This window comes from Actinomadura sp. 6N118, from assembly GCF_044326415.1.
Classification (GTDB): Bacteria; Actinomycetota; Actinomycetes; order Streptosporangiales; family Streptosporangiaceae; genus Spirillospora.
In genome coordinates this window covers 1-57157 of record NZ_JBIRAZ010000033.1, presented here as the reverse complement: position 1 = coordinate 57157, position 57157 = coordinate 1, and the positions used below count along the sequence as shown (strand labels likewise).

The following is a 57157-nucleotide window of genomic DNA, read 5'->3' as shown; positions in this document are numbered from 1 at the left end:
TGGTCTGCTCCGCGGTGGCATAGGTGACGACGAAGTCGAGGGACCGGCTGCTGGTCCACTTGAGCTTCACGGCGTTGGCCTCATCCCTGACTTCGACCAGCTCTATCTGGACGTCGGGGCGGGGAGCCTGGGCACGGGCCTGGCTGGTCTGGGCCGCGCCGGGCGGTGTCTTCGGGTCGGCGAGCTCCTCGGGGCGGGAGATGATGAGCAGTACGGCCACCACGGCGAGCAGCGCGAAGCCGGCTATCGCCACCGGCCCCCATCGCGAACGCCGCCCCTCCTTCGCCCGGTCCTCCGGGGTGAACTCCAGGATCGGCTTGCCCAGCGGCGACGGCTGGGGAAGGGGTGCGCCCGCGGGCGGCGGGGGGGCGGGCGGCGCCACCGCTGGCGCCGGCGGTGGCGGGGCCTGGGCGGGTAGCGGCGGCACGTCCGCCGTCGCGCCCGCGAAGTCGTCGAAGGCATTGCCCGGTTGCGCGGGCCCGCCCGGTTGCGCGGGCCGGCTCCGCCCGGTGTCGCCGGCGTGGAGCGCGGTGAGATGGTCGGCCACCGAGGCCGCGTCGGCTGGACGGGTCGCGGGGTCCTTGGCGAGCAGGCCGGCGACCAGGTCCGCCAGGCCCGGCGGCAGGCCGGGCCGGTCGAGCGGGGGCACCGAGGTGCTGAGCGCCCGCAGTACGCGCTCCTCGGGCGGCTCGCCCGGCGTGCCCGCGTACGGGGAGCGGCCAGCCAGCGCCAGATAGAGGATCCCGCCCAGCCCGTACAGGTCGGAGCGCTGGTCCGCGGAGCCGTCCCGGATGCTCTCCGGCGCCGCGAACTCCGATGGATCCGGCGGGAACACCTGCCGCAGCGTCACCCCGAAGTCCGCCAGAACCGGTTCCCCGGTGGCCCGGAAGAGCACGTTGCCCGGCGTGACGCTGCCGTGCACGATCCCGCTCCGGTGCGCGGTGGCCAGCGCCGAGGCGATCGCCGTGCCCAGGGCGAGGGCGTCCGGCACCGAGAGTGGGCCGAACGAGTCGATCAGCTCCGGCATCGACTGCGGATACAGCTCCATGCGGAGCGCGTGCCGCCCGCCGGGCATCTCCTCCAGGCGGTCGGCCACCAGGATCGGGGCCTGGCCGCGGAGCGCCGCCAGCCGGGCCAGCTCGTTCTCCACCTCGACGCGGGTCCGCCGGTCCAGCGGGCCGGGGAGGACCTTGAGGGCGTACGCCTCGCCGGTCGGCGTCACGCCGGCGTACACGCTGGCCGTGGGCCCGGTGCCCAGCGGGACGAGCTCGTCGTTACCGGTTCCGGTCGTCACGTGGCTGCCCTCGCGTTTCACTCGCCCGCCCTACCTCGCGGGCCCGCTGCCGTGTCAGCTACCTGCCGCGTCCGCCCCAGGGGGGAATCTACGGCCCATCGTAGGAACACCAGAACACACCCCGGAGCCCGTGACAGCAACCTGACGCGGCTCCGCACCAGATGGGAGGGCCGGGATGACGACCACGGGCCTGGTGCGGGTGACCATCGCGGCACCGCGGCGCCGCACCGACCTGGCGCTGCCGGAACGCTCGCCGGTGGCCGAGATCCTTCCGGGGCTGCTCCGCATGGCGGGCGGCGGCCTCGCCGACGAAGGGGTGCTGGACGGCGGCTGGATGCTGCGCCGCGCGGACGGCACGGCCGTGGACGGGGCACGTACGCTCGACGCCCAGCAGGTCCGCGACGGCGAGGTCCTGCACCTGGTTCCGCGCCGTACGCGGTGGCCGGAACCGGAGTACGACGACCTGGTCGACGCGATCGCCGACGGCGCGGGCCGTGCCGGGCGGCCCTGGGGCCCGGTGCACACCCGGATGGCCGGGCTGGTCACCGCGGGGACGGCGGTGGCGCTGATCCTGTACGCGATCGTCCGCGCGGGGCCACCGTGGCCACTGCCCGGCCTGGTCGCCCTCGCGGTCGCGGTACTGCTGATGGCCGGTGGGACCGCGCTGGCCCGCGCCGGCGGCGACGCCCGGTCCGGCGCGGTGCTGGCCGCCCTGGCCCTCCCGTCCGCCTTCGCCGGCGGTGCGATGCTGCTCGGCGCCGGCTTGCCGCTGGCCGGGTACGGCGCCCCGCAGATGCTCAGCGGGAACGCGGCGCTGCTGCTGGCGGCGGTCCTCGGTCACCTCGGCGTGGTCGGCCGTGCGGCGATCTTCGTCGGGGCGGCGACCGTGGGCCTGCTCGGAGCTCTGGCCTCGTGGGCGGTGACCACGGAGGCGGTCGACGCCACCGGCGCCGCCGCGGTGGTGGCCGGCCTGGTGATGGTCTTCTCGCCGCTGTTCACGCCGGTGGCGGCGCGGCTCGGGCGGCTGCCGATGCCGGTGCTGCCGCGTACGGCGGCCGACCTGGTACGCGACGACCCGCAGCCGCCCCGCAGGGCGGTGTACGCGGCGGTGCTCCGTACGGACGCCCTGCTCACCGGCCTGGTGGGGGGCGGCGCGCTGGCCGCGATCGTGGCGGAACTGACGATGCTCCGTACCTCCGGCATGCCGGTGACGATCCTGCTGGCCCTGCTCGCGCTGGGGTTCGGCGTACGGGCGCGGCTCTACCCGGCGATCCGGCAGCGGGTGCCGCTGCTGGCGGCCGGTCTGCTCGCCGCGGCCTGCCTGGCCATCGGTCCGCTGATGGCCGACGGGGAGGACCTGCTGGTGATCGCCGTTCCCGTGCTGGCCGTGGCGGCCGCTGCCGGCGTGACCGCGGGCCTGGTGTACGCGCGCCGGCGGCCGGGCCCCGTCCTCGGCCGCTACTCCCAACTGCTCGAAGCGGTGCTGGTGCTGGCCTGCGTACCGGTCGTCTGCGCGGTGCTCGGCCTGTACGGGCTGGTCCGCGGGCTGGGGGGCTGAACCGATGGCGACCAAGCGCGACGAGCTCCAGGCGTACCGGTTCATCGGCCAGCGGGTCTCGTCCGCGCTGGTGAGCCGGGAGACCGACCCCGAGCAGCCACCGTTCCGCCGGGTCACCAACTCGGCCATCGGCGGCCTGGTGATCGCCGCGATCGCGCTGCTGGTGGTGTACGTCTACGGCATCGTCGCGCCGGGCGGCAACACGTCCTGGCGGGACGGCAGGTCGGTGATCGTGGTCAAGGAGACCGGCGCCCGTCACGTCTACCTCAACGGCCGCCTGCACCCCGTACGGAACTACACCTCGGCCCTGCTGGCCCTGGGCGACAACGCGAAGACCCTCTCGGTCTCCCGGAAGTCGCTGATGGGCGTGGCCCGCGGCCCGGTCATCGGCATCCCCGACGCCCCCGACGCCCTGCCCGGCCCGAAGGAGCTGCTCCGTGCGGGCTGGACGCTCTGCTCCCGCCCCACCGAGGAATCCTCCGGCGCCGCGGCCGAGGAGTCCGCGCTGCTGGTCGGCACGGAACCCACAGGCGGCCAGGCCCTCGGCGAGCAGGCGCTGCTGCTGGAGGTGCCGGCCAGCGGGGACCATCACCTGGTCTGGCACGGCTACCGGCACCGCATCGACGAACGGGACACCGTCGACGTGGGGCTGGCGCTCGACGTGGAGCGGCCCACCCGGGTCGACGCCGAGGTGGTGGACATCCTGCCCGCTGGCGACGAGATCGCGCCGATCAAGGTGCCGGAGGCGGGCAAGCGTTCGACCGCGGTGCCGAGCGTGCCGAAGCTGCGCGCCGGGCAGGTGCTGGTGGCGCGTACGAGCGGCCGCGCCCAGCACTTCCTGGCCGAGCCGGACCGGCTGCGCCCCATCTCGGAGCTCCAGTACGAGATCCAGCTCGCGTACAAGGGCAACGCCAAGGCCTACGGCGGCGGCGAGCCCAAGGGGGTGGAGCTGGGCCTGGTCGCCCTGTCCGAGGCCGCCCAGAGGGCCGCGCCCGCGCCTTCACGCGGAGCCGCACCGCCCCGCCGCCCGGTGATCGCCGGCGCCGGACGCGAACCGGCCACGGTCTGCGCCACCTTCGACTCCGGCGCGATGGTGCCCCGGCTCCGCCTGGACGGCCGGATGCCGAACGGGCCGATGGCCTCGACCCCGGGCCGTACGGCCGAGGGGCTCCCCGTGGCGGACCACGTGTACGTCCCTCCAGGCCAGGCAGCCCTGGCCCGGGTGATGCCGAGCGGCACGCTCCTCCTCGTCACCGACCAGGGCCGCGCCCATCCCCTCGCCGACCGGCAGGTCCTCGGAATCCTCGGCTATCCCCGGGCCGATCCGGTCAGTCTGCCCGCGGGCTTGGTCACCCGTGTTCCGCAAGGCAGCGCCCTTGTCCCTGCCGCTGGGCGATCCATCTGATTTCCGAGGCTTGGGAGTGACCATGACCTGGCGCTGCTGCGGTGAGTGGGGGCGCTGAGCTGTGCCCTCCGGAGCGTTGACGTCTGTTCCTGAGCCGACGCATGAGCTTTGGCAGCTGGTGAAGGCGGCGGGGCCGCAGTGGCCGCAGCCGGACGAGGCGGGGCTGCAGGCCCTTGCCCAGTCCTGGCGTGCCGCCGGTGCGGACTTCGCGGCCACGGGCCGCTATGACACGAGTGGGCTGAACGGCCCCTGGGCCGATGCGGTGGGTGGGCAGTTCGCTGCGCGTGTTCAGGGAACGACCGCGCGCGCGGGTGAGACGGCGGCGGGTATGGAGGCCGTGGCTGAACGTACCGACGCGTTCGCGTACGAGGTGTGGCGCCTCAAGAGCAAAATCGTCGAGGCCATCAACGGCTCCATCCCGGCCTACGATGCGGCGGTCGCCGTCGCTGGCACCAGGTTCGCCGATCTCACGGGCGTCGGGCTGGCCGGGGTCGTCAACGCGGTCGCGTTGATGATCGACGGGCTCATTCAAGAGGCGGTCGCGCACATATCCGCGTATGGCACAGCGTGGGGGACCGCCCTTGATGTCGGCCGGGAGGTTCAGGGGGTCGGGCGGGGCATGGTCGACCACGGGGTCGAGACCGTCCGGGGCCTGCTCGGGACCGCCCAGCAGGTCATACAGGATCCAGTGGGAGCGGCCCAAGACGCCGCTGAGGGCTTCATGGAGACCGCTCAGCAGGTCATAGAGGATCCGGTGGGGGTGGTCCAAGGCGTCGCCGAGGGCCTCGTCACCCCGATCGTGGACGACTGGAACGCCGGTAACGAAGGCGAGGCGATCGGCCGGGCGATCGCCACTCTCGCTGAACTGGCCAGTCCAGGCAAGTTCAAATCTCTCATCAACAGGCCGGACGGCCCGTCACCTGATCCAGACCCGGCGCCTGCTCCCGCTCCAGAGCCTGCTCCCGCTCCAGCGCCGGCCCCCGCTCCAGCGCCACCCCGGCCCGCTCCTGGCCCCGCGCCCGCTCCTGGCCCCGCGCCTGCTCCTGGCCCGGACGCTGGTGCTCCGGATCCGAGCCCTGGTGTCCCAGGGCCGGACCTGGGGCCCGCACCTGCCCCGGGCGGTCCCGTCCCGGCCCCGGTTCCGCACGCCCCTCCCTCTCCGCCCGTCGGCGCCCCCGGCAACGCCCCCCACCCACCCGCGAACCCGCCCGGTGCCGGGGACCCCGATGGCCCGGACCCCGACGACGATGGGGGCGGTGGCCCGGACAGGCCACTGGCGCCCGGTGAACCCGGGCACGCACCTGATCGCACGCCCGCTTCTCCCGAGAGCCGCCCCGCGCCGGGCCCGCCGCCCAACCCGCATGGCGGTCCCGGCGGAGGCGGCGACGGCCCCGGCAGGCCAGACCCGCCGGAGCGATCCAGCGACTCGCCGGAGGCCCGCGACGGCACAGAGCCTCCGGAGACACGCAAGTCCGAGGATGGGATCAGGGAGGTCCAGGATGGGACCAGGGAGGTTCCGGCGTCTGACGGGATCAAAGCGACTCCCGAGTCCGGGGCCCTCGATTCGCGGCCTGCTCCCTTCGGTGGTGCCCTGAATCCGCACGGCAACGCACCCGTATCGGACCTCGGCGGACATGGCGACGCGCCGGACTCCAGGGGGAACACCACGGGCCAGGACTTCCGCGAGCCGGAACCCGCGCGTACCGGAGGTGGTGGTCCCGAGGCCTCCGACGCGGGCAGCGGCGCGAAAGATCCCCTACCCGCCCGGGTCGGTGCCGGCGAGTCGTCACCCAGCCCAACCGCGGGTGACGGCGGACCGACCACGGACCTCACGTCCAAGTCCGGCAACCCCTCAGACCCTCCGGTGCACACCAAGGCCGGCGACGAGCCGATCCCCGCGATGGCACACGGCGAGCCCGGCGGTGGGCCGGACCCGGCGCCGCCTCCCCACCGGGGCATCGATGTGCCACCTCCCGCCCCGCTCAACATCACACCCGACACCGACCCGAGGCCGGCAAGAGGCGGCAGACCGGGTGCTCCGCCGCCGTCACGCAATGACAGAGGCGGTTCGGACGATCCACAGAACCCGAATGAGGAGGATCCGGGGCAGCTCAACGATCCACGGAACCCGAATCAGGAGGACCGGGCGCCCACCCCGGCCTCCTGGCCGGGGCATCCGGAGGCGGCCGGGCCGAGCGCCAGTGACGAGGGCCACGGCGACGGCGCCGGCGAGTCTGACGGCGGCGAGTCTGACGGCGGCGAGTCTGACGGCGGCGAGTCCGACGTGCCGGCCAGGTTCTACGACGGCTTCGAGCCCGACGAGGACTTCTTCGACCCCGGCGCGCTGACCCCGGATGAGCTCGCCGCCCGTCAACTGCTCAGCAGGCTGGCAATGTACGGCGGGAATGCCACGGCTCGCGCGAAGATCGTCGCGGACTTCATCACGCGGCTCGCGGAACAGCCCGACCCGGGTCGTCTCGCCGTCGCCCGGCAGCTCGCGGCCCTCGCGGCGAAGGGGGTCCAGGACCTCCCCGCGGCCTTGGGGCGACTGCTCGGCCGGTTCCTCACGAACCCGGCGGTTGTAGGGGACGTGCCCGGCACAGCCGGACTCAACGCCGCGGTGGAGGAAATCATGGCGATGGCCGAAGGTCTGGTGACCGAGCACAACAAGGCCAGGGACGCCACCGCGCATCCAGGTGACCCTGGGGACATTGCGAAGGCGGTGGAGAACCTGGTCCGGACGGCGGAGAAGCTGGAAAGCCTGATCGAAGCGTTCGTCTCGGACGGCTTCGACCGCATCAGTTCCGTAGGGCAGCGCGCGGCCGGAATCGGGCTGCGCTTCGACCTCACCAGGCAGGGCGGAACGGGGTATGGCGAGCGAGTTGAGGATCTTGCCGGTCTGCCGGACGGGGCCCCAGCCGCGATGGGCGGCTCCGACGTCGGGACCGTTCTCACAATGGCCCAGGTAATCGCGGAGTGGCTGGCGCGACGCAAAAGGATAAGCCAGCTCAATGAGAAATGGAATGAGGAGGAGCGTGCCGAGGACGAAGCTCGAGAACAGGCCGACGATGCCGAGCAAGACGGTGATGACTAGGCCGACGACGCTGAGCACGACGGTGATGGTGACGGCGGGCCGAACAGATCCGCGCGGCCGTGGCAGCCGTAGGTGTAACTGTGACCGGTCAGGCCATGTGAGCGTTGGCAGCTACCGGTCACCCGCCATTGCGCGGGTTCGAATCTCGTAATAATCGAAGGTCATGGCTATCGCCGAAGGTGCATACGGTGGCCATCGATGGCCGACGTGGCCGCAGGCCCGCGGGGCCTCGCTGGACCGCACGGCACCGGTCAAGACGGCCATCGATGTCGCCGTGCCGGGAGATGTGGATCTGATCATGGCGCATGACATGGATATGCAGCCGGCCAACGCCGCCGCGAAGATGCAGCAGCTGGCAGATGAGAGCCGAAGATTGAACAGTGCCTGGACGGCGAAGCAGGGGGAGATCGGCTCCGGCGCGGCCGCCATCGGCGGGGACCAGTTGAGTGCCGCGTTCAGGCCGGGCTATGACGCGGACTCCCAGGCCGCGAGCGACGCGGCCAACGCGGTGGTCTCGGCACTGGCCAGGGACGCCCAGGTCGGAAACGCGTGCGTGCAGGACTACATCCAGGGCGACGACCGTGCGCGGGACGCCCTCGCCAACGTCACCCCATCGATCCCACTCTCGCCGGGTCGCCCCTTCTGACACCGACAAACATCTTGGTGTGAGGGAGGGGTTACTTGGGCGGGCATCCTCGGCTATCCCCGGGCCGATCCGGTCAGTCTGCCCGCAGGCCTGGTCACCCGTGTCCCGCAAGGCAGCGCCCTTGTCCCTGCCGCTGGGCGATCCATCTGATTTCCGAGGCTTGGGAGTGACCATGACCTGGCGCTGCTGCGGTGAGTGGGGGCGCTGAGCTGTGCCCTCCGGAGCGTTGACGTCTGTTCCTGAGCCGACGCATGAGCTTTGGCAGCTGGTGAAGGCGGCGGGGCCGCAGTGGCCGCAGCCGGACGAGGCGGGGCTGCAGGCCCTTGCCCAGTCCTGGCGTGCGGCCGGTGCGGACTTCGCGGCCACGGGCCGCTATGACACGAGTGGGCTGAACGGCCCCTGGGCCGATGCGGTGGGTGGGCAGTTCGCTGCGCGTGTACAGGGAACGACCGCGCGCGCGGGCGAGACGGCGGCCGGTATGGAGGCCGTGGCTGAACGTACCGACGCGTTCGCGTACGAGGTGTGGCGCCTCAAAAGCAAAATCGTCGAGACCATCAACGGCTCCATCCCGGCCTACGATGCGGCGGTCGCCGTCGCTGGCACGTTCGCCAATCTCACGGGCGTCGGGCTGACCGAGGTCGTCAACGCGGTCGCGTTGATGATCGACGGGCTCATTCAAGAGGCGATCGCGCACATATCCGCGTACGGCACAGCGTGGGGGACCGCCCTTGATGTCGGCCGGGAGGTTCAGGGGGTCGGGCGGGGCATGGTCGACCACGGGGTCGAGACCGTCCGGGGCCTGCTCGGGACCGCCCAGCAGGTCATACAGGATCCAGTGGGAGCGGCCCAAGACGCCGCTGAGGGCTTCATGGAGACCGCTCAGCAGGTCATAGAGGATCCGGTGGGGGTGGTCCAAGGCGTCGCCGAGGGCCTCGTCACCCCGATCGTGGACGACTGGAACGCCGGTAACGAAGGCGAGGCGATCGGCCGGGCGATCGCCACTCTCGCTGAACTGGCCAGTCCAGGCAAGTTCAAATCTCTCATCAACAGGCCGGACGGCCCGTCACCTGATCCAGACCCGGCGCCTGCTCCCGCTCCAGAGCCTGCTCCCGCTCCAGCGCCGGCCCCCGCTCCAGCGCCACCCCGGCCCGCTCCTGGCCCCGCGCCCGCTCCTGGCCCCGCGCCTGCTCCTGGCCCGGACGCTGGTGCTCCGGATCCGAGCCCTGGTGTCCCAGGGCCGGACCTGGGGCCCGCACCTGCCCCGGGCGGTCCCGTCCCGGCCCCGGTTCCGCACGCCCCTCCCTCTCCGCCCGTCGGCGCCCCCGGCAACGCCCCCCACCCACCCGCGAACCCGCCCGGTGCCGGGGACCCCGATGGCCCGGACCCCGACGACGATGGGGGCGGTGGCCCGGACAGGCCACTGGCGCCCGGTGAACCCGGGCACGCACCTGATCGCACGCCCGCTTCTCCCGAGAGCCGCCCCGCGCCGGGCCCGCCGCCCAACCCGCATGGCGGTCCCGGCGGAGGCGGCGACGGCCCCGGCAGGCCAGACCCGCCGGAGCGATCCAGCGACTCGCCGGAGGCCCGCGACGGCACAGAGCCTCCGGAGACACGCAAGTCCGAGGATGGGATCAGGGAGGTCCAGGATGGGACCAGGGAGGTTCCGGCGTCTGACGGGATCAAAGCGACTCCCGAGTCCGGGGCCCTCGATTCGCGGCCTGCTCCCTTCGGTGGTGCCCTGAATCCGCACGGCAACGCACCCGTATCGGACCTCGGCGGACATGGCGACGCGCCGGACTCCAGGGGGAACACCACGGGCCAGGACTTCCGCGAGCCGGAACCCGCGCGTACCGGAGGTGGTGGTCCCGAGGCCTCCGACGCGGGCAGCGGCGCGAAAGATCCCCTACCCGCCCGGGTCGGTGCCGGCGAGTCGTCACCCAGCCCAACCGCGGGTGACGCCGGACCGACCACGGACCTCACGTCCAAGTCCGGCAACCCCTCAGACCCTCCGGTGCACACCAAGGCCGGCGACGAGCGGGTCCCCGCGATGGCACATGGCGAGCCCGGCGGTGGGCCGCCTCCTCACCGGGGCATCGATGTGCCACCTCCCGCTCCGCTCAACATCACACCCGACACCGGCCCGAGTCCGGCAAGAGGCGGCAGACCGGGTGCTCCGCCGCCGGCACGCAATGACAGAGGCGGTTCGGACGATCCACAGAACCCGAATGAGGAGGATCCGGGGCAGCTCAACGATCCACGGAACCCGAATCAGGAGGACCGGGATGTCCCCCCGGTCGGGGTCCCGGCGACCCCCGGCTCCGAGCCGGTCGCGGACACCCCGGCGGGACCGGAGCCGTCGCCATCCCCGGTGCCGGGGGCGGCCGGGCCGAGCGCCAGTGACGAGGGCCACGGCGGCGAGTCCGACGGCGGCGAATCCGACGGCGGCGAATCCGACGGTGGCGAGTCCGACGGCGGTGTGGGCGACAACGCTCCCAGCGGCCGTGCCGACGACCTTGGCCCGCCCCCCGAGCGTGCGGGAGCGGGACCTCCCGAGGAACTGTCACCTGAGGAACGACAGCAGCTCGATCAGCATCGAGCGGACTTGGCGGCAAACGATCCACAGCGTTACAGCGACTATCAGAAAGACCCGGACCATATGAGAAGGGATGGGTCCTACGACATCGATGACAACGCTCGCGAGGAGGCGAAGACTGCTCTTGACCTGCGGTACCGCGGAATCCTTCCCGGTGATCTTCAGCGCCCGCCAGTACGCGGTCAAGGTGACTTCTACTCACCTAGCGCAGGCCACTATTATGATATTAAGGAAGTGTCATCATCTCCGAGTTTCAGCGTTGCAAATTTCGAGCGAAAGCTCGCGGACCAGTTCACCAGGGGTCGCATTCCGGTCATCGATGCCCGGAACACGATCCAGGCGAATATCGACCAGATAAAAGAAATGATTGAACGGAGGGGGTGGCAAGAGGATGTCGTTTGGTATCCCTGACGATGATTCGGAGTCTCGCAGCATGGTTCATACCTGGCCTGAAGATGCTCTCGCCACGGCTGCGCTGCGCACCTATGTGGAACAGTTCGCCCAGGATGAAGGGGCCAAGCTTGAGGCGACCGGGCTTGACTTCCGAGGCGCCGACCTACGGGGCCTGTCGCTTCGGGGTGCGGACTTCACCTCCGCGCGCCTCGATGGTGTTTCATTTCATGGAGGGCTGCTCAATCGCGCGGATTTCAGCGAAGCCTCTGTTGCTGGAGCGTGCTTTGACGAGGCGGAAATGATCGACACCGACCTCTTTAGCGTATCAGGAGAACGGGTAACCTTCGTCAAGGCATGGCTCTCCGGGCTTGATGCCCTAGACGCGAACCTCAAATCAGCGAATTTCTCCGGAGCCTTCCTCGGCGGTGCCAGTTTCAATGGAGCGGACCTCGAAGGTTCGGATCTGCGAGACGCGAGGCTGGAGAGGACGTTCTTCGTCTCGAGCAGACTGGTTGATGTGCATGTGGAAGGAATGACTGGAACGCTCATCGGACCTTGCAGGCTCGACGAGGAAACGGGCGAGGTTGGCGACGCCGAGTTGCAGCAATGGCTGCGGAAACGGGGCGCCGACATCACTGTCGTGCCTGTCAATCCGACCTGACGATGTCTCTGATCAGGAATCGGAAGTCGCCGGCTCGACCGCCGAGGCCGATCATTATGTTGCGGGCTTGCGGAGGTCCTGGCCGATATCGCCGGATCGAGGTCCCCTCCGGCTGGGTCACCGACGCCTGCAGGCGGGCCGGACAGGCGGTCGCCTCCCACGCATACGGCCAGGTGCTTCAGTGCCGCCTGTGTCGAAGTGGGCCACGCCGCTCTGGGGCTCAGACATGGTGGCGGCCCCTTTCCAGTGTGCGGTCGAGTTGGTGGATGAGAGGGTCGAAGCCGAGGTCGGTCTCTTCGCGGCGTACGCGGGCGGGGAGGAACGGCTTCAGGAGTTCGAAGAACTGCTCCTGTATACGTTCCTCTGCCTGTCGCAACGCCTCGGTGATCGCCTCCGCCAGGGATCGGGGGTCGGTGTCGCGGTATACGCGCGGATCCAGACGCAGCTCCGTGAGGGAGCCGCGTTCGTCGACGGCCACGTGGATCAGCCCGTCCGGTGACTCCGCCACCGACCGGACCGCCGCCATGCCTTCCCGGAGGTGGAGTACGGACCGGGTGAGCTCCCGATCTTCGCTGGGCAGGGGATCCGGGCGAGGTGGCCGGCCTGCGGGAGGCGGGGTGGCGAAGACCTCGGCGGCGAGCGCGGCGAGATCCTCGCCTGCCTGCTCCCTCGCCCGGCCGAGCGTTTCCCTGATGGTCTCGGCGAGCGCTCGCGAATCCGGGACACGGAAGATGCGGACGTCCAGGTCGAGGCGGAGGAGGCGGCCTCGGCTGCCGACGGTCGCCGAGACCAGCCCGTCCTCCGACTCCGCAGTGGCCTGTACGGTATCCGCCCGTTCGCGGATCGTGCGCAGGTCATCGCGGAGTTTCCAGATGTCGACGACGCTGCCGTCGCGGACCGTCATCGGACGGTCCTGCGGGTTGGTGGAGCCTCGACCACGGGCGTCTGCTCTTCGACCTGCCAGAGTTCCTCGACCAGCGGCTGCGAGGTCTCGTTCTCCACTTCGGCATCGCGCTTGGCGGCCGGGCCGTTCGCCGTACCGAGGAACTCGGGTGAGGCATCGAACCGTCCCGCACGTCCGCGCAACCGCGGTGGCACGCCAGGTACGTTGCGGGGCGACCGGTCACGGTAGCGGGGGTCGTCGTCACCGGGCTTCGGAGCCCCGCTCGTACCGGAGCCCCCGCCGCCGGGCGGCACCATGGGGGGCGGAACGCCCATTCTTCCCGTCCCCGCCCCGCCACCACCGGAACCCGTGCCACCCGCGCCCACCGTTCCAGGCGGCACCGGACCGATGCCCGGCGTGGTGGCCTGGCCCGTACCGCCCGTATTGCCCGACACCGGCGTGACCCGCGCCAGCCCGGCGCCGGCACCGAGAGCGCCGATCGGCGCGATGTGCGGCACTCCGCCGGGCGACGCCGGCGTCGGCCCCGTGGTCGAGGACGACGTGGACGCTGCGAGCAGGGGCGGCGTGGGCGCCGGGATCGAGGGCGGCGGCACGGCCACTGGTGGTACGACAGGTGAGGGCGCCGTCGTTCCTGGATTACCGGGGAGTGCCGGCGCCGGTGCGCCCCCGGCCGCCGGCGCCCCAGCAGACGCGCCGCCCGCTCCACCCGAGGGAGCACCACCCGGGGCCGCGGGGGTGCCCGCTGGGGACCCCGCTGGGGATCCCCCTGGAGCGGCCGCCGGGGCGGCCGGGCCGCCCGTGGACGGGGCGGAAGTGGTTCCAGGGCCCGAGCTTGTAGCCGGTCCGTCCCATGGAGTTCCGTTCGGAGCCCCGGCGATCACCGACCCGACGCGTGCGAACTCGCCGCTCAGCGTCGTGATCAGGCCTTCGGCCTCGGCCACGATGGCCATCATTCGCGCGCGGATCGCCGCCAGCCGTTGAATGATGTACTGGGCCCTGGCCGGAGTCACGCCGGCGCTCAGTTCCGCCTGGAGTTGGTTGTACTCCTGCTCAAGCGTCAGGGCCTCCTGGTGCAGCGCTCTGAGGCTCTGGGCGGTGGTCGCGATGACCTGGTTGAGACCTTCGAGCTGGGCCGGGATCCCCGCTGAGCTCAGCTGTTGTGCCCAGGCGTCCACCGACGCCGAGCTGCGGCCCAAACGCTGGCCATAGAGCTCGCCGGCGGCGTCCGGCCAGATGGGTGCGACTTCGCGGGTCTTGGCCCGAAGGTCGTCCCGTGTCTTCTCCATCTCCGTGAGCATCGTCTGCCACCGGGGGATGCTGCTTGTGAGGCGGGGCGTGTGGTCCGCTTCCTGGGCCTCGGCTTGCTTCAGCAACACCTCCACCCGCTTGACCAGCGTGGCGACGCTCATCGGGGTTCGGTCCCGGCCTGCGGCAGGGCGCCCGGGAAGGACGGCCGCGGGCCCATGTCGTTGTCCTGCAGGGGTATTGGGAGCCGCTCCTGTGGGGATCCCCCGGACCTCGGCAGCATGCTCAGATTCAGGGCGCGCTCAACCTCGGCCCGGCCGACATCGTCTCGATTGTCGTAGTCGGTCGCGCTGTCGTTCGCGACGGATGCGTAGCCCTCGTATCCCCGCTCGACGGTGGTGAAGTAGGCGGTGAACTGTTCAAGAGCGGTATTAACGCTCTGGATATAGGCAGTGCAGCCGCCTTCGAGGGGCATGCCACAGCGGAGGTTCGCCTGTTTGAGGCCCTCCGCCTCCGCCGCCGCCAGCCTGGCGTTCGTCGGGATCATTCGCCCGGCGAAGCTGTGCAGGTCCCCCGTCGCGTTCTCGACTCCGTCGAATGCCATCGGTTCCTCCCTCGTGCGGTCGTGGTACTCAGGCAACCTCTTCGTGGCCTGGCGCGGGGGCGTGGGACAGCAAGCTGCCACGCTTCTTGTGCCTCACTCCTCGGTGGGTGGGAGCCAGGCGAGTTGGAGGAGCTGGGGGTTGTGGCCGCGGGTGATGAGGCGGCCGCGGCCTGGGGGCAGGGGTTCCGGTTTGAGGCCGCCGAGCAGGGGGCCCTCGTCCTTGCTGCCGGAGAGCATGAGGCCGGGGGAGCCGACGTCCCGTACGCGGGCCAGGAACTGTTCGTACAGTCCGCGGCCGGCGCCGCCCGTACGCCGGGTGACCACCAGGTGCAGGCCCAGCTCGCGGCCTTGCGCCATGTACTCCAACAGTGGCAGGAACGGGTTGTTCATCGGGGTGGCGACCAGGTCGTAGTCGTCGACCAGGACGAACAGCTCGGGCCCGGTCCACCAGTTCCGCTTCCGCAGCTGCTCCGGGGTGATGTCCGGCCCGGGCCTGCGCAGCGCCATCGCGCGGGCGGCCTCGGAGATCAGGTGCCGGGAGCTCTCGGAGTCGGTGCCGTGGCCGAGCAGATACTCGTCCGGGACCTCGCCGAGCATGCTGCGGCGGTGGTCGATGAGCAGGATGCGGGCCTGGGCCGGCGTGCACGCGTCGGTGATCCGCCGTGCCACCAGGCGGAGGAACGCGGTCTTGCCGGCCTGCGCGTCGCCCAGGAGCAGGAAGTGCGGGTCGGTGGCGAAGTCGATGGCGACCGGGCCCAGATCCTGCTCGGCGATGCCGACACTGAGCCGGGCCTTGCCGTCGGCGACCGTGTCCCGGGCGGGAAGGGAGCTGTAGGGAACCGTCGAGGGGAGCAGTTTCACGCGCGGGGCCGCCTCGCCTCGCCACGCCTCGGCGACCGTCGTCACCAGTGCGCCGGTGGCCTCGTGGAGCCCGTCCTCGGCCTCCACACCGTCGATGCGCGGCAGCGCGAACAGCAGCTGGTGCTTGTCACCGGTGACGCCGCGGCCGGGGGAGCCCTCGGGGACGCTGAGTGCGGCCATCCGGTCGACGGTGGTGTCGATCGGGTCGCCGAGGCGGAGTTCGGCTTTGCTGCCGAAGAGGTCGCGTACGGCGGGGCGGAGGTCGAAGGCGCGGCTCGCGGTGGCGATCACGTGTACGCCGTAGGCGAGCCCGCGGGTGGCCAGGTCGCCGACGGCCGCCTCGAGGTCCTCGAACTCCTTGCGGAGCGTCTGCCAGCCGTCCACCACCAGGAATACGTCGCCGTACGGGTCGTCGACGAACTCGCCGCGGGCCCGCGCCGCCCGGTATGTGGCGATGCCGTCCACGTCGTGCGCGGCGAAGCGCCGCTCCCGCTCCTCCAGGACGCCCGCGACCTGCGCCACCGTGCGCCGTACGGCACCCGCGTTCTGCCGGCCCGCGATGCCGCCCACGTGCGGCAGACCGCGGAGTGCCGCCAGCGTGCCGCCGCCGAAGTCCAGACAGTAGAACTGGATCTCGCGTGGAGTGCAGGTGAGGGCCAGGCTGCTGATCACCGTACGCACCGCGGTGCTCTTGCCACTGCGCGGCCCACCCAGCACCAGCACGTGACCGGCCGCGGTCGACAGGTCGAAAACCAGCGGATCGCGCCGCTGTTCCCGCGGCCGGTCCACGATGCCGGCGATCGCGTGCAGGCTTCCGGCCAGCCCGGGCCCACTCGCGCGGAGACCGCGCTCCGGGTCGGTGGAGAGCGCGCCGAGGAGCGCGTCCAGCGTCGGCGGCTCGTCCAGCGGCGGCAGCCAGACCTGGTGGGCGGGGGTGCCGCGGCCGCTCAGCCGGTCCACCAGGATGTCCATCAGGCTGTCGACCGTCGGGTCGTCCAGGTCCTCTTTCTTGGTCTGCTCCACCGGGAGGACCGCGGGCGGCACGTAGCCGGTACCGTACTCGAGCGGCTCGGCGACCCCGCCCCCCGCTGGGCCGCCACCGGCCTCGGGCCGCCGGTACGCGCCTGAGACGTACGCGGCGCGGAATCGGATCATGGGCTCCGAGCCGAACTTGAGGAACCCGTGCCCGGGGGCGGTCGGCAACTCGAACGCGTCCGTCACGCCCAGCACGGTCCGGCTGTCGATCGCGGAGAAGGTCCGCAGGCCGATCCGGTACGACAGGTGCGTGTCCAGGCCGCGCAGCCGTCCCTCCTCCAGCCGCTGAGAGGCCAGGAGCAGGTGTACGCCGAGCGCCCGGCCGATCCGTCCGATCTGCACGAACGTTTCGATCAGGTCGGGCTTGGCGGACAGCAGCTCGCTGAACTCATCACAGATGACCAGCAGCGTGGGCACCTCGGGCAGCGGCGCGCCCGCCGCGCGGGCCTGCTCGTAGTCGCGGAGTGAGGCGAAGTCGCCGGCGGCGCGGAGCAGCTCCTGGCGACGGATGAGCTCGCCGTTGATGGCGTCGGTCATCCGGTCCACCAGCGCCAGCTCGTCTTCGAGGTTGGTGATGACCGCGCTGGTGTGCGGCAGCCTGTCGAGCCGGGTGAAGGTGGCGCCACCCTTGAAGTCGATCAGGGCGAAGTTGAGCGAGTTCGGTGGGTGCTGGATGGCCAGGGCGAGGACGAGCGTACGGAGCAGCTCCGACTTGCCGGAGCCGGTCGCGCCGATCAGCAGCCCGTGCGGGCCCATACCGTCCTGGGCCGACTCTTTGAGATCTATTTCGACCGGCGAGCCGTCCTCCCGTATACCGAACATCACCCGCAGCCGGTCCCGGCTCGGCCGCTGCACCCACGTGGATGTGGGGTCGAAGGCGTACGGGTCGCCGAGGCCGAGCAGCTCGGCCAGGCCCAGGTCGTTGCCGAGCGCTTCCCCGCTCACACCACTGGTGAGCCGGAGCGGAGCCAGTACACGGGCCAGCCCCTCCGCCTCGGCCACCTCCATCATGTCGGCCCGGCCCAGCTCGGTCTCGCCGTCGAAGGTGGCGGCGGCCAGCGCGCCGTCGGTGGCCACGTCCAGCACGAGGGTCGTACGGTCCAGCGTGCGTGGCGGCGGGGTGGTGAGGTCGATGACCGTCACCCCCTCCAGGCCGGCGCCGGCCATCAGGTGGTCGGACCCGGCGACGGCGCCGCCGTCGATGACCACGACGAGGTGGGGAAGGGAGCCGCGCCGCATGTCCGGGTCGAAGCGGGGACGGGAGCCGAGCAGGTCCTCCAGCATCGCCTCGATGCCGGGCACGGTCGGCGCCACCAGCCGCAGCGGGCCGGTGGCGTCGGACTTCTCCGGGTGCAGGGCGTGCGGCAGCCACTTCACCCAGTCCCAGTCCGCGGTCTCCCGAGGGCCGGTGCAGATGGCGATCCGCAGTTCGTCGGGCGCGTGCACGGTGGCGAGCTGCGCGACCATGGCGCGGAGCAGGCCGAGCGTGGCGCTGCGGTCGCCACGGACGTGCAGCCTCGCGAAACCGGTGAGCGCCACCGCCAGTGGCAGATCGTCGATGGCGCTGTAGGTGGTGAGGAAACGGCGGAGTGCCAGCGCCGACAGCGGCTCGAGCTGCTCCAGCGGTTTGGTGTCCGGCGGGATCAACTGTGTCGCCGGGCTCTGCGGGCCGGTCCCGACCCGTACGACGGCGAAGTCGGCGTCCTCGGGCCTGCGTTCCCAGAGCCGGTGGCTGGCCGCGACCGACCATAGGGCGCCCGGCTCCGGGTGCAGGTACATCAGGGCGTCCCGCTGCCTGGCGACCGAGCGGCGCATCCGCATCCGGTGCTGGGCGAGCCCGCGCATGTAGAGCCGCCTGCCGGTGTCCATCTCCTTTTTGCTCGGGCCCGAGCCCCGCATGATCGCGAAGATCACGATCGCCACGACGATGACCACGAGTACCGCGAGGACGACGTTGCGCAGGGCGGGCGACATGCGGCCGGAGTAGCTCAGCAGCATCATGCCCATGATCCCGACCATGGGCAGCATGAAGAGCATTTGCGTCCACTGCCGGGCGCCGGGCAGCGGGATCTCCGGCGGCGCCTCCAGCACCAGCTCCCCGGAGGGCAGCGCCGGGGAGGGCTTGCGTGCGTGGCGCCGTACGACCTCGGTACCCACGGTGTTCCTCCTGGCATCGACGGCTCGTCTCAGCGGACTGGCCCATCGTCACCCGATGGTCGTGCGGCGTGGGGGTGCTGGCAGGAAGGTGACGGTCGTCAGGGCCGTCCGGGGCTGGCAGGAAGCGGACCGAGCCCGCCAAGGAGGCGTACGCGCGTTTACGTTTCCGGGGACTACCCGCGTCCGGTGGGGACGTCAGTGAGAGGAGGGAGCGTATGGCGGATCAGCTGCATGGCGTGATCGGAACGCTCGACCGGGCGGCCGTCATGGCCGGCAACGTGGCGGGCGACATCGAGGGCCACCGGGCCTCGCTGCAGCCCATCGTGGCCGCGCTGCAGGGACAGTGGGTCGGGCAGGCGCCGATCGCCTTCACCCAGGCCCACGCGAACTGGGAGCAGGGCATTACCCGGCTCGTCGCGGCCTTGAACAACCTGGGCGAGAACACCCAGTTCTCGTCGGTTCAGTACATGACGGCCGACGAGACCGGCACCGCGGCGGTCAACCAGGCCGCGGGTGGGGCGCCGTTCGGCGGTGCGCTCGCCTAGGAGAGGAGGAACGCTCACATGACTGATCTGGTCAGGGGCAACTTCGGCCAGCTGGACGACCTCGCCCAGCAGATCATGAACACGGTCGGGCGCGTCCAGGGAGAGATGGACACCTGGCGCAGCACCTCCGGTGCGACCGAGGCGGACTGGATGGACGCCGCCGGTGGCCAGTTCGCGGAGGTCAGCGCGGCCTGGCAGCAGGTGTCCACCGCGCAGCAGCAGATGCTCGACGCGCTGCGCGGCGGTGTCATCACCGCCAACGGTGAGCTCCAACAGGCGCTCTCGTCGGCGGTCGCGCGGGTCGGCAGCACCTCGATCTGACCCGCACGAGCCCGGAAACACAGAGGGGGAACGGCGAACGCCGTTCCCCCTCTGCACATTTTCGGGACGGCCTCTGGTGGAGAGACCGCAGATCACGCCAGCAAAAGGTGTCCCTATATATGTCGCGGGGGTCAGCGTTCGGGGGTGGGTGGGTCGAGGAGGAAGACCTGGTCCGGGGGTTCCTCGCGGCCCGGCGCGGGCGGCAGGGCTTCGGCGGGGCGCGCACGCCAGCCGGTACGGCGGCCTCCGGCCAAGATCACCGCCACGATCAGCGTGAGCAGGGCGACCCCGGCGGTGGCGATCAACACGGTCTGGGCGGTGTCCTCTCGCTGCTCCCACCAGGCCTCCGTACGCTCCCGCACCGGGTCGGCGGCGGCGGGCCGCACGGCCGGCGGTGGGGCGGGGGAGGCCGTGGTCATCCCGTCGGTGACGGCGCGGTACGGGTTGACCAGCCCGGCGCCGTACGCGGGGCTGCCCGGGCCCCCAGGTGTGGGTGTCGCGGTGGCCTTGAGACGTTCCGCGACCTCGTCGGCGGAGAGCTCCGGCCAGCGTGCGCGGACCAGTGCCGCGGCGCCCGAGACGAAAGCCGCGGCGACACTGGTCCCGTCCCAGTACCGGTGCCCACCCGCGCGTACGGCGGCGAGCACGTCCCCACCCGGCGCGGCCAGGTCCACGTGCGGCCCGGTCCGCGACCCGGAGAGCAGCACGCCGCTCTGGTCCACCGCCCCGACCCCGATCACGCCCGGATAGGCGGCCGGGTACGCGGGCCCACTCTCGCCCTGCCGGGCATTGCCCGCGGCCGCGATCACCATGACGTCCTTGGAGCGGGCATTCCTGATGGCGTCCTCGATGTAGTGGTTCTTCGCCGTGCCGGCCAGGGACAGGTTGATCACCCTGGCTCCGGACTTGACCGCGTACCAGATGCCACGGGCCAGAACCTTGGAGTCGATCCGTTCCGCATCACCGTTCTCGCCGACTTCCCCGTCGCTCACCCGCACGGGCAGGATGCGCGCCTCCGGCGCCAGCCCGGCGAAGCCGACGCCCGGGGCCTGGCGGGCCGCGATGACGCTCGCCATGGCGGTGCCGTGCGAGGCACAGTCGAAGTCGCCTGGGTAGTCGCCTTGGAGGTAGAAGTCCTCGCCGCGCAGCACCGCGCCGTTCCGCATCTGCGGGTGGTCCGGGTCCACTCCAGAGTCGATCACGGCGACGATCACATCCTTGCCGGCGCTGTGCGGCCAGACCGACTTCGGGTCCAGCATGCGCTGCGCCCACGGCAGCTCCTTGATCGCTGGCAGCGCCTTGTCCGGGCTGGTGCAGGCCCCTGCGGGCGGCTCCGCCGCGGCGGCCATCGGCGCGAACGCCACGGCGCCCACCGCGACCACCGCCGAGACGAGCGCCCGGCCGATCGTAGGCTTCATGCCCGCAACATAGGTTCGCCGCCGGGCCCGACGGCGGCGCTGGCACGTTCCTGCCGGGCCGGTCAGCAAGCGCCGGCCTCCAGCCGGGTGAGCGCGCCGTCCGCAGTGTCTCCGGCGGCCCGCGTCCTCCGCCAGTCGGCGAGCGAGGCCGGCCCCTGGACCGCCCCCGGCGAAGTTGGAGGCTAAGGTGCCGAAAATCCTGCGGGCTCGTCCGCCGTGGGACGAGGACGTGGGGCGCGGCATGCTCCGGCGGACTGGATCGAGCGGGCGCGGATCGTTGCGCTGAGCTGGGACGGATTGCGGGTCGCGGCGATCGCCGCCGAGGTCGGCTGTCATCCGAACAAGGTGCGGCGGTGGCTGCACCGGTTCAACGACGCCGGGGTCGAGGGGCTGGGTGACTGGCCCGGGGCCGGGCGCAGGCGGCGGATCACCGAGGGAGAGCGGTGCTGATCGCGCTGGCCTCCTCTGATCCGCCGGGCCGGCCGGTGCGAGAGGAAACCTCGGGTGAACTGGCAGCGCTGATCGAGCGCTGGCCGGATGAGTGGACCTTGGACAGCCTGACCCAGGCCGCCCGTGAGCTGGGCATCGACATCGGCCGCAGCCAGGTGCGGCGGATCCTGCTGGATGGGGGGTGCGGTGGCGGCGGACCCGGTCCTGGACCGCCAGCACCGACCCCGACTTCGCCCAAAAGGACCAGGATCGTGGAGCTCTGCACCGCGCAGCCGGAGGGCTCCACGGTGATCTGCGCCGACGAACTGGGGCCGGTGACCCCGCGTGTACGGCGGGCTGCGCGTACGAGACGGGCAGGCGATCACCATGACCGCCCCGTCCCACAACAGCGTCTACTACCAGGCGTTCTGCAGCAGGTGGAGGACGCCAACCCCGACGGGCAGATCATCATCGTCACCGACAATCTCTCCTCCCACAACAGCAAGAGCACCCGGACCTGGCTCGAGGACCACCCGCGGATCAGGCACGCCTTCATCCCGATCGGCGCGTGCTGGCTCAACCTGCAAGAAGGCTGGTGGCGGATCTTCCGCAAGAAGGCCCTGGCCGGACAGACCTTCGCCGACCCCGACGAGATCGCCTACGCCACCCGACTGGCCACCGCTCACCTCAACACCCGCGCCCGACCCTGGATCTGGGGACGACCCCCAGCCCAAGCTGCGCACGCACCGACATCGCTTTGTGTACGTCCTTAAGGAACGCAGCAGTAGGGCGGATCGAGGAGCTGCGCGCCCTCACCGACCAAGAAGTGGGATACGCCACCAGAGTATTGGTGGATCTGCTCATCGACCGGGGCAAATCGAAGAAGCCCTCACCTACGCCGCCCCGACCAAGGCCACGAGGAGGCAGCCCGGCGGCTGGCCGACCTGCTCCTCAAACTGGGGAGGACAGAAGAAGCCCTCACCGTCATGTATGTCACCGATGAAACCGAACGGATGATCAACCTGCTTGTCGACCTGGGGCGGGTGAGGCAGTTGCGTACCCTCGTCGGCCAAAGCAATGAAGGATCCCCACCGGCGACCGACTGAACCGCGCACCATCCGAGAGAGAGAGCCAAGGCCCCCAGATGGAGTGGGCTAAACAACCTCACTTATGGTCCCGATGCCCCGCTGTCGCTTACACGAGCAGTTCATCTCCTGTGGAGCGCAGCGTCCCTCTAGCAAGATCACCACAGTGGAGCACCCAACGAGCACCCAGGTGTCGCAAAGTGTCATAAAAGGACGAACTGGGCACCCTCGCAGCGTGGAGAATGCCCAGGTCAGAGCGGGTGCGCCGTCAGGGACTTGAACCCCGAACCCGCGGGTTAAGAGTCCGCTGGTCTGCAATGAGTGCCTAGGGCGTGAGTGTCCTCGTGCTGATGCCTGCCTTCGGCCACCTGCCCCTGGACCAGATCCGCCGCAGCGCGGTCAAACACTGGGCGATCGGCCTGCGCGCCCGCTACAGCCTGGCCACCGTCCGAGGCATCGTGACGTTGATGTCGCTCATGCTGACGGCTGCGGTGGAAGAACGCATGATCGCCAACCCGATCCAAGGCCTGCGAATGGCCGAACCCCGCAGCGGGCATGCCCCGCGCTCTGCGATACGAGAGGTTCGCAAGCGCCCGGTCCCGAACGGCGACCAGGTCTTGGCCATCGCCGACCGGGTCAAGATCCTCGGAGAAGGGGCGGCGCAGGTGATGGTGATCACCGCAGCGTTCACCGGAATGCGGTGGGGTGAGATCACCGGCCTGTCCAAGCGAAACTGCCATCTCGACCAGCTGTACCTGCAGGTCGATCCCGAGACCGGGGCCCTGCATGAAGTCCGCGGTGCCATGTGGCTGGGCCCAAGACCCAGACCGCAGCGCGCCGCATCGATCTGCCGCCCTTCCTGGCCGCGCTCCTGCAGGAGGTGATGGACGGTCACGACCAGGAGCAGGTGTTCGTCACCGCCGACGGTCGCTGGCACCGGCGATCCAACTTCGCCCGCCGCCTATGGCGCCCCGCCTGCGACGGTGACACCGGACGCGACTGGCCGCCCATCCTGCCCGGCGCGGTCTTCCACGGTCTGCGCCACCACCACAAGACCATGCTGGACGAACTCGGCGTCGGGGACGCGATGAAGTTTGAGCGGATGGGACACCGGATGCCCGGCATCGCCGGTGTCTACAGTCACGTGAGCGACCAGATGCGCCAAGACCTGCGCAACCAGCTCCAGGAACGATGGACCGACATCACCGACTACCGGCCATGATCACGACCCGACCCACCGATGTGCAGCGGGAGCACGGTCGGGAGCACTGCTCCCAGTGACCCCGACCCACGCGTGGGTAGTTTCGATCATCGCGGGGAGCAGTGTGCTCCCGATCCGGGGCCGAACGGGGGCTGGAATGCAAGATCCCCAGGCCGGATGTGGGATCTGGCCTGGGGAGAGAGTGGTGGGCGATACTGGGATTGAACCAGTGACCTCTACCGTGTCAAGGTAGCGCTCTCCCACTGAGCTAATCGCCCGGGTCCGTGCTTCCTGGGAAGTACGGGTTGAGGTGGAGACGGGATTTGAACCCGTGTACACGGCTTTGCAGGCCGTTGCCTCGCCTCTCGGCCACTCCACCAGAGGGAGGCCTTCCGCAAGGCCCCTCAGAGCGGAAGACGGGATTCGAACCCGCGACCCTCACCTTGGCAAGGTGATGCTCTACCAACTGAGCCACTTCCGCTTGTGCTGCTCGGGGCCGGTAGCCCCTTGCGGCGACGAGGAAAACCTTAGCGTGAAGTCGCGGCTTCCCCAAACCGGTTTCGCGGGCGTCGCTTCGACGGGCGTCGAAGTCTCGGGCGCATAGGGTCCAGGACATGGGTGACCTCGCGTACGACTCCGATATCTCGGTGGTGGCGGCGTTGCTGGCCGACCGGGCCCGGGCCGCGATGCTGACGGCGTTGCTGGACGGGCGGCCGCTGGCGGCGGGGGAGTTGGCCCGGGTCGCGGGCATCAGCGCGCAGACGGCCAGCTCGCATCTGGCGCGGATGCTGGACGGCGGGCTGGTCACGGTGATCAAGCAGGGCCGGCACCGGTACTACTCCCTGATGGGGCCCGAGATCGCCCAGGTCATCGAGGCGTTGAGCCGGATCAGCCCGCCGGTCACGGTGCGCAGCCTGAAGCAGTCGCGGGACGCCCAGCGGCTCCACACGGCGCGGACCTGTTACGACCATCTGGCAGGTGAGGCGGGAGTGGCGCTGTTCGCTGCCCTGGTGGATTCCGGGCTGATCGAGCCGGACGGGTCCGAGGTCACCGAGAAGGGCGAGGAACGGCTGGGCGAGCTTGGGATCGATGTGGCCGGCTTGAGAAATGGGCGGCGGCGGTTCGCGGCGCATTGCCTGGACTGGACTGAGCGGCGGCCACATCTGAGCGGGGCGGTGGGGGCGGCGCTCACCGAGAGGATGATCGAGCTCGGGTGGTTCGAGCGGGGGAGTACGCGGCGGGCGCTGACTGCCACCGAGGCCGGGATGCGCGGCCTGGCCGACTCGTTCGGCTGCATTCTGCCCCAGGGTGTGTGACGCCTGATCGCCCGCGTCACACTGAGAGCATGAAGGATGCGTTCGCTCACGTCGGAGGGCTGCTGGCCACCGGGCTGGCCGACGTGACGACTGACCCTGCGGCGCTGGACTCGCGGGGTTGGTGGGCCGTCGTGGTCACCTATGAGGGCAAGATCACTTGCGCCCGGTTCGAGGATGTCCGGCGGGCACCGCATCCGGAGGGCGGGTGGGGCCCGCCGGGGGAGTGGCACAGTTCGCTGAGCCAGGCCGAGTACGTACAGGGCGTCGAACGGGTGCGGGCGGCCATCGCCGACGGGGTGGTCTACCAGGCCAACCTGTGCCGGATTCTCTCGGCGACTATGCCCGAGGGCGCCGACATCGCGGGGCTGGGCGTCAGGCTCGCGCGGCGGCATCCAGCGGAGTACGCGATGACGCTGCGGCTGCCCGGCCTGGAGATCGCCAGCGCCTCGCCGGAGCTCTACCTCGCCCGGGACGGTGACGTGGTCGAGTCGGGTCCGATCAAGGGAACGGCCCGAACGGCGGAGGAGCTGCTGCCCAAGGACCGCGCCGAGAACGTGATGATCGTCGATCTCGTTCGGAACGATCTGGGGCGGGTCGCGGAGATCGGGTCTGTGACGGTGCCGGAGTTGTGCGTGCCCCACGAGGCCCCGGGGCTGGTGCATCTCGTTTCGACCGTCCGGGCCCGGCTGGCCGAGCCGAACGGCTGGCCCGAACTGCTCCGGGCCACGTTTCCGCCTGGCTCGGTCACGGGTGCGCCCAAGTCCAGTGCGCTGACCTTGCTGAATGAACTCGAACCCGTTCCGCGCGGCCCGTACTGTGGAGCCATCGGCTGGGTGGACGCGGACTCCCGGCGCGCCGCGCTCGCGGTCGGCATCCGCACCTTCTGGGCGGAGGCAGGCCTGCTGCGGTTCGGTGCCGGCGCCGGCATCACATGGGGGTCCGACCCGCTCCGGGAATGGCAGGAGACCGAGCTCAAGGCGGCTCGGCTATTGGAGGTGGCTTCCGGTGACGACCGGGCAGGGCAAGATCTGGCTCAACGGGGAACTGCTCGCCCCTGAGCAGGCGATGGTGTCGGTGTTCGACCACGGCATGCTCGTCGGCGACGGGATCTTCGAGACCGTCAAGGCGACGAACGGGGAGCCGTTCGCCCTCACCCGGCACCTGAAGCGGCTGGCCCGCTCCGCGGCCGGACTGGGGCTGCCCGAGCCGGACCACGACGCGCTGGCCCAGGGCACCCTGGAGGTCCTGGCCGCGGCGCCCAAGTGGCCGCTGGCCCGGATCCGCATCACCTACACCAGCGGGCCCGGACCGCTCGGCTCCGACCGGGGGAACGAGGGCACCACGACCTCGATCATCATCGCCGAGCAGAAGCCGTTCCCGGCGACCACCGCCGTCACCGTGGTGCCGTGGCCGCGCAACGAACGGGGGGCGCTGAACGGGCTCAAGACGACGTCGTACGCCGACAACGCGCTCGCGCTCGCCTACGCCAAGGAGCGCGGCGGCGGCGAGGCGATCTTCGGCAACCTGGCGGGCAACCTCTCCGAGGGCACCGGCAGCAACATCTTCGTGGTCAAGGGCGGCCGTCTCATCACGCCCCCGCTGACGGCCGGATGCCTGGCCGGGGTGACCCGCGCGCTGGTCCTGGAGTGGTTCGGCGCCGACGAGGAGGACCTTCCGCTGGAGGAGCTCTACCAGGTGGAAGAGGCGTTCCTCGTCTCCACGACCCGGGACGTGCAGCCCATCCACGCCGTGGACGGCACCGAGCTTCCGGTCGCGCCCGGACCCATCACCAGCAAGGCGATGGAGGTCTTCGCCGCGCGCAGCGCCGAGCTCATGGACCCGTGATCTTGAACAAGCCGTGACCCGGCGGGTCTTTACGTGATCGCTTTCTTCGTTCACGTTAGCGGTGACGCAAGGAGGTCACCGTGGACTTCTCTCCCGCCGGCTCCCGACGGTCCCCCTTCGACTTCAAACGACCCTTCACCGGCTCGCGACGCCCGCTCGCCGGCTCCCAGCGGCGCATCGGTGCGATGGCCGCGCTCCTCATGGTGGGCGCGGTCGTCGCCGGGTGCGGCGGCGGCTCGTCCTCGACCGATCCCGACCGCAACGCCAAGGCCAAGAGCTTCAGCCTCGTCATCACCCGGAACGCCATCGAGGGCGGCAAGAACACCGAAGAGGCCGAGTGGATCACCAAGACGGTGATCCCGCGGTTCGTCGCGGCCCAGAAGGCCAAGGGCGTCACCGCGAAGGTGACCTTCCGCGGCTACGGCGTCGACGACGAGCCGTACAAGACCAAGATGGCCCTCGACCTGAAGTCCAAGTCCGGCGCCGATGTCTTCGACATGGACGGCATCTGGGTCGGCGAGTTCTCCCAGGCCGGTTACATCGCGCCGCTCGCGAACGTGGCGGGTGCCCGCGCCGACACGTGGGACGGCTGGGCGCACATCCCCAAGTCGGTTCAGGGCCTGGCCACGTTCGACGGCAAGCGGTACGGCATCCCGGCCAGCACGGACGGGCGGGTGCTGTTCTTCAACAAGCGCCTCTTCGCGCGGGCGGGCCTGCCGGCCAACTGGCAGCCCAAGAGCTGGGACGAGATCATCACCGCCGGTCAGGCACTGAAGAAGCTGCCCGGGGTCACTCCCATCCAGCTGAACGCGGGCACCGCGATGGGCGAGGCCACCTCGATGCAGGGCGTCCTGCCGCTGCTCGCCGGCGCCGGCGCCGAGATCTACACGGGCGGCAAGTGGACGGGCGGAGGGACGGCGGTCAAGGAGATGCTCGGCCTCTACTCCAAGATCTACGGGCCGGGCCTGGGCGACCCCAAGCTGCAGCAGGAGGCCAAGGGCCGCGACAAGTCGTTCGCCGCGTTCGCCGCCGGAAAGATCGGCATCCTGGCCGAAGGCGACTACTTCTGGCGCGATGTGATCAACCCGAAGACGGGGATCGCCAAGATGGCGGATCGCGACCAGGCCGTCGGGTACGCCATGTTCCCCGCGATCACGCCCGGCAAGGCCATCCGCGGCCAGTCGTTCGTCAGCATGTCCGGCGGCGCCGTCACCGTGGTCAACCCCAACACCAAGTACCCGCAGCAGGCCTTCGAGCTGCTGACCTTCATGAACTCACCGGAGATGCACAAGGCCCGGACGGCCGGCACGCCGGAGATCACCTCCCGCACGGACGTGAACGCCGAGATCCTCAAGGGTGACCCCTTCCTGTCGTATCTCGCGGAGAAGGTCCTGCCGATCACCGCGTACCGCCCCGGTCTCGCCGCCTATCCGCAGGTCTCGGCCGCGCTGCAGGAGGCCACGGCGAGCGTCGTCTCCGGCAAGACCCCCGACGAGGCGGCCGCGCAGTACACCAAGAAGCTGGAGGGCATCGTCGGTGGCGCCGCCAACATCTCCACCGGCTGAGCCGACCGCCACGGCCGCCGCGCCGGGCGCGGCGCCGTCCCGCAAGGTGAACGACGACGCGGCGGGACTCGGCACCCGGCGCGCCGCCGCGTTCGTCGCACCGGCGCTCGTCCTGATCGCGGTGTTCCTCGTCTTCCCGGCGGTCTGGACGCTCTACCTGGGAGTCACCGACTACCGGCTCACCGGTATCGCGGCGAGTGATCCGAAGTTCGTCGGGACCGACAACTACACGTCCGTGCTGGGCGACGAGGAGTTCCACAGCTCGTTGTGGCTCACGCTGCAGTTCGTGGTCGGCTCGGCGGTCATCGGCCAGACGGTGCTGGGCTTCTCGGTCGCCTGGGTGATGCGCGACCGGTCGGGGCCGGTGCGGCGGCTGGTCGAGGCGGTGATCCTGCTCGCCTGGATCCTGCCCGGCTCGGTGATCGCGTTCCTCTGGATCGCCCTGCTCGACCGCGACTCGGGCACGCTGAACGCGCTGCTCGGCACGCCCGGGACCGCGTGGCTGCTCGACCATCCGATGGCGTGCATCATCGTCTTCAACATCTGGCGCGGCACCGCGTTCTCGATGATGCTCTACAGCGCCGCCCTTGGGAACGTTCCGCCGTCGCACCTGGAGACCGCCCGGCTCGCCGGCGCGTCAACCCTGCAGACCCTGCGCGATGTCGTCCTCCCGCGCATCCGCGGCCACATCCTGACGAGCCTGCTGCTCGTCAGCCTCTGGACGTTCAACGACTTCACGCCGTTCCTCATCACCGCGGGCGGGCCGGACGGGAAGTCGGAGATCATGTCGGTCTACGTCTACCGGACCGCCCTGGGCGACGGGCGGCTCGGCTTCGGCGCCGCGATCTCGCTCGTGATGATCCTCATCAACCTCGTGATCGCCCTTCTCTACCTGCGCGCCCTCCGCGAACGCAGAGGAAGGAGAGCACTGGAAGCACGGAGTGAGGGGGTGGTCTCGTGAACGTGCGCGAGGTGCTGAGGCGGATCGGGCTCGCCACCTTCATCTCGGTGGTGCTGGGCTTCTTCTCCCTGCCGCTGCTCTGGCTGGCGTTCACGCCGTTCGACTCCGAGCCGCAGATCTCGGCGTCGCTGCCCGACTTCACCCTGCACAACTTCCAGGTACTGATGGACAACCCGTACGCGCTCGCCTCGCTGCGCAACTCGATCATCCTCGCGGCCGGTGCGGCGGCGCTGGTGGTCACCTGTGCCGCGCTCGCCGCGTACGCGCTCAGCCGGGTGCGCATCCCGGGCCGTGACGTGCTGCTGTACGTGCTGCTCCTGCTGTCGTCGATCATCACCGGCACGGCCGCGATGGTGCCGATCTTCCTGCTGGCGTTCAACCTCAACCTGATCGACTCGCATCTCGGCGTGATCCTCGTGCTGACGGGCGGGCTGCTGCCGGCGGCCATCTTCGTGCTCAAGGACTTCACGGACGCCACGCCGACGTCGTACGAGGAGGCGGCGCGCGTCTTCGGCGCCACGCCGCTGCAGACGCTCCGGCACGTCGTCGTCCCGGTGATCCGGCCCGGCCTCGCCACGGTCACGGTGTGGACGGTGGCACAGGTCTGGGGCGACTTCCTCATGCCGTTCCTGCTGCTGCGCGACCCGGACAAGGCCCCGGCCTCAGTGATCATGTACACCTTCTACACCGAGGGCGGGCAGCCCGATCTCGCCCTGATCTCCACGTTCTCGCTCCTGTACTCCCTGCCGGTCGTGGGCATGTACCTCTTCGTGAGCCGCCGGTACGGATTCCGCTTCCATGGAGGGATCAAGCGCTGATGGCGGTCATCACCCTGAGCGGTCTGACCAAGGTCTATCCGGGCGGCGTGCGGGCCCTCGACGCCCTCGATCTGGAGATCGCGGACGGCGAGTTCTTCGCGCTGCTCGGCCCGTCCGGCTGCGGTAAGACGACGCTGCTGCGGACCGTGGCCGGTCTGGAGACCGCGACGGCGGGCTCCGTGCGGATCGGCGAGACGGACGTGACGCGGCTGCCGCCCGGGCGCCGCGACGTCGGCATGGTCTTCCAGGACTACGCGCTCTTCCCGCACATGTCGGTCACCGACAACATCGCCTACCCGCTTCGCATCAAGAAGGCAGGCAAGAACGAACGCCACGCCGCTGCCGCCGACGTGGCCGCCGAGCTTGGCCTGGACGGGCTCCTGGCGCGCCGCCCCAACGAGCTGTCGGGCGGCCAGCAGCAGCGGGTCGCGCTGGCGCGTGCGATGGTGGCCCGCCCACAGGTGTTCCTGCTGGACGAGCCGTTGTCCAATCTCGACGCGCGGCTGCGGCTGGAGGCACGTACGTTCCTCAAGAAACTGCAGCGCGAGCTGGGCGTCACGACCGTCTTCGTCACGCACGACCAGGCGGAGGCACTCGCCATGGCCGACCGGATCGCGGTCATGGAGGCCGGTCAGATCCGGCAGATCGGCACTCCGGCGGAGGTCTTCCGGCGCCCGTCGAACCTCTTCGTCGCCTCGTTCATCGGCTCCACCCCGATGAACCTCGTCGACGCACGCGTACGGGGCGAGCAGATCGAGGCGGCGGGCGTGCTGCTGCCGCTGCCGGAGGAGGCGCGCGGGCTGGTCACCGATGGGCAGGCCGTCGTGTACGGGGTGCGGCCCGACTATCTGGACTACTCGTCGAGCCCGGTGGACGGCTCGTTCGGCGGCCGGGTCGCGGTCGTCGAGAATCTCGGCAGCTCCTCATTGGTCACACTGGACGTCGAAGGAGTCCTGATCCACGCGCTCGTCGGCGAAGGCAGCGAACCCGAGCCGGACGAGCGCGGCTGGGCCGTTCCGCGCGAGGGACGCGCCCTGCTCTACAGCGATGGAGATCTGGTGAACGGAAACGACGTGACGGTGGCAGCGTGACGCCCGTGGGAAAGACCACGGTGCATCGCGGGAGGTGGACGCTGGAGGACAGGCTGGAGCTGGGGCTGCGTGAGCTGCCCTTCGAGGTCGCGCCAGGAACGGCGTCGGTCAGCGTCCAGTTGTCGTTCGAGGGCGGCGTCATCGACCTGGGCTGCCACGGCCCAGGCGGTTTCCGCGGATGGTCCGGGGGAGCGAGGCGCGAGTTCACGATCGGGGGGGAGTGGGCGACGCCCGGGTATCTGCCAGGGGAGCCGGAGCCCGGAGTCTGGCACGTGTGGCTGGGCCTGCACCGGATCCCGGCGACCGGCGTCCCGTACGAGATCACCGTGGTCACCTCGCCCTCCCCGCCGCCCGCACCGGCTGAGACGTCCTGGCCAGCGATACCCGAACGAGCCCCCGTCAGAGACCTACCCGCCCCGGCCGGGATGCGCTGGCTCGCTGGGGACCTCCACTCCCACACCGTGCACAGCGACGGAACCCTCACCGTTCCCGAGCTGGCCTGCCGCGCGGTCGAGCGCGGCCTGAACTTCCTCGCCGTCACCGACCACAACACCGTCAGCCACCACCCCGAGCTGGCGGCCACCGGAGCCCGCGCCGGGATCGTCCTCGTCCCCGGCCAGGAGGTGACCACCGATCTCGGGCATGCCAACGTCTTCGGCGACACGGGCTGGGTGGACTTCCGGAAACAATCCGACGAGTGGGTCGCCTTCGCCGGACGGCACGGCGGCGTGATCTCCATCAACCACCCGCTCAGCGGCGACTGCGCCTGGCGCCGTGACTTGTCGGCCGAGGCGCGTCCCCGGCATGCCGAGATCTGGCACTCCTCCTGGTGGGACCGGCGTTGGGGCGCCCCGCTGTCGTGGGCGTCGCTCTGGCGGCCGGACGTCGTGCCGCTGGGGGGCAGCGACTACCACGATCCGGCCCAGCACAAGTCGCTCGGCGAGCCCACAACCTGGGTGCTCGCGGAGGGCGACGACGTGCTCGGCGCGATCGCCGCCGGTCGTACGGCGGTGACGACCGGCCCGGGCGGCGACGCACCGATGTTGCTCAGGGTGGACGACGAGCTGATCGCCCTCGGCGCCGACGGCACCGTGCTCGTCCGCCCGGACGGCAGCCGTCTCGCCGTACGGGGCGACCACGTCCGGGTGCCCGCCCGGGCCGGCGGCATGCACCGCCTTGAATCCCACGAGAACGAGGTGATCGCGCTATGCGGATGACCGGGGCCACCGAGACCTCGATCGTCGTCGTCCCGCACACCCATTGGGACCGCGAGTGGTATCTGCCGTTCCAGCGCTTCCGGCTGAGGCTGGTCGCGTTGCTGGACGAGGTCATCGACAGGATGGAGGCCGATCCGCGGCAGCACTTCACGCTGGACGGCCAGATGGCGGCCGTCGACGACTACCTGGAGATCCGGCCGGAACGCCGCGAACGGGTCGCGGCTCTCGTCCGGGAGGGCCGGCTGGCTGTCGGGCCTTGGCAGATCCTGCACGACGAGTTCCTGTGCTCTGGCGAGAACATCATCCGCAATCTCGAGCTTGGCTTGCGACGGGCGGAGGAACTGGGCGCGGCCATGCGTGTCGGCTATCTGCCTGATCAGTTCGGTCACTGTGCGCAGACGCCGCAGATTCTGCGGCTTGCTGGGATCGAGCACGCGTGCGTCTGGCGAGGCGTTCCTGCTGCTGTACGGACACACGCGTTCGCCTGGGAGTCTCCAGACGGGACCGCCATCCGTACCGAATATCTTCCCGAGGGCGGATACGGCAACGCGGCCAGCATGTTCGAGGAGGCGCGCCAAAACGGCAACGGCCGGGTTGGCGACGCCGGGCTCCTGCCGGGCCGGGTGGCCGACTTCGCCGAACGCATGCGTGCCTGGCGCCCCGAAGGCGGCCCGCTGCTGGCCATGTACGGCTCGGACCACACGGCTCCCGCCAGTGACCTCGCCGACCAGATCGACGGCCTCGGCGGTGGCACGAGGCTGGACACCCTGGCCGGATACATGGCGACGCAGGACACCTCGACCGAGGGACTTCCGCGCGTACGCGGTGAGCTGCGTTCCCACGCCCGGGCCAACATCCTGCCGGGCGTCATCTCGGCCCGGGCCCACCTCAAGCAGGCCATGAGCCGTGCCGAACGCCTGGTCGAACGCTACGCCGAGCCGCTCGACGCGCTCTGGTGGGACGGCAGCGCGGCGAGCTTCCTGGACATGGCCTGGCGCCGCCTGATCGAGGTGAGCTGCCACGACTCCGTGACCGGCTGCGGCAGCGACGAGACGGCCGAACAGGTCGCGGCCCGCATGGCTGAGGCCGAGCAACTCGGACGCGCCGTCTGCGACCTGGTGACCGCCGGGCTCGCGGCCGCGCTGCCGTTCGACGGCCACCTCGTCTTCAACCCCACCCCGGCGCGCCGCACCGGGATGGTCGTCCTGGACGTCGCAGCCGAGGGCGAGGTCGTGCTGGAGGACGCCGAGGGACGCACGTATCCCACGCAGACGCTCGAAGTCGCCGCGACGACGCTGGACGACGCCGTGCACCCCGCGTCCAACCTCCCGATGGTGCTCAACCGTGTGTTCGGACGCTCGTTGTTCGGCCAGGACATCCGCGACTGGACCGTGTCGGGCCGAACGCTGACCTTCTTCGTGACTCAGCGTGCCGAGACCCACTTCGACATCGCAGACGTCCGCGAGGCCGTACGGGACGCCGAGGGGGAGTGGCGCGTCGTCACGATCGCCGACCCACGCCGCACGGTGGCCGCCCAGGTGGAAGCGCCGCCGCTCGGTGTGGTCTCCGTGCGTTCCGTCCCGGGGACCTCTGCGGTCGAACGACCGGTCCGGGCCGAAGGCGACGACGTCCTGGACAACGGCCTGCTGCGCGTCCAGATCGCCGAAGACGGCACGTTCTCGATCCGGGCCGGTGGCCGCCAGGTCATGGAGGGGCTGGGGCGCGTGATGGAGGGCGGCGACCTCGGCGACACGTACAACTACGCGCCGCCCCGCCTGGACCGGCTCGTGGACATACCCGAATCGGTCGAGGTACGCGCGGTCTCGGCGGGGCCGCTGGTCGCCGCGTTCGACGTCGTGCGAACGTACCGATGGCCCGCGAACGGCGACCTGGTCGACGACGCGCGCTCCGATGCCGAAGAGACCGTCCCCGTCGTGATGCGCGTCGAACTGCGTGCCGGTGAGCCGTTCGTACGGCTGCGCGTCTCGTTCGACAATCGCTGCGAGGACCACCGGGTCCGGCTGCATCTGCCCTTGCCGGTCCAGGCGTCCTCGTCCTTCGCGGAGGGCCAGTTCGCGATCGTCGAACGCGGCCTGGAGTCGGAAGGCGGCTGCGGAGAAGTACCCGTGCCGACGTTCCCCGCCTCCGCCTTCGTGGCTGCGGGAGGCCTGGCGGCGCTGTTGGAACACGTCACTGAGTACGAAGTGACCGGCGACGGCCGGGAACTGGCGCTGACCCTCGTGCGCTCGATCGGCTACTTGTCGCGCCATCACAACGCCAACCGCGACCAGCCCGCAGGCCCCGAACTCCCGACGCCGAAAGCCCAATGCCGGGGCGAACGGGTCATGGAGCTCGCGATCATGCCCTACGCGGGCGCCCAGCCTGGCCAGGAGGTCCTCACCGCCGCCGAGTCGTTCCGCCACGACCTCCTGACAGCCGCAGGCTACGGCCCCTCCAGCACACCTCTCCCACCCGTCCGGCACGGGATCGAGGTGAGCGGTGAGGGCGTGGTGATGAGCAGCTTGCGCGAACGTGAGGGTGAACTAGAACTCCGCGTCCTCGCCGAGCAACCCCACCCCACCACCGCAACGATCACAGGTGGCCTCACCAAAGCACTACGCGCCTGGGAAATCGCCACCCTACGCCTCCCACCCCGAAACCCCGGCTAGATACGCCCAACCGTGCCAGCACGCCCACGCCACCCCGAAGCCGCGGGGCTGCGGGGCGGTGGGCGGTGGGCGGTGGTTGGTCAGGCCATTTGGGTGAGGTTGCGTGGGGTCGCGGCTGCGGCGGCCGGTGCGGCGGCCATTGCGGCGCCCACGATTCCGGCGGTGTTGAGCAGGCTCGCCGGAACGATCGGCGCGTTCACTCCGTGGATCAGCGGCACGAACTTGTCGGCCTTCTTGCTCACGCCGCCGCCGACGATGATCAGGGAAGGCGTGATCAAGGCCTCCAGATGGGACATGTAGTCGCTGAGGCGCTTGGCCCACTTCTCCCAGCTGAGTTCGTGGTCCTCGCGGGCCTTGGCGGAGGCCCGTGACTCGGCGTCATGGCCGTCGATCTCCAGATGGCCGAACTCGGTGTTCGGGACCAGCACGCCGTCGACGAACAGCGCGCTGCCGATCCCCGTGCCGAGCGTCAGCATGACGACCGTGCCCATCTTGCCCTTGCCGGCGCCGTGGCTCATCTCCGCGATCCCGGCGGCGTCCGCGTCGTTCAAGAGGGTGACCGGGCACCCGGTGGCCTCCTCGAACAGTTTCGCGGCGTCCAGCCCGATCCAGCTCTTGGACACGTTCGCGGCGGAACGTGTGACGCCGTCCACCACCACGCCGGGGAACGTCGCGCCGACAGGCCCGGTCCAGCCGTAGTGATCCACGATCTGCGCGACGATCTCGACGACCGGCTCGGGCTCGGCGGGCTGCGGGGTCGCGACGCGCATTCGCTCCTGGGCGAACTCGCCCGTGGAGAGATCCACCGGAGCGCCCTTGATCCCCGACCCGCCGATGTCGATGCCCAGCATCTCCATGCTCATGTCCTACCCGTGCCCGTACTCAGCCAGGTTAAAGAATCTTCCTTTGCCCGTTCGTTCCCCGGCTGGTCGCCGTGCCGATCATCCGTCGACGACCTTCAGGCCGATCACACCGACGAGGATGAGGAGGAGACACGCCAGCCGTGCGGGGGATGCGCTCTCGCCCAGAACGATGATGCCGGTGACCGCCACGCCGAGCGACCCGAGCCCCACCCAGACCGCGTAGGCCGTGCCCACCGGCAGGTCGCGCAGTGACACCGACAACACGACCACGCTGAGCAGCGCCACGGTCATGCCGATCACCGCAGGCCAGAGCCGCGCCAGGCCGTTGGACTGCTTCAGCGCGGTCGCCCAGACCAGTTCCAGCAGCGCCGCCACCACCAGCAGGATCCAGGCGGCTTTCACGCTGTGACGCCCCCGTCGACCGTGATGGCTGAGCCCGTGATGTACGCGCCTGCGGGGCCGGCGAGATGTGCGACCGTGGCGGCGATGTCGTCTGGCCGCGCGTAACGTCCCAGAGCCGTGAACCCGCGTTCGAACTCGGCTTCGGGGGAGTCGGCGGGGTTCATCTCTGTGTCCGTCGAGCCAGGATGAACGAGATTGGCGGTGACGCCGGAAGGCCCGAGATCGCGGGCCAGCCCCTTCGTGAGCCCGATCAGGGCTGACTTGCTCATCGAATACAGCGTCCAGCCGGGAGAGGGCACCCGCTCGGCGAGGCTGCTGCCGATGTTGATGATCCGACCGCCGTCCGGCAGGTGCCTGGCCGCCGCCTGGGATGCCACGTAGGCCGCTCGTACATGGATCGCGAGCGTCCGGTCGATCTCCTCGACCGGGACGTCCTCCAGCGGCCCATAGGGTGCGATCCCGGCGTTGTTGATCAGGATGTCCAGTCTGCCCAGCTCGCTCGCGGCACGTTCCACCGCGGCCTTGACCGCTGCCGGATCGGCTGCGTCGGCCGCGATGGCCATCCCCCGGCGTCCCATCTGTTCGATCTCGCGTACGACGGTGGCGGCCCGATCGGGTGCTTGAACGTAAGTCAGAGCCACATCCGCCCCGTTCCGCGCGAGGCGCAGCGCGATCGCCGCACCGATGCCCCGGCTGCCACCGGTCACCAAAGCCGTCTTGCCTGCCAGCTCGTTCACTGCCGTCACCTCTAACCGGAGGAGGTTCCACTTAGTGTCGGAGCCGAGGCTAACCGGAGGGCTCTCCGTATTGCAAACAAAAGTGGAATGTTCTCCGCTTCGGTAGGCTGAGGGTCTGTGAGCGACGAATCCGGTGGAGGGCCGCGTGCGCTGCCGATCGCGGGCGGCCCGCCGGCGGAACGTGCCGACGCCGCCCAGAACCGCCGCAAGATCCTCGCCGCGGCGGCCGACATGATCGCGACGCGCGGCGTCGAAGCGCTGTCCATGGACGAGGTGGCGCGGGCGGCCGGTGTCGGCGTCGGCACGGTCTACCGCCGCTTCCGCGACCGCGCCGGGTTGGTCTACGCCGTGATCGACCACCGTGAGCGAGAGTTCCAGGCGAGCCTTCTGTCCGGGCCGCCGCCGCTGGGCCCCGGGGGAGAGCCCGTGGAACGTGTGCGGGCGTTCCTGCACGCGTTGGCCGAGCGTACAGAGGAACAGTCCGAGCTCCTGCTAGCGGCCGAGATGAACTCCTCGTACGCCCGCTTCAACGACGGCTCGTACGGGCTCTACCAGATGCACCTGAGGATGCTGATCGGCCAGATCCGCCCGGACGCGGACGCTGAGTACCTCGCGGACGCCCTCCTGGCCCCCCTGGCCGCCAACCTCTTCCGCTACCAGCGCCACCGCCGCGGCCTGAGCCTGGCTCGCATCAAATCAGGCCTGAACGAGCTTGTAGCCGGCCTCGCCTGAGAAGCCGACAGCAAAAAGGATCAATCAAACGGCCGGCCACCCGTGATCTCCGGGGAACGAGGGATTGCTTCCGTCATAGGCCTTATGTGGGGGGCCTTCGCGCGGCCAGACTGGGGGAGTGAACGACTTCGACATTCTCGTGCTCGGGTCAGGCCCCGGCGGGCAGCGCGCGGCCATCGCCGCCGCGAAGCTCGGACGGCGGGTCGGCATCGTCGACCGGCGCCACATGATGGGCGGGGTGTGCATCAACACGGGCACGATCCCGTCGAAGACCCTCCGTGAGGCCGTCCTCTACCTGACCGGGCTCAACCAGCGGGAGCTGTACGGGCAGAGCTACCGGGTCAAGGAGGACATCACGGTCGCCGACCTGGGCATGCGCACCCAGCATGTCATCGGACGCGAGATCGACGTGATCCGCAGCCAGTTGGCACGCAACCATGTCACCGTGCTGTCGGGCATCGGCCAGTTCCTCGACCCGCACACCATCGGGATCGGCAACGGGCACGACCGCGAGCACAAGGTCACCGCCGACAAGATCGTCATCGCGACCGGGACCAAGCCCGCGCGTCCCGACACCGTGGAGTTCGACGATCGTACGATCATCGACTCCGACGGCATCATCAACATGGAGCGCATCCCCGAGACGATGGTGGTGGTCGGCGCCGGGGTGATCGGGATCGAGTACGCGTCGATGTTCGCGGCGCTCGGCACCAAGGTGACCGTGGTCGAACGCCGCGACCGCATGCTGGAGTTCGCCGATCTCGAGGTGGTCGAGGCGCTCAAGTACCACCTGCGCGACCTCGCGGTGACGTTCCGGTTCAGGGAGAGCGTGTCCTCGGTCGAACGCCGCAACGGCGGAGCGATCACCATCCTCGAAAGCGGCAAACGCATCCCCGCCGACACCGTCATGTACTCGGCCGGCCGCCAGGGCATGACCGACGAGCTCAACCTCGAGGCCGCCGGGCTCAGCGCCGACCGCCGCGGCCGGATCAAGGTAGATGCGAACTACGCCACCGAAGTACCCCACGTCTACGCCGTAGGCGACGTGATCGGCTTCCCGTCCCTGGCCGCGACGTCCATGGAACAGGGCCGCCTGGCCGCGCACCACGCCTGCGACGAACCCGTCACGGGCATGCACGAGCTCCAGCCGATAGGGATCTACACGATCCCCGAGATCAGTTTCGTGGGACGTACCGAGGACGAGCTCACCGAGGCCAAGGTGCCGTTCGAAGTAGGGGTCTCCCGCTACCGGGAGCTTGCCCGCGGCCAGATCATTGGAGACTCCTACGGAATGCTCAAACTCCTGGTCTCCTCGGAAGACCGCTCGCTCCTCGGCGTCCACGTCTTCGGCACGGGGGCCACCGAGCTCGTCCACATCGGCCAGACCGTCATGGGCTGTGGCGGAACCGTCGACTACCTGGTGAACGCCGTCTTCAACTATCCGACCCTCGCCGAGTCGTACAAGGTCGCGGCGCTCGACGCGATGAACAAGATGCGCCAGATCGCCCGCCTCAGCGAGTGATCAAGACGGCCAGAGAAGATTTTCCAGCTCCGCGTCCATGTCGACGAACTCCGACTCCTGCCCGGCCGGTACGACCTGGTACGTCCGGTGCAGGAATTCCGCGAGCGGGGACAGCGGCACCTCGAAGAGCGCGTTGCCGAACGGCGATGAGAGCGCGATGTTGAGGGTGGTGTCGTCTGATCCCGCGGGCCAGACCTCCACGTCCCCGTCCCCGACCTTTCGCACGATGCCGACGGTCAGCAGCTCCCGGGCGAAGATCCACTCCACCGGCTCGTCGTTGCCGACGTAGAAGGCCATCCGGATGGCGTACGGATCATCTGCCGCGTACTCCAGCCCGGCGAGCAGGGGGACGATCGTGCGGTCAGGGACGACGAGACGGAGGCCCAGCTCCGCTGAGACGGTGGTGCTGCTGTTCATGGCCATTCCTTCAGACGTCGGTCCCGCTAACACGCGGGCGGGTACTCCCTCTCACGGATGTCCCCGCGATCTATGACGCGTAACTGAGCGGAGATGTGGGAACATTCCGTCTCGGTGCCCCTGTGTGACCTATCTCACTCTCTCTAAAGTAGCCCCTGACCTGCGCAAAAGCGGATCAATCGGACCACCCCCTCCGTGCCTCCGGCCCCTCCCTGTGTGACGATCGGGAGGGTGCGATTGGTTGCCCAGAACCGGCCTGCGGCCCGATGCGGCCATCCCTCTGGCATAGAGTAAATACGTGGCAATAAACCATGAAAAGGACGCCGGACCCTTCACTCGCTTCCGCGAGTTCGTCCGCCGGAACCGGCTCCTCAACACCACCTGGCGGCTGGGCGTCTTCACCGTAGGCGTGACGGTCCTCATCGGCGGGCTGATCATGATGGTCGCCCCCGGCCCCGGCATCCTGGGCATCATCGTGGGCCTGGCGATCCTCGCCACCGAGTTCGCCTGGGCCCAACGTGCCCTCCACCACGCCAAGCAGGCCGCCGAGAAGGCCAAGGAAAAGGCCCTCGACCCCCGCAAGAAGCGCCGCAACACCATCCTGGCCATCGTCGGCGGCATCCTGGTCGGCGCCGCAGTCATCGCCTACCTGGTCGTCTACAGCTTCAACCTGCCGTGGAACATCGAGGACTGGACCCCCTGGCGCTGACCCCGGACGCTTACTGATGTGTGAGCACCCCCCTCGATGCGCTAGAGTTTCCGACGTCGGAACGCCGCAAGGCAGTTCCACCGGGGCGATTAGCTCAGTGGGAGAGCGCTTCGTTCACACCGAAGAGGTCACTGGTTCGAACCCAGTATCGCCCACCCCTCCCCAGCTCAGAGGCCTGATCTCAACGAGATCGGGCCTCTTTGAACGCTGTGCCCATGCCGAAGAGCTCACGAGAACGCCGAGGCTTCCGTGGAAGCGTCACTGCAGCTCAGTGACCTGTGCTGTGCCCTGGCGCGGCGTAGTGGGACTTGTGGGGCTGATTTGGGGCGTCGGCCTGCCCCCATCCCAAATGTGGTCACAGGTTCGGGCTCTCCGATTCGGTCACTCTGAGTAATAGATGCGACGGAGTGGGTCTGGCCGTCGCCCATGTCGACGATGTAGCCAAGGCGGTCAGCTTGAAATCTCAGGGACGCCACCCTCGGCCATCAGTGTTTTTTGACCGTGCCGCAGACCACGCGGGTCAGAGAAGCGTCGGATCGGGTTGCGACTACAGCCTCGAGGCGGGAGGACGACCCTCCGGGCTTGGCTGCCTTCACCTGATCACCTCCACCAGCAACGACGGGGAATATCTGGCCGTCAGCGGGAAGGATCATCAATCTGGCCGTTGACAGTTACCGCAGGCGGCTGGTGTTTCCTCCGGCGTGTCTGATGAGGATGGTTTTGAGGCGAGGCTCGGGGAATCGGCTGGCGGAGGTCCGGCCAGAGCCGGTGAGTTGGGGTTTCTTGACGGCGGGCGCTGGTTGTCGTCGTCTGGCGCGAACGGCGCCTCGCGCCTTCGTCGAGCAGTGGCGTGACCCATGAGCTTGTCTGGCCTATCCCTGGTCCTCGGCGGTGCAAGTGCCGTGGCGGCTGTTTTGGCGCTGGTCCTGTCGTTGCGGCAGGTGAGGTTGATGGCACGGCAGAACCTTTTGCCCGTCGCCCTTGAGGCATTCCGGGAGGCACGTACACCCGAGTGGTTTGAAGCCCGCGACTGGATCATCGAGAATCTGGCCGCCGAGTGCCCACCTGACGACGGTGTCTCGGCCCTCCCACCGGGACCGCGCGCGATGGTGCGCAAGGTCGGCTTCTTCTATGACAATCTGGGCGTGTTCGTGGCGTACCAGGTGGTGGCGGAGGGCTTGGTCATCGGCTTCTTTGGCCAGGGGATGAACCAGCTCTGGCAGGTGCTGGAGCCCTACATCCGGCGCGAGGGCGAGATCCGGCAGATGCGCTACATGGTCTTCTTCGAGGACCTCGTCCGTCGTTACCGCAGGTGCGGCCCGGCAGAGGTCTACGAAGGCCTTGGACTCGGCCAGGCGCCGGACGACCCAGCCCAGACCTTGACGGTCAGCTAGCTCGCCGGCCTTGATACCAGAGCAGCTCCAGAAGAGCGGCTTCTCTGGAACGGGGTATCAAAGGGACTTGTGCGAGGTCATGATGAGCGCGACCAGGGTGACGGGGCCCCCGCAGGCGGCGCCCGCACCCTGCAAGATGGCAGTGCTGATATTGGTGCCCTCGGTGTGTGTGAGGATGCCGGTGATCAGACCGATGATAACGCCGAATTCGATCATGGCCACGATCGCCAGCGTCTTCAGCGCCGGTGAGTTCACGATGTGATCCCCTGTTCGTATATGCGGAGAGCCAGGCGTCCGTGGGTTCCGGCGGCTCTGCCTGTGCCGAATCGTGGGGGCGGGCGCGCCGAGGTGCTCCCACATCTTCGGGTCGATCTCGTCGGCGTTCGGCCAGGGCTCCTTGAATTGGGAGTGCTCGTACTGTTCGTAGATATCGCGCTCGCGAGCGCGGCTGACTCCGCTCGCGGGCGTTCTCCGTACGGTGATGCACAGGCTTCGGAACGCCTCGGCACCGTAGGGGTAAGGGTTGATCAGCATCATTCCCGGCACCGGCGTCGGCGCGGTTGCGCAGAATGGTGATCGCTTTCTCCACCTCGCTTGGCCAGCAGTTCGACCAGCCACTCGGCCGCGTACCCGTCGCCGGTGTCGGGCGAGACCGCCCGCTGGCGGTCTCGCTGCCGCTCGCCGATCCCGCTGCTGGCGTTCACGTCGGTGCCGGCCGTCCGCGGCGAGCTCGCCCACGTGTGGGGCACCGAGACGTTCATCGTCTCGCACGCCCACCACACCGACGACATGGTCCGCCAGGTCGAGCAGGGCCTGCTGGAGACCGGGCAGGTCCAGAAGGGCGACCGCGTGGTGATCGTGGCCGGCTCGCCCCCCGGCACCGCCGGCTCGACCAACGCGCTGCGCGTCCATCGCATCGGCGACACCATCGCCGTCCGCGACTGACGGCCGTCCGGGGATGACCGGTTCCGGCCACCCGGCGCGTTGATCTGATCACCTGGCGTGTTCGCTGCGTGCGGCACGGCTGTCGCGCTGCGTGCATGGACGGGACGGGCGCGGGAATCGCAAGGTGGCCCTGTTCCGCATCAGGACGCGTGCCACCGTGGAGTTCCCGTGCCGAAGTCTCCCGTACTGCCCGTTGCCCTCGATCCCGATCTCGACCTCGATCACCTCGTCCGGGCCATCGCCGCCGACGCCGCCCCCGCGCTGGCCTCCTCCCTGCATTCCGCCGGATCCCGCTATGAGTGGGAGGAGATCGTCCCCGAACTGGTGCGCCGCCTCCTGGAGGTGACGGTCGCCGGTGAACCCTCCGTCCACGACCGCAGGCGGGTCGTGGACGTCGCCCGCCGGTGCGCCCGCGACTGGGTCCCGCTGCAGGAACTCGAACACTGCTGCCAGATCGTGCTCACGGTCCTGTTCCGCCACCTTTGGAACGTGGCAAGACCGCGTGCGGCGCAGGACCTGCTCGGCATCTCCGCGGGGGCGGCGCAGATCCTGCCGCGCGTCACCACCATGCTCCGCCGCGCCTACATCGACGAGATGAGCAGGACCGGCGGCCGTACCGTGGCCGACCTGGTCGTGACCACGCTGTGGAACGGCGGCGACGTTGCCAGCGTGGCGCGGGTGGCGGGCACCGGCATGCCCGGTTCGTGCGTGCTCGTCGCGCTCTCGCCGGTCGTGCCGCCGGATGAAACGGACGCCGAGCCCGTGCGGTTCGGGGCGGTGCCTCCGGGGGTGCTCGGCCAGCTTCCGGCGGGCGGGATGTGCGCCGCGTCCCCGGACCGGGAGTGGCTGATCGCGCTGCTGCCCGCGCCGCACGACGAGGACCCCGAGAGCCGTCCCGCGGTCCGCAACGCCGCCATCCGGCTGGTCGCGGCCTGTCACGCCGCCTACGGCCGCGGGTTCGTGGCCGGGCTGGCGGCGGTGACCCGCGACGACGCCAAGGCCGCGATCGAGGAGGCCATCGAGATCGGCGGACTGCTGACGAGTCTCGGGGAGCATGACCAGGTCGCGTTCCTGACCGACGCGGCCGTCGGCGTCGCCTTGGCGGGACGCGGCGACCTGCGTCACCGGCTGGAGTCGCGGCTCTCCGTGGTGCGTTCCCACGAGCAGTTGTGGGAGACGCTGCGCACGCTCTACCGCAGCGACCTCGATCGTGGGCGCACGGCCCGTTCACTGGGCATCCACCGCTCGACTCTCGACTACCGGCTGAGCCGGGTCGAGGCGCTCGCCGGTATCTCGCCGACGAGCGTCCAGGGCATCCTGCTCTATTCGGCCGGGCTCTATTCGGCCGAACTGGGCGACGACGACCCCGGTCTGTGAACGCGCCGCGACGGGGCGAGTGCGGATCAGTCAAGTGTCGAAACAACGCCTGACAATTCCGTCAATTTGCGAACGTTCCAGTCGTCTTGGGGTGGACATCCTCTACATACGCTCGGCGCTGCCACCCGGGTGACGGGCCGCCGATCGGTGGCCGCCCGGCGTGCGCCGACGAGTGGAGGACCTACCGTGTTCACCAGTCAGGAGGCACGACTCGCCGTCGAGGGAGGGTCTCCGGTCCGGACCGGACCGTGGCCCACCTACGACAAGGGCGACGTCTTCATCAGCACGGAGGACGAGGCGGCCGTGACCGAGGCCGTCCGTTCCCGCCTGTACTTCCGATACGACCACCGGCCCTATCCCGACACCTGTACCGGCCGGTTCGAACGCCGTCTCTCCCGTTACTTCGGAACCGCCCACGCGCTGGCGTGCAGCAGCGGTACGACGGCCATCGCGCTGGGCCTGCTGGCCTGCGGGCTGGAGCCGGGCTCCCCGGTCGCCTGTCCCGCGTTCACCTTCGCCGCCACGCCGAGCGCGATCCTGCTCGCCGGGCACCGGCCGGTGCTCGTGGAGTGCGACGCCGACCTGCACCTGGATCTCGACGACCTCAAGCGGGTGCTCAGCGAGGGCGCCAAGGCCGTCGTCGTTGTGCACATGCGCGGGTTCGCCAGCGACATGCCCGCGATCTGCGACCTGGCCGACGAGTGGGGAGTGCCCGTCATCGAGGACGCCGTGCCCGCGCTGGGCGCGCGCATCGGCGACCGTCACCTCGGCACGTTCGGCCGCTTCGGGGCCTTCAGCACGCAGTCCGACAAATCACTGAACACCGGCGAGGGCGGCTTCCTGCTCACCGACAACGAGGAGGCGCACGCCCGCGCCGTCGTCTACAGCGGCGCGTACGAGAACCGTATGAACCGCCACTTCGAGGGCGAACCGCCCGCCGTCGACGACCTCGCTTACCCGATCTTCTCGTTCCGGATGGACGAGATCCGGGCCGCGCTCGCCGACGCGCTTCTCGACAGGCTCCCGCGGCGGCTCGCGCTGCACCAGCGCAACTACGGACACGTCGCCGAACGCCTGGACGGCGTGGACGGCATCGCGCTGCGCCGGCCGGTGGCGTCCGGCGCCTATCTCGGTGAGGCCCTGGTCTTCCGCCTGGAGGGCGCGACGCCCGAGCAGTGCGCGTGGTTCGCGCGGGCGTTGTGCGCCGAGGGCGTGGACGCGCGGGCGCTCGGCGACCGCGGTGACAAGAACGTGCGCTCCTTCTGGAACTGGCGCTTCCTGCTCGGCCCGGACGCGGACGCCGCCCGTGCGGCGCTGCCGCAGACCACCAGATATGTGGGGGAGGCCATCGACATCCCGCTGTCGGCCAACCTCGGCCTGGACGACTGCGACGACCTCGTGACCGCCGTCCGCAAGGTGCTGTCCGCGCTCGCTTGAAGCCCGCGCGCTCGCCTGAAGCCAGCGCGGCTTGAAGCCCGCGCGCTCGCCTGAAGCCAGCGCCGCTTGAAGCCCGCGCCGCCTGAAGCCGCCTGAAGGAGACCGCATGCCCGTGCCGACCGTCGCCCAGACCGTCGCCCCGCCGATGACCGCGGACCCGGCCGCCCCCTCGCCCGGCCGTGAACTGGCCGCCGCCCTCGCCGCCGCGCGGCCGGACGCTCCCGTGGTCGAACTCGACCTGCCCCTCACCCTGACGACGACCTTCCCCTTCTTCACCGCCCGTCCCCGCTACACGGTCCGGCATCTGCTGGGCAGCCGCGACCTCGCCGGGGAGGACCAGGCCTGGCACGTCACCGAGCCGGTCCGGTCCGACACCCCGTCGCGGTCCGGCGTCTCGTACGCCTCCAGCCCCGAGTCGGCGTTCGAACCGCGGCTGGAGAACGCCGGGGTGACCGAGGTGCGCGTCGCCGTGGCGCTCCCCGAGGGGCTGACCGGGCATCCCGACCTCTTCGCCGCCCACGTCGACCGCCGCGTGGTCGTGCGGCTCTGCACCGCGGAGAACGAGGTGCTGCTGCACGGCAGCGCGGACGAGGCCGTTCCCGGGCTGCTCAACGTGCGTGGCCGCCGGACCGCACGGGGACGCGGGCGCCTCGCCGACGACGTGGCGTGGGCCGCCGCGCTGGTCGAGGAGACCGGCGGGTCCTGCGACGGCATCGTCGTGCACCCGGACGTCTACTGGCGGCTCACGCTGGACGGCCGCCTCGCCCACCTCAACGCCGTCGGCGTCCGGGTGTCCCGCACCCGCATGATCGATCGGCACCAGGCGTTGTTCGGCGACTTCCGCGCCGTCGCCACGCTGCTCGACCCGGCCCGGTCCCGGCTGGTGCTGCGGCGCGGCGACGGCAGACCCGACACCGTCGAGGCGTACTGCCAGGTCGGGCTGGCCGTCCACCTGCCCCAGCACCTGGTGCTCGCCGACCTGGGGGAGGCCCTCCGGTGAAGGTGCTCTACATCACCGGCTGGTGCCGGTCGGGCAGCACGCTGCTCGGCAACATCCTCGGCGAGCTGCCGCGCGTGGCCCACGTCGGGGAATTGTCCTACCTGTGGTCCAACGGCGTGCTCGGCACCGGCACCAACCCCACCTGCGGCTGCGGTGAGGACCTGCGCGCCTGCCGGATGTGGGGCAAGGTCCTCTCTCTCACGGCCGCCGACGAGACCGCGCTGCGCGAGGTCGCCGCCGACCGCCAGCGACGTCATCAGGCCCACCTGCGCACCCGGCATACGCGGCGCCGGCTCGCCGAGGCGCGGGGGCGGCCGGTCCAGGACGCCGACGTGCGGGAAACCCTCGCCGCGATGACCTCCTTGTACGAGACGGCCGCCGAAGTGCTCGGCGCCGACGTCCTGGTGGACAGCTCCAAGTTCCCCGCCGAGGCCGCCGCGCTGTTCGGGCTGGACGGGATCGACGCGTACGCGCTGCACCTCGTCCGCGACCCGCGTGCCACGGCGTACTCGTGGCGGCGCGCCAAGGCCTACATCCCGGCCATGGACGTCCGCCGCAGCACCGCCTACTGGACCGGCTTCAACATCGCGTCTGAATGGATCGGCGAGGCATTCCCCGGCCGGTACCGCAGGCTCCGCTACGAGGACTTCGCCGCCGAGCCCGCCCGCGTCCTCGCGGCGCTCGGCCGCTGGGCGGGCCTGCCCGGCACGCCTCCGGTGACCGCCGGCGGCGTGGCGACGCTCGGCGAGAACCACACCGTCACAGGCAACCCCGACCGTCTCCAGCGCGGCGAGGTCCGGATCCGGCCGGACGACAAGTGGATCCGGGGCCTGCCGCGCGGGGAGGCCCTCACCGGCACGGTGATCGCCGCGCCGCTGCTGGGGCGGTACCGCTACCCGCTGATCCCGGCCCCCACCGGAAGGTGACCATGGACCTCGGACTCACCGGAAAGATCGCCCTGGTGGCCGGCGGCGGCAGCGGGCTCGGCCGCGCCGTCGCCCACCGGCTCGCCGCCGAGGGCGCCGACGTGGCGATCTGCGGCCGCGACCCCGGCCGGCTCGCCGACGCCGCGCGCGAGGTCGGCGCGGCCGGGCCGGGCCGGGTGTGGAGCCGCGCCCTCGATCTGACCGACGACGGCGCACCGGAGGCCTGGATCGCCGAGACCGTCCAGGACGCGGGCGCATTGCACGTCGTCGTCACCAACGGCGCCGGGCCGCGCCCCGGCCCGGTCGACTCGTTCACGCCCGCCGACTACCGGACCGCGCTCGACACCGCGTTCATCCCGCACGTCGCGCTCGTGCTGGCCGCGCTGCCGCACCTGCGCGCCGCCGGGTGGGGGCGCATCCTGATGGTCACCTCGGAGACCGTGCGGCGGCCCATCCCGAAGTACGGCCTGTCGAACGCGACGCGGCCCGGCCTCGTCGGCTTCGCCAAGTCGCTGGTGCACGAACTCGGCCCCGGCGACATCACCGTGAACGTGCTGGCGCCCGGGTACCACCGCACGCCCGCGCTGGAACGGCAGTTCACCGACCCCGGCGCCGCCGTCGCCGAGATCGCCAAGGGGATTCCTCTCGGCCGCGTGGGCGACGCGGACGACTTCGCCGCCGTGGCCGCCTTCCTCGCCTCCGAGCACGCGCGCTTCGTCACCGGCACCGTGCAGCTGGTGGACGGCGGCGCCAACGAAGGCATCCCGTGACCGGAACCACCCCCCGCCCCTGGACGGGCGCCTTCGCCGGACTGTGCGCGGCCGTGCTGCTCACGTTCACCGCGTTCGGCGCCGCCGTCCCGGTCCTGCCGCGGCTCATCACCACCGAACTCGGCGGATCCGCCCTCGCCGTCGGCGCCGCGTTCGGGATCTCGGCCGTCGCCGCGCTGCTCAGCCGCCCCTACGTCGGACGGCTGGCCCAGCGCGGCGACGTCCGCCTCGTCATCGCCGCCGGGTCGGCGACCGCGGCCCTAGTCGGGGCGGGCTACGCGGCGGTGGAGGGCGCCGTGGGCATCGCCGCCCTGCTCGTGTTGCGCGTGGTCATGGGCGTCGCGGAGGCCGCCACGTTCACCGCGGGCTCGCTCTGGGTGATCGCGCTCGCCCCCGGGGACCGGCGTGGCCAGCTCGTCGGCTGGTACGGGCTGTCGATGTGGGGCGGCTGGACCCTGGGCCCGATCATCGGTGAGCTGCTGCGGCGCGAGAGCGGCTACGGCGCCGTCTGGCTCGTCCACATCGTGCTGCCGGTCGCCGCCTCGCTCCTCGCCGTCCGCCTGCCCGCACCCGACCTGGGTGGAGCGGGCGTGTCCCGCGTCCTGGTGCCGCGGCCGGTGCTGCTGCCCGGCACCGCCCTGGCCCTCGCCGCGGTCGGCTACTCCGCGCTCGCCGGCTTCGTCGTCCTGCACATGGCGGAACGCGACTCGGGCGGCGGTCCCGTCGCACTCACCCTCTTCGGCGTCGCCTACATCGGCGTCCGGCTGCTCTGCGGGCGCCTCCCCGACCGCGTCGGCGCCGCCCGCATCGCGGTGGCCGCGGGCCTGGCCGAGGCGCTCGGCCTCGCGCTGATCGCCGTCGCCGGATCGGCCTGGACCGCCGGGCTCGGCGCGCTGGTCATGGGCGCCGGATTCACCCTCCTCTACCCGTCCCTCGCCCTCCTGGTCATCAACCGTTCCGCGGCCGCCGAACGCGGCGCGGCGCTCGGCGCGTTCACCTCGTTCTGGGATCTCGGGCTGGGCGCCGCCGGGCTGATCACCGGCGCCATCGCCACTGGCCTCGGCTACCCCGCCGTCTTCGTCACCGCCGCGATCACCGCCCTCGCCGCCGCCCTCGCCGGCCACCTCGCCGACCGTCCCGCCGCCCGCCCGCACACCGGACCCGTGCAGGCCCCGCGCCACTGACCCCGGGAGGGCGGCCCGGCCGTCCGCACGACCGGCCCCTCCCACCAGGGACGACGGAACGGGGAGGGGACCATGCGCGGAGAACAAGCAGCTCAAAGCCCAGATCGAGGAGCTGGAGCTGGAACGCGACATCCTGCGGCCTGCTGGAGTGGCTCTCACAGCGCAGGGTCGCAGACGAGGTGGTCAACAACACGCGGTCGTTGCCCACCACGGGGGACGGCTCGGCGCTGCGCAGGATCTGGCCGCTCAAGGGCGACTTCATTGCTGACCTGCTGTCGTACGGCCTGTCCTCGAGGCACTATGTAGAGACGTACGGCAACAAGATCGACGAACTCGCCGGCAAGCTCATCAGCGGCACGAACTTCACCGAGGCGGCTCACGAGCTCTGCTACACGACCGTGCACGGGATCGTCCAGGACCTGGACCCGGCATTGGTGATGCTGGCGCACGAGGGCACCAAGCGCGGACCCCGACGAGCCCACCCGCATCGCTGCGATGGATGGCGGTAACTTCGCCCTCGACGGCTCCCTGACGCCACTTGCCGAGTGGTTGTCGCTCAAGCCCCGGTACTTGCGCGGAAGGGGAGACGGAGGGAGGAGGTCAGGAGGGTGAGGCAAAGGACGGCCATGGCCCACCAGACGGTTTGGTAGGCGTTCAGGGAGTCGCGTGGGGCTCCGGCTAGGAAGGCGGCTAGGGCGGAGAGGCCGAGTACCGCGCCGCAGGCTCGTGAGGTGACTGAGAGGGCCGTCCCGGTGGCCAGGCGCGAGGGTGGTACGTCCGCTAGCGCGGCACCACTCAACGCGGTGGTGAGTACGGCGATGCCTGCTCCGGCGACAAGCAATGCGGGCAGGAGGACTTGAGGGTAGGCAGGGGCTTGGTCTGCGGTGAGGGCGGGGAGGATGACGCTCGCGCCGAGGAGGGCCGCGCCGCCGAGGGCCATCGCGCGGTAGCCGACTCGATGCATCAGGCGGCCTGCCAGCGGGGCCACCAGTACCTGGACGGCGGGCGCGGGGGTGATGGCGAGACCGGCGCGTGCTTCGCTGTAGCCCCACACGCCGGTCAGGAAGAGCACGGCGGCCAGGGGGAATGCGAAGATCACCAGGCCCAGCACGAACATCGCCGCGTTGGGTCGCCGGGTCACGCGCAGGACGTCGAGGTCGACCAGCGGGGCTGGATGCCGGGTCGAGCGGCGGAAGAAGAGGTGGCCCGCGGCCAGTCCGGCGGCCATGGCCAGCGCGGTGCGGATGTCCGTGAGGCCCCAGGCTTGGCCTTGCGCGATCGCCAGGGATGGGAGGCCGATCGCGGCTGCCAGGAGCCCCAGGCCGGGGAGGTCGGGGAGCGTCGGATCGTTGTTCTGGGGGTCGGGTGGGAGCGTGGCGAGGCTGAGCGCGATAGCCGCCGCGCCGACGGGCAGGTGCAGCCAGAAGATGGTGCGCCAGTCCCAGGTCGTGACGAGGATGCCGCTGAGGGTGGGACCCGCGGCGATGGCGACGGACTGGGTCGCGCTCCAGAGGCCGATGCCGGTGCCGCGACGTTCCTCGGTGAACCAGGGCAGGATCAAGGCGAGCGCCAGCGGGGTGATCACTCCTCCGCCCGCGCCCTGCACGAGGCGCGCGGCGATCAGCACTCCGGGAGAGGGGGCGATCGCGCAGCCGACCGACGCGGCCACGAAGACGGTGAGCCCGGCCAGGTACACGCGGCGGCGGCCGAAGCGGTCGGCCAGGCCGCCCGCTGGGAGGAGCGCGGCGGTGAAGGCGATCGTGTAGCCGGTGAAGACCCAGGAGAGCCCGGCGAGGTCCGTGCCGGGGAAATCCCTCAGCATCTGCGGGAACGCCACGTTCACCAGATGGACGTCGATCGCCCCGAGGAACGCCCCAGCGCAGACCGCCGCGATCGACGGCGATCGCCGCGAGCTCATCCGCCGCCGTACCGCTGCCGCAGTTCCACCTTGCGGATCTTGCCGGTGACGGTCTTCGGCATGCGTTCGACGATCTCCAGGCGCCGGGGCCAGAACCAGTCGTTCACACCGGAGGCCCGCATGTGCTCGTGCAGCTCGTCGAGCGTGAGCGGCTCGCCGGTCGCAAGCACCACGGCGCACACCTCTTCGAGCACTTCGGGGTGAGGGATGCCGACGACCGCGACCTCACGTATCTTCGGATGCCGCCCTAGGACGGCCTCCACCTCGGTGACGGGCACGTTGAGGCTCTTGTACATGATGATGTCCTTGGCGCGGCCCGCGATGCGGATACCGCCGCGGCCGTCGTCGCGGGCGAGGTCCCCGGTGTCGAACCAGCCGTCGCCGTCCAGCTCCGCCTCGTACAGTTCGTCCCGCCGGAAGTAGCCCAGGCATTGGGCGGGTCCGCGCACCCAGAGCCGACCCGCGCCGTCGTCGCGGCCCTTCAGGGGATCTATCCGCAGTTCCATGCCTTCGATCGGCCGCCCGTCGCTGTGCGCGCCCCAGTCGGGCGGGTCGTCGGGCCGGGTGACCGTGACCGGGCCGTTCTCCGTCATGCCCCACAACGAGTAGGTCGGCAGGCCGAAGACGTCCTGGACCTCGTCCACGATGCGCGGGGGGACCTGGGCCGAACCGGTCACCACCCAGCGCAGGCTCCGCAGGTCGCGGGGACGTTCGCGCTGGCCGTCCAGCACGTCCGTCAGGAAGGGCGCGGCGCCGTAGAAGAGCGTGAGGCCGTGCTCCTGGGCGAGGTCGAGAGCGACCCCTCCGTCCCACCTCTCCTGGAAGACCGCGGTGCCCCCGAGCAGTAGCGGGACCATCAGGCCCATCGCGAACCCGGACATGTGCGTGTTGACGTGGGCGACCTCCATGACCAGCCCGGAGTCGAGGCCCATCGCGTCGGCGAATCCGCGTGCGGAGGCGTACAGGGTGTTCTGGCTGTGCAGCACTCCCTTCGGCTCGCCAGTCGTTCCCGAGGTGAAGAGGATGAGGTACGGGTCGTCCGGCGCGAGTTCGACCTCGGACGTGGGGGTCGTGTCGCTGCGCCCTTCGAGGAAGTCCTCGAACGAGGCGGTCTCGGCCGGGCGAGGCTCTCCGGCGACGAGAACGTGCTCCAGATGCGGCAGGTCCAGCCCGGTCACGATCTCGGCCAGCCTGTCACCGTCCCACTCCGCCATGGTGACGCAGACCTTTGCCTCGGTCAGCGCGAGGATGTGCGACAGCTCGTACTGCCGGTAGATCGGCATGAGCGGGCAGAACCTCGCTCCCACCCGGGCGCAGGCCAGAGCGAGCGGGACGAACTCATACCAGTCGGGGAGCTGGACGGCGATGACGTCACCGGGTTCGACCCCGATGTCGAGCAGCCTCGCGGCGTAGCGGTCGGTGTCGGCGAGCAGGTCGGCATAGCTGACAAGGCCGAGGGTGCCGTCGGCCCGATGGCCGATGAGTGCCGTCGCTGCGGGTCGTTCGCGGGCATGCCGGCGCAGGTCGTCGAGGAAGGTCTCCTCCCGCCACCAGCCGTGCCGCCGGTACTCGTGGGACCAGTCGGCCATAAGGCTTCCCTCCAGCCAGGCGCTTTGTGAGCGATGGGGCTGTTTCTCACCTATGATCCACGACACTAACGCGCCGTCCGAATGCTTGCTGGTGGCTCAGGCGCGCAGCGGACAGTGCTCGTGCCGCACAACCGCCAGTAGGGCGGGGCCTGGACGAAGTGTTACGGGCAAAGTGGCTGGTCAAGCCAGCCACGCGTCGGTACCGATGTCAGTCGATGAGGCGGAAGTTCCCGTTGGTGATGCGCCGGATGGCGGCGAGGTGGTCGTCGGGGTCGTGGTCACGCATCGCCACCTCACCATCGCCGCCACCGTGCCGACCTGACTCTCGCCGGTGGCGACAGCCTCACCATCACGACAGGCCAGATGATGACCTCACCCGTCCGGTGGCCGCGCCCGGCCTAATTGCCCTCCTCCACGGTCCCTGGCCGTGCGGCCCCAACCGTCATCCGCAGCCGACTCATCGCCCTGTGCACCGCAGCCAGCTGTTCACCGCCCAGCCGGTGGAGGAGACGATCAGCCTCCTCCACGCAGCCGGCTAGGGCTCCTTGGCTCGTAAGCCAGCGGCAACGCGGGCGCTGACGGCTGTAGCGGATGCTCGATCACCATCGTCAGGGAGGCCCTTGTCACAGGTCATGCCTGAAGTTGGCGTCGTTCTTCGGTGTGCCACTCGGCTACTTCGGGTTCGTGGACGAATCAGAGCCCATCGGCGAAGAGTTGACACTCAAGGCCCTGAGGGCCGAGCTCGGCGCAGGCGAGATCCGCAGCGATGTCCTCCGCGCCCTCGTCGACCTCTCGCCGCAGACGAGATTGATCGTCGACGAGATGATCCTGGCAGCAGGCCAAGCCGATCGCCGTGGTCACGATGGCGGGACGCAGAACCGATCGACCTGAGCATCGGCGTGCAGGCGAGCAGGGAGGGGGCGGACGCATCGCTCGCCAGCGAGATCACAATTCGCACGCAGATCCCATGGGGCAGGGTGGTCGTCCGGCCCACGCGACATCGACGGCGATCCGCAACAGACCAGACTGGTCGGCGCCGTTGGGCCGCTGGCTGGCGCAGCCAGAGGACTCCTCGGTGTCGTCGAGAAAGCCGTATCGCTGTGCCATGTCAGCCACGGCTTGGCGAGTCAACCTTGTTCGATCTTCCCGAGCAAGGCCGGGCGCTGAAATGACCGTGACGAGCAGTTCGTGGATGAGCAATCACCGTCGTAGTTGAGCATTTCGTGAGCAGCGGCGGCCGTCACACGGAGTGACCGACATTTGTCGCATTAGGTCTCCGATCTGTCGTCCGCTTCTGCCGATGAGGGGGCAGTGGGGCTGCTCGAGCGCCTCCTCAAGGGTGCCCGCCTCGGCCAGAACGCTCGCCTCATAGGAACATCAACGCCATCATGGAGTCATTTCGGGGGACGATGCAACTCGAATCTCCCCGACATCAGGCCGAACTGGCCACCGCCGTGTTTGAGTGAACCGAGCGCTGGCATAACCCATTCAGAAGACATTCCAGCATTAAGGCTTACCCAAAACCCCTCGCCGGACAGCTGGCCGACTAGCATTCCCGCAGGTCAGTATGCCGTTGTGGACATATGGGCCACATATGGGCCAGGGGTTTCGGGTAAGCCTTATTGAAATGCTCAGTCAGGGTTTAACGCAGATTCCCTTGCCGTTCTTCTTGAAGGCCTTGGCGATGCTGGCCGCCTTATGGGTCGCTGACGGAGGGCTGTACCTCGGGGGGAACTTGATGACCACGAGGCCCACGGCCCGGTAGGCGCGCTTGCTCTTCACACAGGCGAGGTCGCCGCCGGTCCGGGCCTTGCCGAGACCTCTGCGCGTACTCGCCTTGCCCGCTCGGCGGCCATCGGTCATCCGTGAACTGACCGTGACGAGCGTCGCTCCGGCACCCGGGCCGGTGCAGGTGACCGACAGGTGTGCGTTGATCTTCCGCTTCTTCGAGCTCGCCCCGGGATGTGGAGCGTCATAGGGCCTGCTGCCCTTGAATGAGCCCCTGCAGACGATTCTCGCGGCAAGGCCGCTCTGGAGGCCGGCCGCGGTTGACTGGGCCGTGATGGTGAAGGTCTGCTCGTCATCGGTGCTGGTGGGGATCGCGGCGTCCTGAAGCAGTTCCGCTCCGAGGCCTCCAGCGACGGGCGTGGCCGGAGAGCCGGTGCCGGCATGGACGGATGATGGAGAGAACGAGACTGTGCTAATCGCGAGGGCCGTGGAAAAGCAGGTCATCCTCAAAAGCGTCTTCAACTTGCCTCCTGCTGCGTCCGGGTGGGCATGGGGGAAATGTCAGAAATGAGACCGAGTGCCACGACGGCAGGACATACTGTATCGACTACGAGGCCCATCGATCGAGACGATTTTCGACAATCCCGTTCTATAGGGCTTTGTTGCACGTCAGGCCGCAACACGCCGTCTGTGCCCCGCCCTCACCGTCTCACAATCCGAGAACGCGGTCGGCCCTGGGGCAATATAGGTTTGTCCCATATAGGTTTGTCCCATGCTCGAACGCATCGCCCCGGATCAGCTCGCCTGGTTCGCCGCCTGGGTCGCTGCCTCGGCCGAACAGGCTGACGGCCCTCCGCTGCCGGCGGCCTACGACCATACGATCGCGGTGCTTCACCCCGGTGCCGAACCGGCTACCAGCGGCTTGACCGCGCCCTTCCATGGACCGTCCTCAAGTGAAGGACACCCGTCGGACAGGCAGAAGAGTGTCCTCGACCAGATCCTCCTCACAACCACCAGCCCCGGAGCCCCGGCCTGCCTGGCGTCCTATGACGCTGACCCCGGCCCTGGCCCGGAACTGCTCATCATTTCCACCGGTCCCGGTCCGGCGTCACCGCCAGACAACGCCGTGTCCGCCGACAGCCCCGGCGACCCGCCGCTCGGCGACATCGCCGAGCGGGTAAGTGGGCACATCACCTACCTCCTCGTCGCCGGGCCCCTCCAGGACCTGGTGTACACCGCATGGGAGGCCCGCTGGGACTACGAACAGCCCGTGACGATGCTCTGGCCCGCCGACCGCACCTGGTGCCTGTCAAGCGACCCCGACCTCTCGTACACCTTGCTCGGCTGCGACCACACGCTCGCCGCCCGCCTCCTCGCCGAGCCCGTCCTACGCGCACGACAGATGTGATCCATAGATCGCCGGGGTGGATCATCCTGAGTCGCCCCAAGCGTTCCGTACAGCGGGAGTCGGCTCTCATGCCGCCGACCACACTGCTGGGGTGGAGTGGTGTCGTCTCTCGGTGACGACACGTTCGCACGCCGCTCGCTTGCCGTCTTCGGTCAGCGGGTTTGGGTGAGGGCGTCGATCGCGCTGACGTCTTCGGCGGTGAGGGTGAAGTGTTCCAGGTCGAAGTTGGCGGCGATGCGTTCCCGGTGCGATGACCTGGGGAGGATGACGATGTCGTGTTCTAGATGCCAGCGCAGGACGACTTGGGCGGGCGTGACTGCGTGCCGCTCGGCGATCTGGGTGAGGACTGGGTGGCGCAGGTCGGTGTTCTTCAGGCCGCTGTAGCCCTCGACGACCACTCCCCGACGACGGTGCTCGTCCAGCAAGGCAGGGTCGTGCTGTCCCGGGCTCCACGGAATCTGGTTGACCGCCGGCTGCTGTCCGGTGGCCTTGGTCAGCAGGTCGATCTGGGCCGGGCTGTAGTTGCTGACCCCGACTGTGCGGACCAGTCCTGCGTCCTTGGCGGCCAACAGCTCCTGCCAGGTCGAGACGAGTCCGTCCTGGCCGGTCGGCCAGTGGATCAGCCAAAGATCCACATAGTCGGTGTCGAGTAGGCGAAGACTGGACTCCAGGGTGCGACGGGCACGCCGCGCGTCCTGTGGGCGCAGTTTGGTGGTGATGAAAACCTGTGCCCGGTCCACGCCGCTGTCCCTCACGGCCCTGCCGACCTCTGACTCGTTCTGATACAGCGTTGCGGTATCGACATGCCGGTAACCGACCTCCAGCGCCACGCGCACCGACTCGTACGCAGTGTCGCGCCGCAACTGCCAGGTACCAAAACCGATCAACGGTAGCGCGATACCACCAGGAAGCTTCACCGTCCAAGTCATACATGGCATTCTCCCCCCACCCCCGCACCTTGATCGACGACGCGCGCGGGGTGGTTCGGCAGCAAGCCCCGTGGTAACGATGGCGGGCATGAGTGAGACGCCCGTCCCTTACGCCGGCTACTACGACGGTCCCATGCGGGTTCTGCAGCTCCACACGCGCCGCGGGGTGGTTGCCAAGGCCGGCGTCACCGTCGGTATCGACGGTGCCCTCTACCACCAGCGTTGGGGGAGGGCGGTCT

At 70.0% G+C, this 57157-nt stretch carries 50 protein-coding genes, 4 tRNA genes and 1 pseudogene (1 of these 55 cut by a window edge); 36 read left to right on the top strand and 19 right to left on the bottom strand.

Features of this window, described 5'->3' with window-relative positions:
* Positions 1-1294, bottom strand: the 5' portion of a protein-coding gene (locus tag ACH34W_RS49870) for a serine/threonine-protein kinase (protein ID WP_395968310.1). 149 nt of this gene lie to the left of the window's left edge; 1294 of the gene's 1443 nt are visible here — the first part of the coding sequence; it begins with the start codon at positions 1292-1294; its stop codon lies beyond the left edge, outside the window.
* A 175-nt stretch (positions 1295-1469) separates the two neighbouring features.
* Between ACH34W_RS49870 and eccD the strand changes: the two genes are divergently transcribed.
* The 4 genes from eccD to ACH34W_RS49850 all read left to right on the top strand — a co-directional run bounded on the left by eccD (position 1470) and on the right by ACH34W_RS49850 (position 7997).
* Positions 1470-2852 carry a type VII secretion integral membrane protein EccD gene (gene eccD, locus ACH34W_RS49865; protein WP_395968309.1) on the top strand — a complete coding sequence of 461 codons (1383 nt, stop codon included), beginning with the start codon at positions 1470-1472 and terminating at the stop codon, positions 2850-2852.
* A gap of 4 nt (positions 2853-2856) precedes the next feature.
* A complete protein-coding gene (eccB, locus tag ACH34W_RS49860) occupies positions 2857-4257 on the top strand; it encodes a type VII secretion protein EccB (RefSeq protein ID WP_395968308.1) in 1401 nt (466 codons plus the stop codon).
* 76 nt (positions 4258-4333) lie between these two features.
* Positions 4334-7351 (top strand): hypothetical protein, encoded by a 3018-nt coding sequence (locus ACH34W_RS49855; protein ID WP_395968307.1) that lies wholly within the window; start codon positions 4334-4336, stop codon positions 7349-7351.
* A gap of 163 nt (positions 7352-7514) precedes the next feature.
* Positions 7515-7997, top strand: a complete 483-nt coding sequence (locus tag ACH34W_RS49850; RefSeq protein ID WP_395968306.1) for a hypothetical protein — start codon at positions 7515-7517, stop codon at positions 7995-7997.
* A gap of 1043 nt (positions 7998-9040) precedes the next feature.
* Here the strand turns inward: ACH34W_RS49850 and ACH34W_RS49845 are convergent.
* Positions 9041-9253, bottom strand: coding sequence for a hypothetical protein (locus ACH34W_RS49845; protein ID WP_395968305.1), 213 nt, complete (start codon positions 9251-9253; stop codon positions 9041-9043).
* A gap of 1112 nt (positions 9254-10365) precedes the next feature.
* Here ACH34W_RS49845 and ACH34W_RS49840 point away from each other — a divergent pair.
* Positions 10366-11001 carry a hypothetical protein gene (locus ACH34W_RS49840; protein WP_395968304.1) on the top strand — a complete coding sequence of 212 codons (636 nt, stop codon included), beginning with the start codon at positions 10366-10368 and terminating at the stop codon, positions 10999-11001.
* The gene (locus ACH34W_RS49835) at positions 10982-11644 is read left to right on the top strand and encodes a pentapeptide repeat-containing protein (RefSeq protein ID WP_395968303.1); all 663 of its coding nucleotides are present in this window, start codon (positions 10982-10984) and stop codon (positions 11642-11644) included. The genes ACH34W_RS49840 and ACH34W_RS49835 overlap by 20 nt, the downstream gene beginning before the upstream one ends.
* Before the next feature lie 220 nt (positions 11645-11864).
* Here the strand turns inward: ACH34W_RS49835 and ACH34W_RS49830 are convergent, their stop codons facing one another.
* The 4 genes from ACH34W_RS49830 to eccCa form a co-directional block, all read right to left on the bottom strand.
* The gene (locus tag ACH34W_RS49830; protein WP_395968302.1) at positions 11865-12548 is read right to left on the bottom strand and encodes a YbaB/EbfC family nucleoid-associated protein; all 684 of its coding nucleotides are present in this window, start codon (positions 12546-12548) and stop codon (positions 11865-11867) included.
* Positions 12545-13957, bottom strand: a complete 1413-nt coding sequence (locus ACH34W_RS49825) for a hypothetical protein (RefSeq protein WP_395968301.1) — start codon at positions 13955-13957, stop codon at positions 12545-12547. The genes ACH34W_RS49830 and ACH34W_RS49825 overlap by 4 nt, the downstream gene beginning before the upstream one ends.
* The gene (locus tag ACH34W_RS49820) at positions 13954-14397 is read right to left on the bottom strand and encodes a hypothetical protein (RefSeq protein ID WP_395968300.1); all 444 of its coding nucleotides are present in this window, start codon (positions 14395-14397) and stop codon (positions 13954-13956) included. Before ACH34W_RS49820 ends, ACH34W_RS49825 begins: the two co-directional genes overlap by 4 nt.
* Positions 14398-14490: 93 nt before the next feature.
* Entirely contained in the window at positions 14491-18450 is a 3960-nt protein-coding gene (eccCa, locus tag ACH34W_RS49815; protein WP_395968299.1) for a type VII secretion protein EccCa, read from the bottom strand.
* A gap of 215 nt (positions 18451-18665) precedes the next feature.
* Here eccCa and ACH34W_RS49810 point away from each other — a divergent pair, with 215 nt between their 5' ends.
* Both ACH34W_RS49810 and ACH34W_RS49805 read left to right on the top strand, forming a co-directional pair.
* A complete protein-coding gene (locus tag ACH34W_RS49810) occupies positions 18666-18995 on the top strand; it encodes a WXG100 family type VII secretion target (protein ID WP_395968298.1) in 330 nt (109 codons plus the stop codon).
* A gap of 18 nt (positions 18996-19013) precedes the next feature.
* Positions 19014-19316 carry a WXG100 family type VII secretion target gene (locus ACH34W_RS49805; protein WP_395968297.1) on the top strand — a complete coding sequence of 101 codons (303 nt, stop codon included), beginning with the start codon at positions 19014-19016 and terminating at the stop codon, positions 19314-19316.
* 131 nt (positions 19317-19447) lie between these two features.
* Here ACH34W_RS49805 and mycP read toward each other — a convergent pair whose 3' ends face one another.
* Positions 19448-20734 carry a type VII secretion-associated serine protease mycosin gene (gene mycP, locus ACH34W_RS49800; RefSeq protein ID WP_395968296.1) on the bottom strand — a complete coding sequence of 429 codons (1287 nt, stop codon included), beginning with the start codon at positions 20732-20734 and terminating at the stop codon, positions 19448-19450.
* A 216-nt stretch (positions 20735-20950) separates the two neighbouring features.
* Between mycP and ACH34W_RS49795 the strand changes: the two genes are divergently transcribed.
* The 4 genes from ACH34W_RS49795 to ACH34W_RS49780 all read left to right on the top strand — a co-directional run bounded on the left by ACH34W_RS49795 (position 20951) and on the right by ACH34W_RS49780 (position 23470).
* Positions 20951-21184, top strand: a complete 234-nt coding sequence (locus ACH34W_RS49795; protein WP_395968295.1) for a helix-turn-helix domain-containing protein — start codon at positions 20951-20953, stop codon at positions 21182-21184.
* Positions 21178-21936, top strand: a complete 759-nt coding sequence (locus ACH34W_RS49790; RefSeq protein ID WP_395968294.1) for a transposase — start codon at positions 21178-21180, stop codon at positions 21934-21936. Before ACH34W_RS49795 ends, ACH34W_RS49790 begins: the two co-directional genes overlap by 7 nt.
* 644 nt (positions 21937-22580) lie before the next feature.
* Entirely contained in the window at positions 22581-23132 is a 552-nt protein-coding gene (locus ACH34W_RS49785; protein WP_395968293.1) for a hypothetical protein, read from the top strand.
* Positions 23132-23470, top strand: coding sequence for a hypothetical protein (locus tag ACH34W_RS49780; protein WP_395968292.1), 339 nt, complete (start codon positions 23132-23134; stop codon positions 23468-23470). The genes ACH34W_RS49785 and ACH34W_RS49780 overlap by 1 nt, the downstream gene beginning before the upstream one ends.
* Before the next feature lie 182 nt (positions 23471-23652).
* Here the strand turns inward: ACH34W_RS49780 and ACH34W_RS49775 are convergent.
* From ACH34W_RS49775 to ACH34W_RS49765, 3 genes are all read right to left on the bottom strand, one after another.
* Positions 23653-23727: transfer RNA gene (locus tag ACH34W_RS49775), tRNA-Val, on the bottom strand.
* 30 nt (positions 23728-23757) lie between these two features.
* Positions 23758-23828: transfer RNA gene (locus ACH34W_RS49770), tRNA-Cys, on the bottom strand.
* Positions 23829-23857: 29 nt separating this feature from the next.
* Positions 23858-23930: transfer RNA gene (locus ACH34W_RS49765), tRNA-Gly, on the bottom strand.
* A 133-nt stretch (positions 23931-24063) separates the two neighbouring features.
* Between ACH34W_RS49765 and ACH34W_RS49760 the strand changes: the two genes are divergently transcribed.
* From ACH34W_RS49760 to ACH34W_RS49720, 9 genes are all read left to right on the top strand, one after another.
* Complete coding sequence (locus tag ACH34W_RS49760) at positions 24064-24765, top strand: ArsR/SmtB family transcription factor (RefSeq protein WP_395968291.1); 702 nt, start codon at positions 24064-24066, stop codon at positions 24763-24765.
* 29 nt (positions 24766-24794) lie between these two features.
* Positions 24795-25823: a chorismate-binding protein gene (locus tag ACH34W_RS49755; protein ID WP_395968290.1), complete on the top strand. Its 1029-nt coding sequence runs from the start codon at positions 24795-24797 to the stop codon at positions 25821-25823.
* A 7-nt stretch (positions 25824-25830) separates the two neighbouring features.
* Positions 25831-26610, top strand: coding sequence for an aminotransferase class IV (locus tag ACH34W_RS49750; RefSeq protein WP_395968338.1), 780 nt, complete (start codon positions 25831-25833; stop codon positions 26608-26610).
* An 80-nt stretch (positions 26611-26690) separates the two neighbouring features.
* Positions 26691-28175, top strand: a complete 1485-nt coding sequence (locus ACH34W_RS49745; RefSeq protein ID WP_395968289.1) for an extracellular solute-binding protein — start codon at positions 26691-26693, stop codon at positions 28173-28175.
* Positions 28147-29136, top strand: coding sequence for a carbohydrate ABC transporter permease (locus ACH34W_RS49740; protein ID WP_395968288.1), 990 nt, complete (start codon positions 28147-28149; stop codon positions 29134-29136). Before ACH34W_RS49745 ends, ACH34W_RS49740 begins: the two co-directional genes overlap by 29 nt.
* Entirely contained in the window at positions 29133-29954 is an 822-nt protein-coding gene (locus ACH34W_RS49735) for a carbohydrate ABC transporter permease (RefSeq protein ID WP_395968287.1), read from the top strand. The genes ACH34W_RS49740 and ACH34W_RS49735 overlap by 4 nt, the downstream gene beginning before the upstream one ends.
* Entirely contained in the window at positions 29954-31045 is a 1092-nt protein-coding gene (locus ACH34W_RS49730; protein ID WP_395968286.1) for an ABC transporter ATP-binding protein, read from the top strand. The genes ACH34W_RS49735 and ACH34W_RS49730 overlap by 1 nt, the downstream gene beginning before the upstream one ends.
* Complete coding sequence (locus ACH34W_RS49725; protein WP_395968285.1) at positions 31042-32262, top strand: CehA/McbA family metallohydrolase; 1221 nt, start codon at positions 31042-31044, stop codon at positions 32260-32262. Before ACH34W_RS49730 ends, ACH34W_RS49725 begins: the two co-directional genes overlap by 4 nt.
* Complete coding sequence (locus tag ACH34W_RS49720) at positions 32253-34931, top strand: alpha-mannosidase (RefSeq protein WP_395968284.1); 2679 nt, start codon at positions 32253-32255, stop codon at positions 34929-34931. Before ACH34W_RS49725 ends, ACH34W_RS49720 begins: the two co-directional genes overlap by 10 nt.
* A gap of 80 nt (positions 34932-35011) precedes the next feature.
* Here the strand turns inward: ACH34W_RS49720 and ppgK are convergent, their stop codons facing one another.
* The 3 genes from ppgK to ACH34W_RS49705 form a co-directional block, all read right to left on the bottom strand.
* Positions 35012-35788 (bottom strand): polyphosphate--glucose phosphotransferase, encoded by a 777-nt coding sequence (gene ppgK, locus ACH34W_RS49715; protein ID WP_395968337.1) that lies wholly within the window; start codon positions 35786-35788, stop codon positions 35012-35014.
* 84 nt (positions 35789-35872) lie between these two features.
* Positions 35873-36196 carry a DMT family transporter gene (locus ACH34W_RS49710; protein ID WP_395968283.1) on the bottom strand — a complete coding sequence of 108 codons (324 nt, stop codon included), beginning with the start codon at positions 36194-36196 and terminating at the stop codon, positions 35873-35875.
* On the bottom strand, positions 36193-36933 hold the full coding sequence (locus ACH34W_RS49705) for an SDR family NAD(P)-dependent oxidoreductase (protein ID WP_395968282.1): 741 nt from the start codon (positions 36931-36933) through the stop codon (positions 36193-36195). The genes ACH34W_RS49710 and ACH34W_RS49705 overlap by 4 nt, the downstream gene beginning before the upstream one ends.
* A gap of 117 nt (positions 36934-37050) precedes the next feature.
* Here ACH34W_RS49705 and ACH34W_RS49700 point away from each other — a divergent pair, with 117 nt between their 5' ends.
* Both ACH34W_RS49700 and sthA read left to right on the top strand, forming a co-directional pair.
* Positions 37051-37665, top strand: coding sequence for a TetR/AcrR family transcriptional regulator (locus ACH34W_RS49700; RefSeq protein ID WP_395968281.1), 615 nt, complete (start codon positions 37051-37053; stop codon positions 37663-37665).
* A gap of 118 nt (positions 37666-37783) precedes the next feature.
* On the top strand, positions 37784-39187 hold the full coding sequence (sthA, locus tag ACH34W_RS49695) for a Si-specific NAD(P)(+) transhydrogenase (protein WP_395968280.1): 1404 nt from the start codon (positions 37784-37786) through the stop codon (positions 39185-39187).
* Here the strand turns inward: sthA and ACH34W_RS49690 are convergent, their stop codons facing one another.
* Positions 39188-39604, bottom strand: coding sequence for an SsgA family sporulation/cell division regulator (locus ACH34W_RS49690; RefSeq protein WP_395968279.1), 417 nt, complete (start codon positions 39602-39604; stop codon positions 39188-39190).
* A gap of 298 nt (positions 39605-39902) precedes the next feature.
* Here ACH34W_RS49690 and ACH34W_RS49685 point away from each other — a divergent pair, with 298 nt between their 5' ends.
* The 3 genes from ACH34W_RS49685 to ACH34W_RS49675 all read left to right on the top strand — a co-directional run bounded on the left by ACH34W_RS49685 (position 39903) and on the right by ACH34W_RS49675 (position 41707).
* Entirely contained in the window at positions 39903-40313 is a 411-nt protein-coding gene (locus ACH34W_RS49685) for a PGPGW domain-containing protein (protein WP_395968278.1), read from the top strand.
* Positions 40314-40396: 83 nt separating this feature from the next.
* Positions 40397-40468: transfer RNA gene (locus tag ACH34W_RS49680), tRNA-Val, on the top strand.
* Positions 40469-41263: 795 nt separating this feature from the next.
* Positions 41264-41707, top strand: coding sequence for a hypothetical protein (locus tag ACH34W_RS49675; protein WP_395968277.1), 444 nt, complete (start codon positions 41264-41266; stop codon positions 41705-41707).
* A gap of 57 nt (positions 41708-41764) precedes the next feature.
* Here the strand turns inward: ACH34W_RS49675 and ACH34W_RS49670 are convergent, their stop codons facing one another.
* Positions 41765-42244 carry a hypothetical protein gene (locus tag ACH34W_RS49670; protein ID WP_395968276.1) on the bottom strand — a complete coding sequence of 160 codons (480 nt, stop codon included), beginning with the start codon at positions 42242-42244 and terminating at the stop codon, positions 41765-41767.
* Positions 42245-42346: 102 nt separating this feature from the next.
* On the opposite strand from ACH34W_RS49670, the pseudogene ACH34W_RS49665 reads away from it, so the two are divergent.
* From ACH34W_RS49665 to ACH34W_RS49630, 8 genes and pseudogenes are all read left to right on the top strand, one after another.
* Positions 42347-42652: pseudogene (locus tag ACH34W_RS49665) on the top strand (pyruvate kinase alpha/beta domain-containing protein); the annotation flags it as partial.
* Positions 42653-42820: 168 nt separating this feature from the next.
* Positions 42821-44029: a PucR family transcriptional regulator gene (locus tag ACH34W_RS49660; protein ID WP_395968275.1), complete on the top strand. Its 1209-nt coding sequence runs from the start codon at positions 42821-42823 to the stop codon at positions 44027-44029.
* Between the two features lie 186 nt (positions 44030-44215).
* Positions 44216-45466, top strand: coding sequence for a DegT/DnrJ/EryC1/StrS family aminotransferase (locus ACH34W_RS49655; protein ID WP_395968274.1), 1251 nt, complete (start codon positions 44216-44218; stop codon positions 45464-45466).
* A gap of 106 nt (positions 45467-45572) precedes the next feature.
* A complete protein-coding gene (locus ACH34W_RS49650; RefSeq protein WP_395968273.1) occupies positions 45573-46466 on the top strand; it encodes a family 3 encapsulin nanocompartment shell protein in 894 nt (297 codons plus the stop codon).
* Positions 46463-47392: a sulfotransferase gene (locus ACH34W_RS49645; RefSeq protein ID WP_395968272.1), complete on the top strand. Its 930-nt coding sequence runs from the start codon at positions 46463-46465 to the stop codon at positions 47390-47392. Before ACH34W_RS49650 ends, ACH34W_RS49645 begins: the two co-directional genes overlap by 4 nt.
* Before the next feature lie 2 nt (positions 47393-47394).
* On the top strand, positions 47395-48162 hold the full coding sequence (locus ACH34W_RS49640; protein ID WP_395968271.1) for an SDR family NAD(P)-dependent oxidoreductase: 768 nt from the start codon (positions 47395-47397) through the stop codon (positions 48160-48162).
* Positions 48159-49346, top strand: a complete 1188-nt coding sequence (locus tag ACH34W_RS49635) for an MFS transporter (RefSeq protein ID WP_395968270.1) — start codon at positions 48159-48161, stop codon at positions 49344-49346. Before ACH34W_RS49640 ends, ACH34W_RS49635 begins: the two co-directional genes overlap by 4 nt.
* 179 nt (positions 49347-49525) lie before the next feature.
* Positions 49526-49855: a hypothetical protein gene (locus ACH34W_RS49630; RefSeq protein WP_395968269.1), complete on the top strand. Its 330-nt coding sequence runs from the start codon at positions 49526-49528 to the stop codon at positions 49853-49855.
* 47 nt (positions 49856-49902) lie between these two features.
* On the opposite strand, the gene ACH34W_RS49625 is transcribed toward ACH34W_RS49630, so the two are convergent.
* Positions 49903-51264 (bottom strand): MFS transporter, encoded by a 1362-nt coding sequence (locus ACH34W_RS49625; RefSeq protein WP_395968268.1) that lies wholly within the window; start codon positions 51262-51264, stop codon positions 49903-49905.
* Positions 51261-52853 carry an AMP-binding protein gene (locus ACH34W_RS49620; RefSeq protein WP_395968267.1) on the bottom strand — a complete coding sequence of 531 codons (1593 nt, stop codon included), beginning with the start codon at positions 52851-52853 and terminating at the stop codon, positions 51261-51263. Before ACH34W_RS49620 ends, ACH34W_RS49625 begins: the two co-directional genes overlap by 4 nt.
* Positions 52854-53537: 684 nt before the next feature.
* Here ACH34W_RS49620 and ACH34W_RS49615 point away from each other — a divergent pair.
* A complete protein-coding gene (locus ACH34W_RS49615; RefSeq protein WP_395968266.1) occupies positions 53538-53744 on the top strand; it encodes a hypothetical protein in 207 nt (68 codons plus the stop codon).
* Positions 53745-54488: 744 nt separating this feature from the next.
* Here ACH34W_RS49615 and ACH34W_RS49610 read toward each other — a convergent pair.
* Positions 54489-55085: a hypothetical protein gene (locus ACH34W_RS49610; protein WP_395968265.1), complete on the bottom strand. Its 597-nt coding sequence runs from the start codon at positions 55083-55085 to the stop codon at positions 54489-54491.
* A 268-nt stretch (positions 55086-55353) separates the two neighbouring features.
* Here ACH34W_RS49610 and ACH34W_RS49605 point away from each other — a divergent pair, with 268 nt between their 5' ends.
* Complete coding sequence (locus ACH34W_RS49605) at positions 55354-55989, top strand: hypothetical protein (protein WP_395968264.1); 636 nt, start codon at positions 55354-55356, stop codon at positions 55987-55989.
* Between the two features lie 152 nt (positions 55990-56141).
* On the opposite strand, the gene ACH34W_RS49600 is transcribed toward ACH34W_RS49605, so the two are convergent.
* Positions 56142-56876, bottom strand: a complete 735-nt coding sequence (locus tag ACH34W_RS49600) for an aldo/keto reductase (RefSeq protein WP_395968263.1) — start codon at positions 56874-56876, stop codon at positions 56142-56144.
* Between the last annotated feature and the right edge of the window lie 281 nt (positions 56877-57157).

What these genes read in the sequence shown, in the direction of transcription:
- eccD (WP_395968309.1), top strand. Translation starts at nt 1,470, where the DNA reads ATGACGACCACGGGCCTGGTGCGGGTGACCATCGCGGCACCGCGGCGC.
- eccB (WP_395968308.1), top strand. Translation starts at nt 2,857, where the DNA reads ATGGCGACCAAGCGCGACGAGCTCCAGGCGTACCGGTTCATCGGCCAG.
- ACH34W_RS49850 (WP_395968306.1), top strand. Translation starts at nt 7,515, where the DNA reads ATGGCTATCGCCGAAGGTGCATACGGTGGCCATCGATGGCCGACGTGG.
- ACH34W_RS49835 (WP_395968303.1), top strand. Translation starts at nt 10,982, where the DNA reads ATGTCGTTTGGTATCCCTGACGATGATTCGGAGTCTCGCAGCATGGTT.
- ACH34W_RS49830 (WP_395968302.1), bottom strand. Translation starts at nt 12,548, where the DNA reads ATGACGGTCCGCGACGGCAGCGTCGTCGACATCTGGAAACTCCGCGAT.
- ACH34W_RS49825 (WP_395968301.1), bottom strand. Translation starts at nt 13,957, where the DNA reads ATGAGCGTCGCCACGCTGGTCAAGCGGGTGGAGGTGTTGCTGAAGCAA.
- ACH34W_RS49820 (WP_395968300.1), bottom strand. Translation starts at nt 14,397, where the DNA reads ATGGCATTCGACGGAGTCGAGAACGCGACGGGGGACCTGCACAGCTTC.
- ACH34W_RS49810 (WP_395968298.1), top strand. Translation starts at nt 18,666, where the DNA reads ATGGCGGATCAGCTGCATGGCGTGATCGGAACGCTCGACCGGGCGGCC.
- ACH34W_RS49805 (WP_395968297.1), top strand. Translation starts at nt 19,014, where the DNA reads ATGACTGATCTGGTCAGGGGCAACTTCGGCCAGCTGGACGACCTCGCC.
- mycP (WP_395968296.1), bottom strand. Translation starts at nt 20,734, where the DNA reads ATGAAGCCTACGATCGGCCGGGCGCTCGTCTCGGCGGTGGTCGCGGTG.
- ACH34W_RS49780 (WP_395968292.1), top strand. Translation starts at nt 23,132, where the DNA reads ATGGACGGTCACGACCAGGAGCAGGTGTTCGTCACCGCCGACGGTCGC.
- ACH34W_RS49760 (WP_395968291.1), top strand. Translation starts at nt 24,064, where the DNA reads ATGGGTGACCTCGCGTACGACTCCGATATCTCGGTGGTGGCGGCGTTG.
- ACH34W_RS49755 (WP_395968290.1), top strand. Translation starts at nt 24,795, where the DNA reads ATGAAGGATGCGTTCGCTCACGTCGGAGGGCTGCTGGCCACCGGGCTG.
- ACH34W_RS49750 (WP_395968338.1), top strand. Translation starts at nt 25,831, where the DNA reads ATGGTGTCGGTGTTCGACCACGGCATGCTCGTCGGCGACGGGATCTTC.
- ACH34W_RS49730 (WP_395968286.1), top strand. Translation starts at nt 29,954, where the DNA reads ATGGCGGTCATCACCCTGAGCGGTCTGACCAAGGTCTATCCGGGCGGC.
- ACH34W_RS49720 (WP_395968284.1), top strand. Translation starts at nt 32,253, where the DNA reads ATGCGGATGACCGGGGCCACCGAGACCTCGATCGTCGTCGTCCCGCAC.
- ppgK (WP_395968337.1), bottom strand. Translation starts at nt 35,788, where the DNA reads ATGGAGATGCTGGGCATCGACATCGGCGGGTCGGGGATCAAGGGCGCT.
- ACH34W_RS49690 (WP_395968279.1), bottom strand. Translation starts at nt 39,604, where the DNA reads ATGAACAGCAGCACCACCGTCTCAGCGGAGCTGGGCCTCCGTCTCGTC.
- ACH34W_RS49675 (WP_395968277.1), top strand. Translation starts at nt 41,264, where the DNA reads ATGGCACGGCAGAACCTTTTGCCCGTCGCCCTTGAGGCATTCCGGGAG.
- ACH34W_RS49670 (WP_395968276.1), bottom strand. Translation starts at nt 42,244, where the DNA reads ATGATGCTGATCAACCCTTACCCCTACGGTGCCGAGGCGTTCCGAAGC.
- ACH34W_RS49650 (WP_395968273.1), top strand. Translation starts at nt 45,573, where the DNA reads ATGCCCGTGCCGACCGTCGCCCAGACCGTCGCCCCGCCGATGACCGCG.
- ACH34W_RS49640 (WP_395968271.1), top strand. Translation starts at nt 47,395, where the DNA reads ATGGACCTCGGACTCACCGGAAAGATCGCCCTGGTGGCCGGCGGCGGC.
- ACH34W_RS49625 (WP_395968268.1), bottom strand. Translation starts at nt 51,264, where the DNA reads ATGAGCTCGCGGCGATCGCCGTCGATCGCGGCGGTCTGCGCTGGGGCG.
- ACH34W_RS49620 (WP_395968267.1), bottom strand. Translation starts at nt 52,853, where the DNA reads ATGGCCGACTGGTCCCACGAGTACCGGCGGCACGGCTGGTGGCGGGAG.
- ACH34W_RS49610 (WP_395968265.1), bottom strand. Translation starts at nt 55,085, where the DNA reads ATGACCTGCTTTTCCACGGCCCTCGCGATTAGCACAGTCTCGTTCTCT.
- ACH34W_RS49605 (WP_395968264.1), top strand. Translation starts at nt 55,354, where the DNA reads ATGCTCGAACGCATCGCCCCGGATCAGCTCGCCTGGTTCGCCGCCTGG.